General features: G+C 63.7%; 34 protein-coding genes and 1 pseudogene (1 of these 35 running past the window's edge). 21 read left to right on the top strand and 14 right to left on the bottom strand.

All coding sequences use genetic code 11. The features are described 5' to 3' along the window. The 4 genes from EC912_RS15810 to EC912_RS15795 form a co-directional block, all read left to right on the top strand. Positions 1-5,397, top strand: partial view of a YDG domain-containing protein gene (locus tag EC912_RS15810; RefSeq protein ID WP_132145833.1) — the 3' portion only. It extends 3,531 nt beyond the left edge of the window; only the last 5,397 of its 8,928 coding nucleotides appear in the window; its start codon lies off the left edge, out of view; the stop codon is at positions 5,395-5,397. 56 nt (positions 5,398-5,453) lie between these two features. Continuing rightward, positions 5,454-7,130 carry a ShlB/FhaC/HecB family hemolysin secretion/activation protein gene (locus EC912_RS15805; RefSeq protein ID WP_243649316.1) on the top strand — a complete coding sequence of 559 codons (1,677 nt, stop codon included), beginning with the start codon at positions 5,454-5,456 and terminating at the stop codon, positions 7,128-7,130. Positions 7,131-7,234: 104 nt separating this feature from the next. After that, positions 7,235-7,702, top strand: coding sequence for a hypothetical protein (locus EC912_RS15800; protein ID WP_243649315.1), 468 nt, complete (start codon positions 7,235-7,237; stop codon positions 7,700-7,702). Positions 7,703-7,805: 103 nt separating this feature from the next. Further along, positions 7,806-9,467: a Na+/H+ antiporter gene (locus tag EC912_RS15795; RefSeq protein WP_132145831.1), complete on the top strand. Its 1,662-nt coding sequence runs from the start codon at positions 7,806-7,808 to the stop codon at positions 9,465-9,467. An 847-nt stretch (positions 9,468-10,314) separates the two neighbouring features. Here EC912_RS15795 and EC912_RS15790 read toward each other — a convergent pair. Together EC912_RS15790 and EC912_RS15785 are read right to left on the bottom strand one after the other, a co-directional pair. Then, a complete protein-coding gene (locus tag EC912_RS15790; protein WP_165973635.1) occupies positions 10,315-13,425 on the bottom strand; it encodes a TonB-dependent receptor in 3,111 nt (1,036 codons plus the stop codon). Between the two features lie 460 nt (positions 13,426-13,885). After that, positions 13,886-16,945 (bottom strand): TonB-dependent receptor, encoded by a 3,060-nt coding sequence (locus EC912_RS15785; protein WP_132145827.1) that lies wholly within the window; start codon positions 16,943-16,945, stop codon positions 13,886-13,888. A 785-nt stretch (positions 16,946-17,730) separates the two neighbouring features. Between EC912_RS15785 and EC912_RS15780 the strand changes: the two genes are divergently transcribed. Beyond that, on the top strand, positions 17,731-20,238 hold the full coding sequence (locus EC912_RS15780) for a protease pro-enzyme activation domain-containing protein (protein ID WP_132145825.1): 2,508 nt from the start codon (positions 17,731-17,733) through the stop codon (positions 20,236-20,238). A 58-nt stretch (positions 20,239-20,296) separates the two neighbouring features. Here EC912_RS15780 and grxD read toward each other — a convergent pair whose 3' ends face one another. From grxD to EC912_RS15760, 4 genes are all read right to left on the bottom strand, one after another. Next, on the bottom strand, positions 20,297-21,220 hold the full coding sequence (gene grxD, locus EC912_RS15775) for a Grx4 family monothiol glutaredoxin (protein WP_132145823.1): 924 nt from the start codon (positions 21,218-21,220) through the stop codon (positions 20,297-20,299). Between the two features lie 83 nt (positions 21,221-21,303). Continuing rightward, positions 21,304-22,173 carry a UDP-2,3-diacylglucosamine diphosphatase gene (locus EC912_RS15770; RefSeq protein WP_132145821.1) on the bottom strand — a complete coding sequence of 290 codons (870 nt, stop codon included), beginning with the start codon at positions 22,171-22,173 and terminating at the stop codon, positions 21,304-21,306. Positions 22,174-22,330: 157 nt separating this feature from the next. Continuing rightward, the gene (locus tag EC912_RS15765) at positions 22,331-22,954 is read right to left on the bottom strand and encodes an SGNH/GDSL hydrolase family protein (protein ID WP_132145819.1); all 624 of its coding nucleotides are present in this window, start codon (positions 22,952-22,954) and stop codon (positions 22,331-22,333) included. Continuing rightward, positions 22,951-24,192, bottom strand: a complete 1,242-nt coding sequence (locus tag EC912_RS15760) for an aminotransferase class I/II-fold pyridoxal phosphate-dependent enzyme (RefSeq protein ID WP_132145817.1) — start codon at positions 24,190-24,192, stop codon at positions 22,951-22,953. Before EC912_RS15760 ends, EC912_RS15765 begins: the two co-directional genes overlap by 4 nt. 117 nt (positions 24,193-24,309) lie before the next feature. Here EC912_RS15760 and rsgA point away from each other — a divergent pair, with 117 nt between their 5' ends. Then, entirely contained in the window at positions 24,310-25,365 is a 1,056-nt protein-coding gene (gene rsgA, locus EC912_RS15755) for a ribosome small subunit-dependent GTPase A (RefSeq protein WP_132145815.1), read from the top strand. A gap of 16 nt (positions 25,366-25,381) precedes the next feature. Here rsgA and EC912_RS15750 read toward each other — a convergent pair whose 3' ends face one another. Next, complete coding sequence (locus EC912_RS15750; protein ID WP_132145813.1) at positions 25,382-26,323, bottom strand: LysR substrate-binding domain-containing protein; 942 nt, start codon at positions 26,321-26,323, stop codon at positions 25,382-25,384. 263 nt (positions 26,324-26,586) lie between these two features. Here EC912_RS15750 and EC912_RS15745 point away from each other — a divergent pair, with 263 nt between their 5' ends. Genes EC912_RS15745 through EC912_RS15735 form a run of 3 tightly spaced genes read left to right on the top strand, consistent with a single transcriptional unit; the run spans position 26,587 to position 30,964 of the window. Further along, a complete protein-coding gene (locus EC912_RS15745) occupies positions 26,587-27,666 on the top strand; it encodes a DmsE family decaheme c-type cytochrome (protein WP_243649314.1) in 1,080 nt (359 codons plus the stop codon). 21 nt (positions 27,667-27,687) lie between these two features. Next, positions 27,688-30,273: an MtrB/PioB family outer membrane beta-barrel protein gene (locus tag EC912_RS15740; RefSeq protein ID WP_243649313.1), complete on the top strand. Its 2,586-nt coding sequence runs from the start codon at positions 27,688-27,690 to the stop codon at positions 30,271-30,273. 10 nt (positions 30,274-30,283) lie between these two features. Continuing rightward, entirely contained in the window at positions 30,284-30,964 is a 681-nt protein-coding gene (locus tag EC912_RS15735; protein ID WP_132145807.1) for a c-type cytochrome, read from the top strand. 186 nt (positions 30,965-31,150) lie between these two features. Here EC912_RS15735 and EC912_RS15730 read toward each other — a convergent pair whose 3' ends face one another. The 5 genes from EC912_RS15730 to EC912_RS15705 all read right to left on the bottom strand — a co-directional run bounded on the left by EC912_RS15730 (position 31,151) and on the right by EC912_RS15705 (position 36,516). Further along, a complete protein-coding gene (locus EC912_RS15730; protein WP_132145805.1) occupies positions 31,151-31,465 on the bottom strand; it encodes a hypothetical protein in 315 nt (104 codons plus the stop codon). Between the two features lie 489 nt (positions 31,466-31,954). Further along, complete coding sequence (locus EC912_RS19435; RefSeq protein ID WP_165973634.1) at positions 31,955-32,956, bottom strand: Csu type fimbrial protein; 1,002 nt, start codon at positions 32,954-32,956, stop codon at positions 31,955-31,957. Further along, positions 32,953-35,256 carry a fimbria/pilus outer membrane usher protein gene (locus tag EC912_RS15715; protein WP_132145803.1) on the bottom strand — a complete coding sequence of 768 codons (2,304 nt, stop codon included), beginning with the start codon at positions 35,254-35,256 and terminating at the stop codon, positions 32,953-32,955. Before EC912_RS15715 ends, EC912_RS19435 begins: the two co-directional genes overlap by 4 nt. A 7-nt stretch (positions 35,257-35,263) precedes the next feature. After that, positions 35,264-35,998, bottom strand: a complete 735-nt coding sequence (locus tag EC912_RS15710) for a fimbrial biogenesis chaperone (protein ID WP_243649329.1) — start codon at positions 35,996-35,998, stop codon at positions 35,264-35,266. Positions 35,999-36,000: 2 nt separating this feature from the next. Further along, the gene (locus EC912_RS15705; protein ID WP_132145801.1) at positions 36,001-36,516 is read right to left on the bottom strand and encodes a Csu type fimbrial protein; all 516 of its coding nucleotides are present in this window, start codon (positions 36,514-36,516) and stop codon (positions 36,001-36,003) included. A gap of 298 nt (positions 36,517-36,814) precedes the next feature. On the opposite strand from EC912_RS15705, the gene EC912_RS15700 reads away from it, so the two are divergent. From EC912_RS15700 to EC912_RS15675, 6 genes are read left to right on the top strand one after another with little or no spacing between them, the layout of a single operon-like run. Then, a complete protein-coding gene (locus tag EC912_RS15700) occupies positions 36,815-37,768 on the top strand; it encodes an alpha/beta fold hydrolase (protein WP_243649312.1) in 954 nt (317 codons plus the stop codon). Between the two features lie 14 nt (positions 37,769-37,782). Then, positions 37,783-38,184, top strand: a complete 402-nt coding sequence (locus EC912_RS15695; RefSeq protein WP_132145799.1) for a hypothetical protein — start codon at positions 37,783-37,785, stop codon at positions 38,182-38,184. After that, positions 38,181-38,375 (top strand): helix-turn-helix transcriptional regulator, encoded by a 195-nt coding sequence (locus EC912_RS15690; RefSeq protein ID WP_132145797.1) that lies wholly within the window; start codon positions 38,181-38,183, stop codon positions 38,373-38,375. Before EC912_RS15695 ends, EC912_RS15690 begins: the two co-directional genes overlap by 4 nt. 3 nt (positions 38,376-38,378) lie before the next feature. Next, entirely contained in the window at positions 38,379-39,944 is a 1,566-nt protein-coding gene (locus EC912_RS15685; RefSeq protein ID WP_243649311.1) for an alpha/beta hydrolase, read from the top strand. Further along, entirely contained in the window at positions 39,941-40,675 is a 735-nt protein-coding gene (locus EC912_RS15680; RefSeq protein WP_132145795.1) for an ATP-binding cassette domain-containing protein, read from the top strand. The genes EC912_RS15685 and EC912_RS15680 overlap by 4 nt, the downstream gene beginning before the upstream one ends. Then, positions 40,672-41,847 (top strand): ABC transporter permease, encoded by a 1,176-nt coding sequence (locus tag EC912_RS15675; RefSeq protein ID WP_132145793.1) that lies wholly within the window; start codon positions 40,672-40,674, stop codon positions 41,845-41,847. The genes EC912_RS15680 and EC912_RS15675 overlap by 4 nt, the downstream gene beginning before the upstream one ends. 106 nt (positions 41,848-41,953) lie before the next feature. Here EC912_RS15675 and EC912_RS15670 read toward each other — a convergent pair whose 3' ends face one another. Then, entirely contained in the window at positions 41,954-44,083 is a 2,130-nt protein-coding gene (locus EC912_RS15670) for a TonB-dependent receptor family protein (protein WP_132145791.1), read from the bottom strand. Between the two features lie 121 nt (positions 44,084-44,204). On the opposite strand from EC912_RS15670, the gene EC912_RS15665 reads away from it, so the two are divergent. Together EC912_RS15665 and EC912_RS15660 are read left to right on the top strand one after the other, a co-directional pair. Beyond that, positions 44,205-45,071, top strand: a complete 867-nt coding sequence (locus tag EC912_RS15665) for a class I SAM-dependent methyltransferase (protein ID WP_132145789.1) — start codon at positions 44,205-44,207, stop codon at positions 45,069-45,071. A gap of 3 nt (positions 45,072-45,074) precedes the next feature. Then, positions 45,075-45,635, top strand: a complete 561-nt coding sequence (locus EC912_RS15660; RefSeq protein ID WP_132145787.1) for a pseudouridine synthase — start codon at positions 45,075-45,077, stop codon at positions 45,633-45,635. Positions 45,636-45,791: 156 nt separating this feature from the next. Here EC912_RS15660 and EC912_RS15655 read toward each other — a convergent pair whose 3' ends face one another. Further along, entirely contained in the window at positions 45,792-46,577 is a 786-nt protein-coding gene (locus EC912_RS15655) for a TatD family hydrolase (RefSeq protein WP_132145785.1), read from the bottom strand. Positions 46,578-47,227: 650 nt separating this feature from the next. Here EC912_RS15655 and EC912_RS15650 point away from each other — a divergent pair. The 4 genes and pseudogenes from EC912_RS15650 to EC912_RS15635 form a co-directional block, all read left to right on the top strand. Continuing rightward, positions 47,228-47,668 (top strand): post-PEP-CTERM-1 domain-containing protein, encoded by a 441-nt coding sequence (locus EC912_RS15650; protein WP_132145783.1) that lies wholly within the window; start codon positions 47,228-47,230, stop codon positions 47,666-47,668. Continuing rightward, positions 47,665-49,683 (top strand): PA domain-containing protein, encoded by a 2,019-nt coding sequence (locus EC912_RS15645; protein WP_132145781.1) that lies wholly within the window; start codon positions 47,665-47,667, stop codon positions 49,681-49,683. Before EC912_RS15650 ends, EC912_RS15645 begins: the two co-directional genes overlap by 4 nt. Before the next feature lie 231 nt (positions 49,684-49,914). Next, positions 49,915-57,237, top strand: coding sequence for an ESPR-type extended signal peptide-containing protein (locus tag EC912_RS15640; protein WP_165973632.1), 7,323 nt, complete (start codon positions 49,915-49,917; stop codon positions 57,235-57,237). Positions 57,238-57,435: 198 nt separating this feature from the next. After that, positions 57,436-57,671 (top strand): annotated as a pseudogene (locus EC912_RS15635) (type II secretion system protein GspE); the annotation flags it as partial.

Genomic DNA, 57,671 nt, shown 5'->3' with positions numbered 1-57,671 from the left:
ACCGGCGAAATCACGCCCGCGCTACTCACGGCATCGATCATCGGCAATCCGACCAAGGTGTACGACGGTAGCCGCTATATATCGCTCGTGCCGGGCAATTTCTCGCTGCAGGGATTCGCGAGCGGCGAAGGTGCCGATATCCAGCCGCCGTCCTCGAGCCTGTTCGACGATAAGAATGCAGGCAACGGTAAGGGCATCACTGCCACGATGGCTGCGTCCTCGTATATCGCGCATTCGGGAACGCTGCTTTCCAACTACACACTTGCCACGGACGCGACTGGCACCGGCACGATCAACAAGGCTCCGCTTAGCATCGTCGGCGTCTCCGCGCAGAACAAAGTCTACGACACGACCAATGCCGCGACGCTTAGCGGCACGGGTTCTCTTGTCGGTCTGGTCGCGGCGGACGAATCGAAAGTGACGCTGATAAGCGGCACGACGGGGACGTTCTCGCAGGTCAACGTGGGCAACGGCCTTTCCGTTGCGGCGAACGGCTTTTCGATTTCCGGCTCGGAAGTCGGGAATTACGTGCTGGCGCCGATCACGGGTTTGACGGCCAATATCACGCAAGCTCAGCTACATATTGGCAACGTAACCGCAAACGACAAGGACTACGACTCGACCAACGCCATCACCCTCACGACGGGTGGCGCCACGTTGACCGGCCTGCTGGGTTCCGATGCGGCTGTGGTGTCCCTCGATGCGACCAATGCACAGGGTACGACGCGCTCGCCGAATGCAGCCGATGGTCTCGCCGTCACGACGACCGGTTTCTCGCTGACCGGTACTGGCGCGGGCAACTACGCGATCAACCAGGCCGCCGGTCTGACCGCCAATATCCGCAAGAAGCAGCTCACGGCGACCATCATCGGCGATCCGACCAAGCCGTACGATGGTTCGAACTCCGTGACGCTGACCGATGCCAACTACCAGCTCGGCGGCTTCGTCGGTTCCCAGAGCGCGAAAGTGCCGCAGTCCGCGACCGCCAGCTACAAGACCGTCGACGCCGGAAGCAATATCGGCCTCGAGTCGACGCTGGTGGTTTCCGACTTCGTTGCCGGCAGCGGTACGAATCTGTCGAACTACCTGCTTCCCACGACGGCATCGGGTACGGGCGGAACGATCACGCAGGCGATCCTCAACCTGCAGGGCACGCGCGTTTACGATGCGACGACGAATGCCGCCGCCGCGCTGTTCCTTGATGGGAGCAATCGCATCGCCGGCGTGAACGGCGAATACCTCACACTTTCCGGCACCGGTACCTTGACGACGAAGAACGTGGGTTCCCAGCGTTCGTTCGTCGACACCAACGGCCTGGCCCTTGGCAATGGCACCGGCAACGCAACGAACTACACGCTGGTTGGCGGTATCGACTGGGTCACGATCACGCCGGCGACGCTGACGGTCACCGGGACGCTCGCGGACAACAAGACATACGACGGCAATACCGGCGCGACGATTCATGGCTCCGTCCTGCAAGGCGGGTTCGCCGGCGACGATCTCACCCTGGGCGGTACGACGACGGGTACGTTCGATACGAAGAACGCCGGCACGAACAAGTCGGTGGCGACAAATTTGTCGGTCACTGGCGTGGACACCGGCAACTATATTCTCGAGCAGCCGACGGACGTGAAGGCGAACATCGATGCCAAAACGATCGCGGTAAATGCCACGGGTATAAACAAGGTCTACGATACGACGACCGCGGCCACCGTCACGCTCGGCAGCGGCGGTGTCGTCGGCGGGGACCAGGTGACCTTCGCGGGCACGTCGCGCTTCGATACGAAGGACGTGGGCAACGGCAAGGCCGTCAGCGTCTCGGGGATTACCTCGGCTGGCGCGGATGCCGGCAACTACGTCCTGTCTTCCAACGCGGCGGCAACGACGGCGAGCATCACGCCGTACCTGCTCGACCTGCTGGGAACACGCGTATACGACACGACGACGAACGCGGACGCCGCGCTCTTTACGGTGCACGGCGCCGGGTCCGAGACCGGCAGTATTTCCGGCATCGGTACGCTCGCGGACAAGAACGTCGGCAACAACAAGGCGGCGGCCGTGGGTTCGCTCGTGCTGGGCGACAACGGTGCCTTCCTTGCCAGCAACTACCAGATCAGGTCGGTGAAGGTCACCGTTACACAGGCCGAGCTTTACATCATCAACACCGTTGCCGCGAACAAGACGTATGACGGCAACACGATCGCGACGCTTTCCAATGCGTTGCTGACCGGTGTGCTTGCCGGAGACGCGGTCGGTCTCGGCAACTTCGCCACTGGCACGTTCGACAGCAAGAATGTCGGTACGGGCAAGTCGGTGTCGACGAACATGACGGTGTCCGGCAGCGATTCGACCAACTATCACCTGAATCAGCCGGCGAACGTCAAAGCCGATATCTTCGCCCGCGGCATCACGGTCGTGGCGGATGGTGTGAACCGCGTGTACGACGCCACTACTGCATCGGGTGCCACACTGAAAAGCCTGGACGTGGTGACTACCGACAATGTCGTCTTCACCAATACGTCGAACCTGTTCGATACGAAGGACGTCGGTAACGGCAAGCTCGTCACGGTCAGTGGTATTGGCATGACCGGCGCCGACGCGAATAACTACACGCTGCTGAATAACCAGACGACGACCTCCGCGAATATCACGCCGTACCTGATCAACCTGCACGGCGAGCGCGACTACGACGGCTCGAACGTCGGGGCCGGTTCGCTGTTCGGTACGATCAACGGCGTCGCGGGCGAAACGCTCACGGTCAGCGGCTCGGGTCTGCTGGCCAACAAGAACGTCGGCACGCAGAAGCCGGTGACGTCGCTGGATTCCCTCCAGCTCGTCGGCGACGGAGCCACGCTCGGTGGCAACTACACACTGGTCGGTGGAATTCACTGGGTCACGGTCGATCCGCTGCATGTGACGGTCGTCGCCGCCGCGAATGACAAGGTCTACGACGGCAGCACAGGTGCAACGAGCGCCCTGTCGTCGGGTGGCATCCTGGCAGGCGATACCGTTTCGTTCGCCGGTTCTTCCGCCTTCGGCGACAAGAATGTCGACAATGGAAAGACGGTGACGGTCACCGGCATCGCGGCTAGTGGAGCCGACGCCGGCAACTATCTGTACAACGTGACGACGACGACCACGGCGAACATTACGCCGCTCGCCATCACCGGCGCGATCCTGGCGAACGACAAGGTCTACGACGCGCTGACCGGCGCCGTCACGCACGGCACGCTGACCGGCCAGATCGCTGGCGACGTGCTGAACTTCGACACCACGGGTGCCTTCGGCGACAAGAACGTCGCCTTGGGCAAGACCGTCAACGTCGCCGGCAGCCTGAGCGGCATCGATGCCCGCAACTACACCCTGACGACGAACGCCACAACCACGGCGGCCATCACGCCGCTGGCGATCAATGTCACGGCGACGGCACCGAACAAGGTCTATGACGGCACGACGGGTAGCACGGCGACGCTCGGAAGCGCCGGCGTGATCGCCGGCGACACGGTGAACTTCGCGCAGGGCACCGCCGATTTCGATACGAAGAACGTCGGCACGAACAAGACGGTGACGGTCACCGGCATCGCCGGATCGGGTACGGATGCCGGGAACTACACCTGGAATACATCGACCACGACCCACGCCGACATCACACCGCTTGCCATCATCGGCAGCATCGTCGCCGCCAACAAGGTGTACGACACGACGATCGGTGCGATCACCTCCGGCACACTGGCTGGTGTCATTGCGGGCGACCAGCTGAGTTTCGCCACGTCCGGCAACTTCAGCGACAAGAATGTGGCCAACGGCAAGACGGTCAACGTTTCGGGTAGCGTAAGCGGCGCGGATGCGGGCAACTACGTGCTGACCACCAACGCGACGGCGGCGGCGGATATCACACCGCTGGCGATCCTCGTTACCGCGATCGGTACCGACAAGGTGTACGACGCGAATACGCACGATGTCGCGACGGTCGCCGGTCACGGTGTGCTTGCGGGCGACACGGTTGCCTTCGCCGGCGGTCCGGCCAACTTCTCGGACAAGAATGTCGGCAACGGCAAGACGGTCACGGTTACCGGTATCACGGCCAGCGGCACCGACGCAGGCAACTACAGCTACAACGGCACGGCGCTGACCACCGCGAACATCACGCCACTCGCCATCTCCGGCGCCATCACTGCGGCGGACAAAACCTATGACGGCACGACGTCGACGGGAATCGCGGGGACGCTCACCGGTGTGCTGGCAGGCGACAATATCGGCTTCGCCACCACTGGCGCGTTCGCGGACAAGAACGCCGGCACCGGCAAGACGGTCAACGTCGCCGGCGCGCTGAACGGAACGGATGCGAACAACTACACGCTCACCACCAACGCGACCACGCTGGCCGACATCAACCGGCTCGTGCTGAACCTGGCCGGCACGCGCGTCTACGACGCGACGGCTATCGGCGGTGCCGCGATGTTCGGAAGCTCGGGTGTGATCGCCGGCATCGCCGGCGAGGCGCTGACACTGTCGGGGCAGGGCGTGCTGGCGAGCAAGAACGTAGCCACCGGCAAGCCGCTGGCAGGCCTGGGTTCGCTGGCACTCAACGACAACGGCGGTGCGCTGGCCAGCAACTACACGTTGATCGGCGGCACGCATATCGCGACGGTCACGCCGCTTGCGGTGAACGGCGCGATCGTCGCCGGCAACAAGGTATACGACGGCAACACGTCGGCCAGCACCAGCGGTTCGCTCAACGGCGTACTCGGCGGCGACGACCTCAGTCTGGCCACCTCGGGCAGGTTCGGGGACAAGAACGCAGGCAACGGCAAGACGGTGAACGTCGCCGGGACACTCGGTGGGGGCGACGCGGGTAACTATGTGCTGATCGTCAATCCGACCACCACGGCGGACATCACGCGCCGCCAGGTGACGGTCAATGCGACGGGCGTCGACAAGTTCTTCGACGGCAATGCCAGAGACCCGGCCAAACTGGCCAGCACGGGCGTGCTCGGCGGCGACGTGGTGAGCTTCGGCGCGAACAGCGCGTTGTTCGCGAATGCGACGGTGGGCAACGGCAAGGCGGTCAGCGTGTCGGGGATCTACGCCACCGGTGCCGATGCCGCGAACTATGCGTTCAACGATACCGCGGCCACCACGGCGAGCATCCTGCCGCTGGCCAGCCAGGGCGAGTCGGCTAACGCGTTGACGCAGATCGATTCCGTTCTGGGACCCAGCTCGATCGAAACGCCGTTCGGCGCCGCCGCGCAGAACACGATCGGTCAGTACACGGGCAACCATAAGAAGACCCGTCAGTCGATCGAGGAAAATCTCGGTCGCAAGGACTTCTATTCGGGCCTGTCCCTGCGAGTGGTCAATGGCGGCGTCAGCCCGGCGACGGATGCGATCCAGTGACCGGAATCAGCCAGGCCCACCGTTTTCAAGAATCCTCTTCCAACCTTGTGACGACCATGAAGTCCTCTGTATTCCCTTTGCGCAGAACCCTCGGTGCCTGCATCTTCGCCGCGCTTGGCATGGGAGCCGTGCAGGCCCAGGTGCGTCCGCCGCAGGCAGGTCAGCTTTTGCAGGAAGTGCCGCCGCCACGCACGCCACCGCAGGCCAACGATCCCAGCCTGGATATGCACCGTCCCGAGAAGGGGCCGCGTGGCGATAGCGCACCGTTCCAGGTCAATCGCATCGATATCACCGGCGCGACCTCGCTGCCTGTCGACGAGCTGCACGCACTGGTGGCTTCAGGCGAGGGGAAGCAGCTCACGCTGGCGCAGTTGTACGAGCTGGCGGATCGCATCACCGAGGCTTATCGCGAGAAGGGCTATCCGCTCGCCAGCGCTTATGTTCCCGCGCAGAAGCTCAATGGCGGTGTGGTTCGCATCGCCGTGCTCGAAGCGCGTTATGGCGCGGTGACACTGAACAACCACAGTGCGACGTCGGACCGTCCGCTTCGTGCGACGCTCGCGTCGCTGGCCAGCGGGACGCCGGTAACGCAGGGCGACCTCGATCGCAGTCTGCTGCTGCTCGGAGACATTCCCGGCGTGGTTACGACGTCGGTCATACGTCCCGGTAGCGAACCGGGTACGTCCGACCTGGTCGTCGACGCGGCCGATCGTCCGCGCTATACCGGCGTGGTCTCGCTGGACGACTATGGCAATCGGTATACCGGCCGTACGCGTCTGAGCGGCACGCTGAACGTCAACAGCCTGCTCCATCAGGGCGATATGCTTATCGCCAACGCGCTCACGTCGGGCGCGAACATGAAGTATGGCCAGCTCGGTTATCGATTCCTGGTCAACGGCGAAGGCACGGTGATAGGCGCCTCGGCATCGGCGCTGGATTACAGGCTTTCGGGCGACCTTCGCGCACTGCGCGGGCACGGCACGGCCCAGGTCGACAGCCTGTTCATTTCGCACCCTTTCATCCGCAGCACGCGCGGCAACCTCTACGGCCAGCTCGAATTCGATCATCGTCGTCTGAACGACGATATCGATGTCGTCGGCATCCAGACGCACCGCCATACCAATAGCTGGACTGGCGTACTTGCCGGCGATACCCGCGACACGCATGGCGTGACCAACTTCAATCTGTCGGCGACGTACGGCCAGCTCGGCTTCAACGACGATTTCGCGGAGTTTGTCGATGCGATCAGCACGCGAACGAAGGGTCACTACCTGAAGTGGTCGTTGTCGATTGCGCGTCTTCAGCAGCTGTCGACCAACAATGCCTTGTACGTCGGCTTCCAGGGGCAATGGGCGAATCGCAATCTCGATACCGCCGAGCAGTTCTATCTGGGCGGTGCGAACAATGTACGCGGCTACGACACGGGCGCCATCGCCGGCACCCAGGGTCAGATGCTGAACATCGAATTCCGTCACACGCTGGCCGTATCGCTGCCCGGCATCTGGACGGCGACGGCATTTGCCGATGGCGGACGCGTGACGATCTACAAAAATACGTTCGCGCCGGGGATCAATAGTGCCCATGTGCAGGACGTCGGTGTCGGTCTTCGCTGGGCGGGCGACGATCAGTGGGCCATCAGCGCGGATGTATCGCATCCAGTTGGCGCACGTCCGGCATTGATCGGCTCGACGAAGTCGGCGAGGGCGTGGGTGCAGGTGCAGAAGGGTTTCTGAGGAACCTCAACTCGCGGCCGACCTACGCGAGCGGGCGACCGCCGCCGCTGTCGGCCGCATGCGTATTCGCGGTCTTATCTCCGTTCATTCCAACGGAGGTGCCTATGTTCCGATTCATGTTGTTCGCGCTGCTTTTCACCGTGTCGTCCGTCGCGCTTGCCGGGCAGTCGCGCTATGTCGACGCCATCAACTATCCCAGCGACGAAGCGTCGTGGGACCGCTTCTACGATCTGGCCGACCGGCTCGATAAGTCCTTCGACTTTATCTGTGGAGACACGTTCTGCGAAGGAGACTACGGCAACCTCCGGTCGATGAATTTCACCTGCTCGGTGGACAGGCTCAGCGGGACCATGGGTGAGTGTCTGTGGACGTTCGCAGGCGGTTATGAAAATGTCGATGGGAAATCGGGTGAGGTTGTTTCGTATGCCCGGATATTCAGTTGCCGCGCTCCGCTGGCTCCCCATACGCCGGTCGAGGCTTTCTATGCCGCGCTGGAAGGCCGCAATCCCATCGATGAGACGCTTCCCGGTACGCAAACCACGATCTACGAAGGTCTGACGGACTGCCTCTGAGACAGGTAGCGGCGTCATCCTCTTGGTGACGCTGTCGAGCCATCGCCCCGCCCCGGCCGGGCGATGGCTCGACACTGGCACGGTTGGCCGTTAGCGTTGCGGCATGAGTATTGTCATGACCGTCCTGGTGCTGCTGCTGGTCGTCGCCCTTTCAGGCGCCGTGCTGCGCATTCTGCCGTTCAAATTGCCGTTGCCACTGGTCCAGATCGCACTGGGCGCGATTCTGGCCATGCCCTTGTTCGGCATGCATGTGCAATTTGATCCCGATCTGTTCTTCCTGCTTTTCATTCCGCCGCTGCTGTTCGCCGATGGCTGGCGCATTCCCAAGCGGGAACTGTTCCTGCTGCGCGGTCCGATTCTCGCCCTGGCAATCGGACTGGTGTTCTTCACGATCCTGGGCATCGGTTACTTCGTCCACTGGATGATTCCTTCGGTGCCGCTGGCCGTGGCATTCGCGCTGGCGGCGGTGCTTTCGCCGACGGATGCCGTCGCGGTCACGTCGATTACGGGCGGCACGCCGGTACCGTCGCGTCTGCTGCATATCATCCAGGGAGAGGCGTTGCTCAATGACGCATCGGGCCTCGTCGCCCTGCAGTTCGCCATCGTGGCCGCAGTTACCGGACATTTCTCCTTGATGGACGCCTCGATCGAGTTCGTCGTCAAGGCGCTTGGCGGTATCGTCGCCGGTGCCGTGGTCAGCTGGCTGTTCGGCCAGATACGCCGCCGGATGATTCGCTGGACTGGCGAGGTCGACCCTTCGAGTCAGGTCGCCTTGTTGCTCCTGCTGCCTTTCGCGGCCTACCTGCTGGCGGAGCACTTCGATGTATCCGGCATCCTGGCCGCCGTGGCGGCGGGTATCACGATGAATTACACCGATGTGCTCAAGGGCGGGCATGTCGCGACACGCATGCAGAGCGGCAGTGTCTGGTCGATGGTGGAATTCACCTTCAACGGCATGATCTTCCTTCTGCTGGGATTGCAGCTGCCGGGCGTTCTGGGCAATGCGAAGGTAGATCTGGCGCAGGCGGGCGGAGGCCATCTCTGGTATCTGGCCGGCTACATCCTGGCGATCACGCTGGCGTTGGTACTCCTGCGTTTTATCTGGGTATGGGTGTCGTTGCGCTTCGTGCTTCTGCGTGCGCTCGTACGAAACGAAGTCCGTCCGCGCCCCGGCGTCCGGCTGATCTGGACCACGGCGCTCGCGGGCGTTCGTGGGGCGATCACGCTCGCCGGTGTGCTGTCCCTGCCGCTGATGATTCGCGAGGGCGTACCGTTTCCCACGCGAGACCTGATGATCTTCCTCGCCTCCGGCGTCATCCTGTGCACGCTTATCTTCGGCGCCATCGGCCTGCCGTTGCTGGTCAAGGGCCTGAAGCTTCCCGGCGAGGATCCGCGCGTACGCGAGGAGCGCGAAGCGCGCGCCTTCACGGCGCAGGCGGCGCTTCACGGTATCGAGAACGAACAGCGGCGCATAGAAAGAGAAGCCGACGAGAACGGCATCGCCCTGGCATCGCGAGTAGCCGCACGCGTGATGTCCGACTACCAGCAGCGTCTGGAAGCGGCGGGCGAGGAGGGCGACGTTCCCCAAAAGGCACGCGCCGAAGCCGGGACCGAACGCGCGATGCGACTGGCTGCGCTACGCGCGGAACGCACCGAGCTTTACAGGCTACGCAGCACGCACCACATCAACGACGAAACCATGGGCACCTTGCTACGCGAGATCGATCTGGCGGAAGCAGCCCTGACAGGCCTGCACGCCGGTTGAGCCTTGCGCCGGCTTCTGCAGGAGATGTTTCGCGTTTCATCAGGCATCTGTCGGATCGTATGACAAAGAAAGGTTCTTTACGCCTTTTCGAGGGGCGGCTCGGCTTCGCCATCGCTTTCGCGCTGGGACGTTTCGGGGAGAGCCGTCGGCCACCACCCTCGACGCTCCGGCTTCACCGTCGCTCGGGAAAGGAGAGCCGCTGCGCGGCTTGTGTCTGATGGCTGCGCCCCGTCGCGCCCGCGCTGCGGGCGGGGGTTTTTGATTCGGCATCCTTGCCTCAGCAAAAACGGCGGACCGTCCAGGTCCGCCCCCTGCGGGCCTTGTCCGCCCGCCGCGCTCGGTTGCGCAAGTCGCGTCGAGGGTGGTGGCCGACGGCTCTGCCGAACGCTGCGGTCACGTAGGGGAAAGCGTCGCGTCGACGCATGGATAGGTGACCGCATACCGGTCCAGTCCCATCACGTGCTCGGCTCGCGCTCTGCCCACAGCAAACCGCAGTCGACGGTGCCGTGGCCGGGTTGGCCCTTGGGGCCGCCTTAGCCGAGGGCCGCGATGACTAGTGACGGAGCGAAAGCGGGACTACGGCCCGCTCCCGCAGGGACGGCGCCGAAGGCCCCAAGGGCCAACCCGGCCACGGCTTCCCCGAGGCACGAGCGCGAGCCGACGAAGCCGCTGCCAACACGAGCCGCCCAGCGACTGTCCTTACCCAGAGAGCGGCTAGGCGCGCAAGATCGTCCCCGTAGTACGGAAAGAATGCAAAAAAAGCCGCCGGGGTGGCCGGCGGCAATCTGGGGAGGGCTGCCGGGTAGCGCGCCGCGGGAATCGGCGCGTACCCAATCTTGTTGTTGTTTCAGAGGGTGAAGTCGTATTCGGCCGAGACCTGGACGTAACGCGGCTGCTGGAAGCTTGTTGGCGTCAGGTAGGTGCTGCCGGACAGCGATACGCCGTTGGCGTCTTCGCCCACTTCATTGACCGAAAGCGCTTTCTGCTTGTTGAACACGTTGAATACATTTGCCGATAGCGTCAGTCCCTTGGCCCATTCGGGCTTGTACGCGGCGTTCAGATCGATGTTCCAGTAGTTCGGCGTGCGGCCAACCGAGCCGCGATCCACGACGACACCGTTGCAGTACAGATAGGCACCCGAGCCGTAACCACCGACGACCTGTGAGTCGATCGGATTCAGGCCATAGCAGTTTTCGGGACGACCCGTCTGGAAGATGGCGTTCGCGCCGACCATCCATTCCGGGTTGATCTGCCACGCGCCGTAGACCTTGACAGTGTGCTCGCGATCGTTCGGCAGATACCCGTTCGAGCCGGCCATGATCTCCGGGTAATCGAACAGCTCGGTGGTTCCGGTATCGGCTTGGCCGTTGCTGGAATCCACGCCGCCTTCGGCGTTGCCACGGGTATGCGACCACACGTACGACGCCTTCAAGTACCAGACATTGTCGAAGTTGCGCTCGGCGGTCAGCTGGAGTGCTTCGTAGGAGCGCTTGTACTTCGGCTCGCCGACCTGGTCGGCGGTCAGGTGCACCGAGTACAGCTTGCCCGTCGCATCGAGCGGCGTGTTCAACGTGACGCCGCTACCCGGGTTGAAGATATAGCAGCCGGGCACGTTCGACGCCTCCGGCGTGAGGCTGGTGGTATCCAGATTCAGGCCGTAGGTGCTGTTGGCATAGGCGGCGATCGGGCGGAAATCGCATGCATCGTCGACGCCGGTCAGGATGAAGCGGTAGATGCCCTTGACGCCAAGCGTCCAGTCGCCGACCTGCTGCTGTGCACCGAGGATGAACTCACGCTGCTTGAATGGCTTCAGATTTTGCGTTGCCACTGCACCGGGGTCCGGAACGGTGCCCGACTCGCCGTTCGCATAAACGGTACCGGTGCGCGAGGGGAACGCAGCGGCATAGGCGGCGGGCAGGGCACCGAGACCCGTCGGAGCGCCGGTGAGCGGATCGACGCCCGTATAGCTGAAGTACTTGATCTGATAGAGCGATGCCGAAGCGCCGCGCAGCGCGACGTTGGCATCGAGCGGAAGCGAGTAATCGCCTGCGCTGCCATAGATCTTCAGCGTCGAATCGCCGTGTACATCCCACGAGAAGCCCAGACGCGGTTGCCAGCTGTGCACCTGCTTGACGTAGGTGGCACCTTCGCTGTTCGTATTCTCGAAGCCGTCGTTGCGCACGCCGATGCGGGCGGTGAAGTTGTCCGTGATGTGCCAGTTGTCCTGCAGATAGTAGGACTTCTGCGTGACGCCGATCTTCGCGCCGGTGGCGAATACGGTTTGCCGGACGATGCTGTCGGACGGATCGAGGCCGGGGTCGTGGCCGAGGAGCGATGCCGGAATCGATGAGTAGGTATAGAGCGCGCCGCCTTCGTACGAGGTACCGGTCTGCGAGGTGAAATGGTCGCGTGCCCAACCGGCTTTCAGGTCGTGATCGCCAAGCTTGTACTCGAAGTCGATGCGGCCGGCACCACGGCGATCCTCGCCGTTCGGCGTGTTCAGGCTACCGGCGAAATCGCAGTGGTTGTAGCCCTGCGCACCGTTCTGCACGGGCGTGCGATTGTCGGTGATGCTGGGGCAGCCGGGCGAATTGGCGGCGTCGAAGATATTGCCGTCATACGTTTCGACGATGCCATTGGCCGCCGTCGCCGTGTTCACGCGCTTGTTGACGCTTTTGCCGTACTGGGCCGAGATGGTGAAGTCGTCCGTGATGTAGCTGGTGTACTTCAGGATGTTCGTCTGGCCGCCCGTCTTGTTGTAGACGTTGCCGAGGTAGTCGGTCCGGTAGGGCTGGCCGTTGTCCGAATAACCGTAGCCGTAGATGCTCTGGTTCGTCTTGCTGGTGTCGCTGAAGCCCGTGTACTCAAGGATATTGCTGTCGGAGATGTTCCAGTCGAGCTTCACCAGGTAGCGCGGATCCGAGATCGACGTGCGGTTGTAGTTGCCGCCACCCGTGGTGTCGCCGTAGTGCTCGTCGTTCGTACGGGTGCCGCCGACCAACGCGAACATGAACAGCTTGTCCTTGATCAGCGGGCCGCCGATCCACGCGTTGTAGCGCGTTCCGAAATCGTTCGCATTGCCCGAATTGTTATTGCCGATCAGGTAGTTCTTGTTGCTGCTCGATGTGCGAAGCAGCGATCCGTTTTTCAGGTAGATGTCCGGCTGGCTGGCCTGAAGCTGGTACGGATTCCAGGTGACGTCGACGCCGCCCTTCCACTCGTTGGTACCGCGCTTGGTATTGACCGAAATCACGCCGCCGGTGGAGTTGCCGTACTCGGCACCGTAGCCGCCGTCCTGGATTTCTTCCTGATCGATGGCTTCGAACGGAACCTGCGAATACGTCAGGCTCTGGAAGAAGTTGGTGACGTTGAATCCATTGACGTAGTAGCTGTTCTCGGCCACCGATGCGCCGCTGAACGAGGCCAGGTTGCCGAATGCGCTATCGCCCTTGGTTGCGCCGGGCGCGAGAAGCGCTACGGCCGTCTGGTTGCGTGCGAGCGGGAGCTGCTTGATCTGTTCGGACGTCAGTACTGTATTGGTCTGGCTGGACGTGATGTCGATCGGGGGCAGGGCGTTCGCCGTAACCGATACGGTACTCAGGTCTTCCGTCCCGCCCGCGGCAGCGGCGGGTGCGGCAAGATTGAGGTTGAATCCCTGGCCCGCGACGACTTCGACCGTACGCGTGGTCGTCTGACCTTTCTCCGTTGCGCTGATGCGGTAGTCGCCTGGTTGCAGCGAAGAAACCGAGAACTTTCCGTCGTTGCCGACGGTCACATTGCGGGTAAGGCCGCTGCCTGTATTGACGATCGTGACCTGGGCACCGGCGTCCGCCGTGCCATATACCGAGCCTACGGTGCTCTGCGCCATCGCACCCGTTGCAACCAATCCCAGCGCGGTCGCCACTGCCAACGCAAGCGAGCGCCGGCGAGCGTTCCCCATCGAACTACGCGAATACATGTTTGATCTCCCCGGCCGAAGCCAACGTTTTCTGGTTTCGAGCAACATCCTCCGCGCTGCTCGTCGATCGACGTCGTTTAACAAAACTAAAACGTTCGACCGGTGCGGACGCTACGCGGAAGGTTCCAGGCGCTCAATGCGCGTTTCGCTGAACGCAAGGTCTTGCCAGGGGAAAGCTGGTACGACTCGTGCATAAGATGAAATTCAGTTCATCGTAATAACTCGTATGGATGGCTAAACGGCGCCATTCGTACCAGCAAGAAATTTTCGTTCGCATTGGTTGACACGTCTTCCGTGAAACATGTTTCATCGAACTGACGCGAGATCGAAACTTCTGACGCGTGGAAAAAGGCAAAAAAACGGCCGCTACCCTTGCGGGAGCGGCCGAATCTGGGGAGTTGCTCAGGGCGCGCGGCTAAAACTAAAGCCGTTGCCCGCCGGTCTTGTTATGCCGTCATAGTCACAGAGTGAAGTCGTAGCGGGCGCCCAGGCGCACGTAACGCGGGTCCTGGAACGAACGGGCGCGCATGTAGTTCGGGCTGGGCAGGCCCTGCGAGGTCTCGCCCGTTTCGAAGTACTGCGTCACACGCTGTTTGCCGAGCAGGTTGAACACGTCGATCGTCAGGGCCAGTTTGTGATCGAGGTAGGCCGGCTTCCAAGCGGCGCTTACGTCGAGGTTGTAGGTCCAGGGGGTGCGGCCACGCGAACCGCGCGGGGCGGGATTGCCATTGCACCAGAAGTAGTTGGCGCCGTAACCGTACGGGTCGCCACCGGCCGACAGCGGACGGATGCCGAGGCAGCTGATGGGTACGCCCGAGGCGATACGCGTCACCGTCGAGAACTGCCACTCGTCCGTCGGCGCATAGCTGCCGAAGACGCGCAGCTGGTGCTTCTGGTCGTTCGGCAGCGGACCGTTGGTGTTCTCCATGATGGCCGGGAAGTCCCAGCTTTCCGTGGTCGATACGTCGGCCTGCACGATGTTGGAGTCGAGCTGGCCTTCGGAGTTGCCGTAGCTACGCGAGAACGTGTAATCGATCTTGCCGTACCACTTGTCGCTGAACTGGTGTTCGGCGTACAGATCGAGCATGTAGTAGCGGCGCTTGGGCGTCGGCTCGCCGATGTCCTTCGCGGTCAGAGGAACGCTGATGTACTGACCGTCCGCCGGCGAGAGCGTGAAGGTATTGGCGCGTCCCGGATTGAACAGCCAGCAACCCGTGCTGCGGTTGATACCGGCCGCCACTTCGGCGGACAGGCCATTCCGGTCGCCCCAGGCCTGCAGCGGTGCCGGGTCGCAGGTGTCGTCGATCAGGCTGCGAAGTTTGCGGTACATCGCTTTCGCACCGACCACCCAGTTATCCGGCAACTGCTTGTCGAAGCCGAGGATGTACTCGTCCTGATAGTACGAGTGGAGCTGCTGGGCGGAGACGGTCTTCGCGTCGGGCGGCGTGCCGTTCGCGCCGTTCAGGTAGTACGTACCCGAATACGGTGCGCCTGTGCTCAGGCCCTGCGGTATGCCGGTTGCCGGATCGATGCTCGTGAATGAGTAGTAGTTGGACGGATAGGTCGACGGACCGGCGCCGCGGACGGCCACGCTGGTCGGCAGGCCGAGATGGTAACGGCCTGCATTCGCATAGATCTTCAGCGAGCTGTCGCCGTAGACGTCCCACGACACGCCAAGGCGTGGATCGAGCTGATGACGGGCCTTGGCGTAGACCTCGCCGACGCCGTTGTAGTTGGTGAACTGTTCGTTGCGCAGGCCGATGTAGCCATGCCACCGGTCGGTGATCTGCCAGTTGTCTTCGATGAATTCGGAGCGCTGGTTGGTGCGGGCGGACGTGCCGGTGGTCAGCGCCGTCGATTCCACGTAATAACCGTTCGGGAAGTTGGCCGGGTTGTAGCTTGCGGGATCGAGGCCGAGATTGATCAGGCGCTGCTTGATCGATGAGCCGTTGCCCACGTCGTTATAGATGTATGCCGTGCCGCCGACGGGGATCGCACCCCATTTCGCGCGAAGGACGTAGTTATCCATACCGGCGCGCAGGTCGTGGTCGCCCAGGCGGTACTCGAGGTTGATGTTCCAGCCGCGGCTGCTGTCGCTGGAGCCGGGAAGCAGGGTGGTCGTGCCGCCCACCGTGCAACCCGTCTGGCGATTGCTGCTGAACTCGACGCGCGAGTCCGTGATGCTGGGGCAAGGCGTGCCGGAAGCGCCGTTCACCGTCTGCTGGTGATCGGCATCCGAGCGGCCATACATCGCATTGATCGTGAAGTCGTCGGTGATGTAGCCGGTGTAGTGGGCGATGTACGTGGTACCGCCCGGTGTGGCGTTGGTCTGGGTCAGGTTGTAGTTCTTCGTGTACTGCGTGCCCAGGAATTTGCCGCGGCCGGTGGTGTAGTTGTATCCATAGATCGTCGAGTCGGTCTGTTCGTTGTCGCCGAAGCCCGTGAACTCGAGGATATGGTTATCGGTGATGTTCCAGTCGATCTTGCCCAACCACCGTTTCGTCTTCGCGGTCTGCTGCTCGTCGTCGCTTACGGCACGCGAGCCGGTGAAGTCGCCGGTCTGCTTGTACCAGTCGGCTGCTATGAAGAAGAACAGCTTGTCCTTGATCAGCGGGCCGCCGAATGAGCCGGAGTACTGCAGGGTTTCGTTGTTGCGCAGAGCGAATGCGTTACCTTTCTGGTACAGCGTACCGTTCGTCAGGTATACGTTGCGCGGCTGCTGGGCAAGCGTCGAGGGTGCCCACAGCACCTGAATGTCGCCCTTGAAGTCATTGGTGCCGCGCTTGCTGACGACGTTGATCACGCCGCCGGTCGACCGGCCGTATTCCGCGCCGTAACCGCCGATCAGTACCTGTTCCTGATCGATCGCGTCATACGGAAGCTGGCGGGAGCTGACGCCGGTGAGCGGGTTCGTCGCCTGGAATCCGTTGATGTAGTACGAGTTCTCGGATGCGGACGAGCCGCCGAACGACAGCGCGTTGCCGTAACCGCGAGCGGCCTGGGTGGTACCCGGTGCGAGCAGCGCGATGGAGCTGATCGATGTGCGCGCGATCGGCAGTTTCTGCAGCTGGTCGGCGTTGAGCACGGTGCGCGAGTCGACGGAGCTGACGTCGATGCTGGGAAGCGTGGTGCCGCTTACTTCGACGGTGCCGAGTGTCGTGGCACCCGACCCGGCAGTACCGGCGGAGAAGGAAACATCGGTACCCTGGCTGATGGACGTCTGCACGCCGTTGTGCGATTCGAGGGTCGTGCCATTGCGGATCAGCGTGACGTTATAGGTGCCGATGGGTAGCGACGCGGCGCGGTAACGGCCGCTCGAGTCGGTCGTGATATCGCGCTTGAAACCGGTGCCTGCATTTTCGATGTGAACCGTGTCGCCGGGCGCGGCCGAACCGTAGATCACACCGGTGGAGTTGCTCTGTGCCAGGGCAGTGCCGGAACCGGCGATGCAACAGGCGATAGCTACCGCGAGCGCGAGGCGACGCGGAGCTGGTCGGGTAAGACGAGTTGCGACTTGCATAAAAACGCCTCCTCAGAAAAAACGAAACGAACGCAATCGTGGCTACCGCCCGAAATGCGGCAAAAACGAGTCCCTACCCAATGCTTCAGGCATCGGGTGGCGCGGATTTCCGGGTCGCGCGGTCAGCGCGAATGGTTATCCGGTGGGGTTATTCGAAGCTGGATCGACCAGGCCGACGACGCGTAAGTACGGTCGTGGCGGCGCGCGAAATGGACCGCGCGACAAAGAGGTAAGAAGGTGGCGTAAGCATGCATTTTCTCCCCAAAGAAAACGCCGTCCCTGGACTTTTAAGCTGCTGCGCCGATTGAAGTCCCGGCGAAACGAGCGCGCCTGGCAGTGCCGAACGTAAAGAGAACGTAATCCTCACGTAACGATGCAGGCAATAGGAATTAATCCTACGCATGAAATTACGATGTCGAAGGATTTTGTATATAACCGATTAGGTCGATTAAGAAGCGATTATTCGAATGAATAAAGACAGTTTAATAAATCGACTTTTTTTCGGTGAATCATGTCGATTTGATCACACTGCGCCATTACCGCTCCGATGCGTAATGAATTAAGAAAGGACGAAGAAAGGTTTCAGTGCTGAGACTGATTTGGAAACAGGGGAGTAGGGCGTTCCGACCGATGGTTCTGCAATTTCTTGCGACGCATCGACGATTAATAAAACGTACTTCGATCAATCCGTCGCTCGCCGCTCCTGACATTCGGGACGCCAGCAGTACCGGAGCTGCCGGCATTGTCCGGCGGCAATCTGTGTGGTTTTAACTACAGGACTATTCATGAAGATCGAGGGATCCCACAAGAACGGTATTAAGGGAAATCGCAAGAAATTGCTTTCCCTGGCGGTTGCACTGGCTATGACCTCTTTATCCGCGCATGCCGCGGATAGCTGGGTAAGTACGAATACGCGGGCGGCGTTGCTTAGTGCGCCAACACCCGCGAGCAGCGTTACTACCGCCAGTAGTCTGTCGGTTCCCACCTCGGGCACCGGTTATGCGTTGAACGTCACCGGTACGCCGCGTATCGATGGCGCGGTGGTCACGGCACTGGAAGTCGATCATCCGCTGCACGTGGTGGTCAGTCTCAAGCTCCGGAACCAGGATCAGTTGCAGTCGTTGCTCGGACAGATCAGTACGCCGGGGAGCGCGCAGTTCGGCAAATTTCTGACGCCGGCACAGTTCAAAGCTGCCTACGCGCCAACGGATGCGCAGGTGCAGGCGGTTGTCGCACACCTGACCCAGTCCGGGTTCACCAACATCGAAGTGGCGCCGAACCATCTGCTCATCTCCGCCGACGGTACGGCAGGCACGGCCGTCAATGGCTTCAACACGTCGATGAAACAGTTCAGCGTCAACGGTCGTCAGTTCTTCGCCAACGATGCGCCGGCGATGGTGCCTGCCGCACTCGGCGACACGGTCGGTGCGGTACTGGGTCTTCAGAACGTGTCGGTCAAGCACACGCTCCATCACGTCTATAAGCCGGAAAACGTCACGGTTCCCGGTCCTGCCAGCAGCACGCTGGCGGCAGCCTCGGTCACGTCGCACAGTCCGAAGGACTTCGCCACGATCTACGACGCAGGCTCGGTTCCCGCTGCAACCAATACCGCGGTGGGCATCATTACCTGGGGTTCGATCACGCAGACGGTGACCGATCTGAATACGTTTACCTCGAATGCCGGCATGTCCACGGTGAACTCGCTCATCAAGAAGGTCGGTAGCGGTACGTTCGCCAACGATCCGAATTCAAACGGCGAGTGGTCGCTGGACAGCCAGGACATCGTCGGTATTTCGGGCGGCGTCAAACAGCTGATCTTCTACACGTCGCCCAACGGCGATTCGAATTCGAGCGGGATCACCGACGCCGGCATCACGGCGACCTATAACCAGGCCGTCGTCGACAACATCGCCAAGGTCATCAACGTGTCGCTCGGCGAAGACGAAACGGCGGCGGAGCAATCGGGTACGCAGTCGGCCGACGATACGATCTTCCAGCAGGCGGTCGCGCAGGGTCAGACGTTCTCGATCGCTTCGGGCGATGCAGGCGTTTACCAGTGGTCTACCGATCCGGTGTCGGGTTCGCCAGGCTATGTGACCAACTCCGCCGGTACGGTGCAAATCGATCTCACCCATTACTCGGTCAGCGAGCCGGCGAGTTCGCCGTACGTGATCCAGGTGGGCGGCACCACGCTATCGACCAGCGGCACGACATGGTCCGGCGAGACGGTGTGGAACGAAGGCCTGTCGGCGATCGCTCCGAGTCAGGGCGACAACAATCAGCGCCTCTGGGCGACGGGCGGCGGTGCCAGCCTCTACGAGACCGCTCCGTCCTGGCAGACCGCCGCACTGGGCAGCAGCGTGACCAAGCGTGTCGGTCCCGATCTGTCGTTCGATGCGGCCTCTTCGTCGGGTGCCAACATCATCGTCAACGGTTCGACGGAACAGGTCGGCGGTACCAGTCTGGCCTCACCGCTGTTCGTCGGCGCGTTCGCCCGTATCGAATCGGCGGCCAACAATGCCATCGGTTTTCCGGCGTCGAATTTCTACCAGGCGTTTCCGACGCAGACCTCGCTGTTGCACGACGTGACATCGGGCAACAACGGCTATCAGAACCATGGCTACACCGCGACGACGGGCTTCGATCAGGCGACCGGCTTCGGCAGCTTCGATATCTCCAAGCTCAACACGTACGCCCAGGCCAACTGGGTAAGCGGCGGTGGCACCAATGTACCGCCGGTAGCGAATTTCAGCGTGGTAACGAGCGGACTGACGGCTACGTTCACCGACAGTTCCACGGATAGCGACGGCAGCATTGCATCGCATGCGTGGACCTTCGGCGACGGCGGCACGTCGACCGCGGCCAGCCCGAGCCACACGTATGCGGCGGCTGGAACCTATACCGCGACGGAAACGGTGACGGATAACGGCGGGGCGACCAATGCGAAGTCGTCGTCGGTGACGGTCACCGGCGCGGGTGGCGGCAACGTGTTGCAGAACGGCGTTGCCGTGACGGGACTCTCGGGTGCGAAGAATGCGCAGCTGAAATACACCGTCGTTGTCCCGTCCGGAGCGACGAACTTCAAGGTGGCGATCTCCGGCGGTAGCGGCGATGCCGACCTGTATCTGAAGTTCGGCTCGGCACCGACCACGTCCAGCTACAGCTGCCGTCCGTATATCACCGGCAACAACGAGAGCTGCTCGGTCGCTTCCCCGCAGACGGGCACGTACTACATCATGCTCAACGGGTATGCGGCGTTCTCGGGTGTCACGCTGAAGGCCACCTGGAACTGATCGCGTAAAAAAAACGCCCCTCGGTAACGAGGGGCGTTTCCGTGTCGGCGAGCGCGGATCAGTACCGCGGAACGGTCGGATCGATCTTTACCGACCAGGCATCCATACCGCCTTCCACGTTGTAAAGCTGCGTGAAACCGTGAGCGGCGAAACGCTCGGCGGCGGCGCGGCTGGACACGCCGTGATGGCAGATAAACGCGATGGCGGTGTCTTTCGGAAGCGTAGCGAGGGCTTCGTAGCCTTCCTCTTCCAGAATGCGCGCCTGCGGCAACGGAGCCGCCATGGCACGGGCATGCGACGGACGCACGTCGACCAGGACGATGTCGTTGGCGTCCAGGCGTGTCTTGAGTTCTTCGACGCTCAGCGAATGGATATCGACGGCGCCCGGAAACTTCAGGCTGAGACCTTCGCCCTGCACCGTCGAGACCCAGTCGATGACGACGCCCTTGGCGCGTGCCGCGCTGCCCGGATCGAAATGTACTTCGATGTCGTTGGCGACAACGACGATGTCGTGATCGCCGGCCGCCGCCAGCTGGAAGCCGGCGCTGTGGTCAGGACCGATTTCCAGGTGCAGCGACATACCCTGCGCACTGGCCATGCCACTGCGAATGGCGTCGGCGGCCTTGTCGGTGATGGTGATTTCCGGCGGCGTGCGATCCGGCGGCGTGGCGCCGAACAGCGTGTGCAGTTCGCCGCTGGTGTACAGCTGACGGATGATGTCCGAGCCGCCGACCAGTTCGCCCTTCACGTAAAGCTGCGGAATCGTCGGCCACTGGCCGTATTCCTTGATGCCTTCGCGGATTTCCGGATCGGCCAGGACGTCGACCGTGTGATACGTCGGCAGCAATTCGTTGAGCGTGTTCGTGGCGGCGGCGGAGAAGCCGCACATCGGCTGCGCGCGCGAACCCTTCATGAACAGCACGACCTCATGGTCGTTCAGCAGGGTTTCGATGCGTTCGCGGGTGGGAGTGTCGAGGGCCATGGGGTCACCGCGGGAAAGAGAGGGGGCCATTCTACCGGCATGGGCCGGACATGGTTCCCCGGAGGCTCATTTTCAACGGTTATTCACGCCGCGCGGGCTGTTCCCGTCTCCAGACCCGAGAGATCGGTCCGGCAATCCGCCAGTGGCGCGAACGCCAGGGCCCCGGCCAGGGAGGGCAGGACCATTTCGCGGCTGGCCCGTCCCAGCGGGGTTGCCTGGCCAGTCCAGTGCAGCAGTTCCATGGCCCCGGTAGCGTCTTCGACCAGCGCCGTGCAGTGTTCTACCCAGTCGCCGTCGTTGAGATAGACGATGCCGTCGATCGTGCGGACATGCCCGAAATGGATGTGCCCGCAGATGTGCCCGTCGAATCCCCGTTCGCGCGCATCCCGGGCAACGCGTTCCTCGTAGCCGTGGATATAGTCCAGCGCCTTGCCGATATGCGATTTGATGATGATCGACAGTGGCAGGTAGGGCAGGTCCATGCGGCGCCGCACGGCGTGTACGCGGCGGTTCGCCCAGCAGATCGCGCGGTGCAGTGCGTCGCCCAGATAAAGCATCCAGGTGCGGCCGACGTGCTCGGGATCGAATTCGTCGCCGTGGCTGACCCGGTAGCGGCGGCCGTCGGCACCTTCGTGCACGGCGTCCAGTTCGACGCGGATGCCCGCCAGCATCTGGCCGGCCATGCCGCGCATGGGGGCGTCGTGGTTGCCGGGGATATAGATGACTTCCACCCCGTGGGCGGCCATGTCGAGGATATGCCCGACCACGGCGCTGTGTTCGCGCTGCCAGCCGCGACGCCGCGCCATGGCTTCCATGTCCACGATATCGCCGACGAGGTAGAGCTTCTCGCAGTCGAGGTGTTTGAGGAAATCGAGGAGAAAGTCCGCCTTGCAGTCCGGCGTACCGAGATGCACGTCCGAGATGAATGCGGTGCGGCAGGTGAGCTTGGCCATGAGCGTGGCTCCGGGAGGGGGAGGTCCCGGGCGCTTATGGTGATCGCAAGACGTTGCAGCAGCGTTGCAGTGCGGCAAACCGCTTTATGACCTATTTGCAGGGGGCCCTCTACATTCCCTGACGAAGACGGCTCGGTGGGAGCGCGCAGGCGCGCTCCTACAACAGCGCGCCGCCGGCTTCTTTCAGCGCCGCGCGGGCCTGGGGTTCGATGCGGTCGGTCCATAGCGCGTACTGCTTCGCGGAAGGGTGCAGACCGTCGTCGACCAGCATGTCGGGCTTCGCGCCAGCCTCTCGCGAGGCGGGCGTCACATCCACCCAGCGCGCATGCGCGCGCACGGTTTCGTCGTGGCCGATCGCATTGAAGGTATCGATATCGCGCGCGATGGCATGACGGTCGCGACCTTCCGCGAAGGCGGTGACACCCCAGTCGGGAATCGACACCACCACCACGCGGCGCGCATCGCCGGCGAATCCGATCGCCCGTTCCAGCAGGGCGAGGAACTGACCGCGGTATTCGTCGGCCGGCCGGCCGCGATACTGGTTGTTGACGCCGATCAGCAGCGTGACAAGGTCATAGCGTGGCGCCAGATGGGCGGCATCGATCGCCGCCGAGAGTTCGTCGGTCGTCCAGCCCGTGGTGGCGACGATGCGCGGCTCGCCGATGTCGACGCCGTCCGCGCGCAGTCGCGCTACCAGTTGCCCGGGCCAGCGGCCATCCGGCGCGACGCCCTCGCCGATCGTGTACGAATCGCCGAGGGCCAGAAACGTCGCCTGGGTCATGCGACGGCGCTGGCGGGCTGCACTTCGTCGGCCATGCGTGCGAGCACGCGGTCTATGCGAACGAAGACCTCGGCCAGTTGCGCCGGTTCGGGCAGCAACGTCAGGCGCAGGTGCCGGCTTGCGGAAAGATTGAAGCTGGTGCCCGGTACGACCAGTACCGCTTCTTCTTCCAGCAGACGCAGGGCGAAGGCGGTGTCGTCGAAATGCGGCATCGCGTCCGCGCGTACCTGGGGGAAGGCGTAAAGCGCGCCGCCCGGTGCGACCACGTCCAGATACGGGCTGGCGGCGACACCGTCGAGCACCGCGCGCCGCGCTTCGTACAACCGGCCGCCTGGCGACGTGAGCGAGCCGATGGTCGGCTTGTCTTTCAGCGCGGGACGCACCGCCCACTGGGCGGTGACATTGGCGCACAGACGCAGTGCGGCCAGCAGTTGCAGCGCGTCGCGGTATTCCGCGTTGCGGCGCGGATCGCCGGAAAGGCTCATCCAGCCGACGCGGTATCCGCAGGCGCGATGGACCTTGCTCAGGCCGCCGAAGCTGACGCAGGGCAGGTCGCCCGCGATGGCGGCCAGCGGCTGGAACGGCGTGTCGTCGTAAAGGATTTCGTCGTAGATCTCGTCGCTGAGCAGCAGCAGTCCGTGGCGGCCGGCGACTTCGACGATGCGCTCGAGCAGCTCGCGCGGATACACGGCGCCCGTGGGATTGTTCGGATTGATCAGCACCAGCGCACGCGTCTGCGGCGTGATCAGCGATTCGATTTCGTCCGGATCGGGCAGATGGCCGCGCTCGGCCGGGCAGCGGTAGTAGCGGGGCTTGCCATCGTTGAGGATGGTGGCGGCGCTCCACAGCGGATAGTCGGGGCTGGGCAGCAGTACTTCGTCGCCGGGCTGGAGCAGGGCGCGCAGGGAGATGTCGATCAGTTCGCTGACGCCATTGCCGATGAAGATGCGCTCCACTTCCACGCCACGCGCGCCGCGTTCGGCCTGCTGCGCCGCGATGGCTTCGCGTGCCTCTTCCAGTCCCTGCTCGTGGCCGTAGGCTTCGCTGTCCACCAGGTGCGCGGCGATGGCTTCGCGCAGATGGTCGGGTGTCTTGAACCCGTAGCGGCCCGGATTGCCGATGTTGAGTTTGATGATGGGATGGCCGGCGGCCTCGAGATCGCGTGCGCGACGGGTAAGCGCACCGCGAATCTCGTAACGCACGTCCGACAGGTGCGCGCTGGGTTTGATCGGAGACACTTGGAGTCCAGTTCGTTCATGCCCGCCGGGCCGTCCCGGGGGTTCCCGACCGATCCTAGCAGCGTCGTCTCCGCGCCGCGAGGCGAAATCGGGGCGGAACCGGGCATAATCGCCGGCATGACCGATGTTCCGGATATCGCGCGCCTGCGCCAGATTGGCTGGCGCGAACCCAGCCTGCCCGACGACAGCCGGCGGCTTGCGCGTGTCGTCGCCCAGCATCGCGCCGGTTACGAGCTGGACGATGGTGTCGGCACGTTCAACGCCCAGCCGGCCGGACAGTTCCTTAAGCGCGGTCTCGATCCCTCGGTCAGGCCCGCCGTCGGCGACTTCGTTTTCCTCGATCACGCAAGCCATCCGGTCATCGAAGCGGTGCTGCCAAGGCGCACCGTGCTAAGCCGTGCCGCGGCCGGCGAGCGCTACGAGCGCCAGGTCATTGCCACGAATATCGACTACGTGATGGTGTTGATGGGCCTGGACGGCGACTTCAATCCCACTCGTATCGAGCGTTATCTGGCCTTGATCGAAGGCTCGGGCGCGCGTGCCGTGGTGTTGCTCAGCAAGGCCGATATGGCCGACGACATACCCGGTGCCATCGCGGCGGTTCGCGATCGCGTGGCCGTGGAAACCGCGGTGCATGCGATCAATACGAAAGATCCGTCGACCGTGTCGTTGCTGGCCGAGTATCTGGGGCCCGGCAGCAGCGCGGTGCTGGTGGGTTCGTCCGGCGCGGGTAAGTCGACGTTGACTAATACATTGCTCGGCGAAGAGCGTATGGCGACCAAGGCCGTGCGGTCGCACGATAGCCGCGGCCGGCACACGACCACGCATCGCGCGTTGCTGAAGCTGCCGACGGGCGGTTGTCTGATCGATACGCCGGGGATGCGCGAGCTGAAGCTCACGGGCGAGGAAAATCTGGACCTCTTCGCCGATATCGAAGCGCTGGCGGCACAGTGCCGTTTTGCCGATTGCGGCCACAGCAACGAACCGGGGTGTGCGATCCAGGCCGCGCTGGAATCGGGGGAGCTTTCGTCGCAACGCTGGCGTAGTTTCCTTAAATTGCACGATGAGCGCGAAGAGCAGGCTGCGACACTGGAAGCCCGGATCAAACGCAAGGCAGCTTCCAAGCCGCCGGTGAAGTCGCACAAGAAATTTCGCGGCCGCGACGAGTACTAACGGGGCTCTTTGCCCGTCATGCCGTGGCGCGAAGCTCCTGCTGGTCGTCGTCATGCAGGCTCGCCAGTTCCTTCGGCAGCATCTGCGCCACGTAGTCGATAAAGCAGCGCAAAGCCGGGATCTGACCATGACGCGATGGATAGACGGCGTGCACGTTGCCGGCGGGTAACTCCCAGTCCGGAAGCAACGCCGTCAGCAGGCCGCTTGCCAGTCCTTCCCGACAGAGGAAGCGCGGCAACTGGGAAATACCTATGCCGCCTTCCACTGCTTGCCGCATGACGTAGAGGTCGTCCGTGGCGATGCGGGGATGGTGTTCGATCTGCCGCGTTTCGCCGTGCCGATGGGTGAGCGGCCAGAAGTGCCGGTTATCCGCTGCAACCACACCAACGCTCGGCAAGCGTTGAAGATCGGACGGGTCCTGCGGCAGGCCGTACTGCCGGAGCATGCGCGTGCTGCCGACCAGCATCTGCGGATCCATGCCGAACGAACGCACGACGAGACTCGAATCCTTCACGGAGGGACGAACGCGAAAAGCGATGTCGTAACCCCCCGTGACGACATCGACCTGATGCCGGGTGATGTCCAGATCGACCTGGACATCCGGGTAGCGTTGCAGGAAACCCACCAGCACGGGCGCCAGCAGCAACTGCGCGAAAAGGACGGGGCAGGCGACATGGATGCAGCCGCGCGGGGCTTCCTGCGCCGTGTCGATAAGCGTCTGTGCCTGGGCTGCGGCTTCCAGCATCACCCGGCACTGGTCGTAGTAAGTGCGGCCGATATCGGTGACCGAAGCGCTGCGCGTGGTCCGCTGGATCAGGCGGACACCCAGATGTTTCTCCAGCCGCGCCACGCGAAAGCTGAGCAACGACTTGGCCACGCCGAGCGCTTTGCTCGCCGCGGTGAATCCCCCGAATTCCACGACCTGCGCGAAGTAATAGATATCGTTCAGATCCTGCATGACTCCTCCCCGGAAGCAGGTCACCGCGAGATTACTCTTCTCGCAGGAACGTGCATGTTGCGCCACGGCATCGCAATTGTTCGCGAATCTTGGACAAACAATCTCGTTGCCACAGGCTTACCGGCGTTGCGGTAGCCGGTCGATACTCGAACCCGATGCCGGCATCCATCAGGGGTTGAGGGGTGGCCGGCGCGCTCACGCAAAGCCATAGGGATGCCATAGCCATGCGTGTTTTCCCGCTCTCGTTAGCGGCGTGCGTTCTCATGGCGGCCACACTGGCCGCGGTCGTCGCATGGCCCGGCCAAGCCGGCGCCCAGCAGGCCGCACCTGCCTCCAGCGCACCCCTGACCCAGCAAGATATCGCGCGCATGCTGCCGGCGACCGACATGGGCGCGGGGCATGGGCACGGCATGGCGACCTATACGGCCGCTACCCATCCGGGGGACACCAGCACGGCGACATCCTTCGACGCGGCGTCCATTCCGACGAATCCGCTGATGCCCAAAGCCGATCCGATCGGATCGAAAACCTGTATCGCGTGCCATACCCAGGAAAACATCCAGGCGTCGCACTCGCTGCATGTCGCGTCGTTCCGGGCGGGCAGCGAACGCAGCGGCCCGCAGGCCGCATGCGAGACCTGCCACGGGCCGGGTTCCGAACACGCGAAGAATCCGACCGCTCCCGGCTCGATCATCGCGTTCACCCACGACTCGAAAACACCCCCCGCCGAGCAGGCGAAGGTGTGCCTTGGCTGCCATGCCGGCGGTGCGCGCCAGCACTGGACCGGCTCGATCCACGAACTGCGCGATCTCTCGTGCACCGACTGTCACAACCCGATGGCGCGTGTGTCGCCCGAGGGCGTGCTGGCGAAACCTTCCATCAATGAAGTCTGCGCCGGCTGCCATCAGGACATCCGCGCGAAGTTCAACCGCCGCTCGCATATGCCGCTACCCGAGGGGCAGCTGGCGTGCACGGACTGCCACAACCCGCACGGCACGATCACGAAGCCGCTGCTGAAGACCGATACGGTCAACGAGACTTGCTACACCTGCCATGCGGAGAAGCGCGGACCGTTCCTGTTCGAGCATGCGCCCGTACGGCAGAACTGTCTCAACTGCCACGACCCGCACGGATCGAACCAGCAGACCCTGCTGGTCGCACCGATCCCGATGCTGTGCCAGCAGTGCCACACCATGACGCGCCATCCGAACGACCTGCAGACGGCTGCGGGTATGGGCACCGGTGCGTCGCCCGACGAACGCGTGATGGGGCGCGCGTGCCTTAGCTGTCACACGAACATCCACGGTTCGAACAATCCCTCCGGTTCCAAGTTCCACAAGTGACCGATGACGAGGAGGCGGACAATGCATGCGCTCGAAGCGAAAGTCCTGATCTTCGGCATCGGTGTCGCATGCGCCTCGTGCGCGTTCGCCGGCGATACCAGCGGTACGATGCGCGTCGGCGACATGCAGTTCGGGAATGCGCTCGACCCGCGCGGCTGGACACCCATGCTGTATCCGGCCGATCCGGACGGCATGTCCTATCTGCACGCGGGCATGCTGCGCACGCCGACGGGCCTGCCGTATCGCTTTCCGCCCGCCGCCGCCGATGTGAAGCCGCTGGGTAAAGCGACCGACTGGACCTATTCCGGCGTGGTGGAACTCGGATTTATCCACGTGGGCGGCGGCCGCAACGCGGAATTCTTCCGCCAGTACGCGGACTGGAAATCCGGCTTCGCGCTGGGTCTTCTGGCGCTCGACTTCCAGAACGCGAAAACCGGCCAGTACGTCGAACTGCGCGGTAGCCGGCTGAGCGGCGACGACCAGTTCTATCGCCTGCGTGCCGGTCAGTACGGGCGCTATCGCGTGGAAGCCTTCTACCGCGACATGCCGCATACCGTGTCGACGAATGCCTATCCTCTGTGGAACGGCGTCGGAACCTCCGATCTGACGCTGCCTTCTCCGCTGATCGCCGGTGCGAGCACGCCGGGCCAGGTGGCCGCCGCGCACGCAGGGTCGTCGCGCCGCACGATCGGGCTGACGCGCACACGCGAAGGCATCGGCATCGAAGGCACGGTGTGGCGCAACTGGATCGGATCGGCGTCGGTCACGAACGAAAAACGATCGGGTACGCGTCTGTGGGGCGGCTCGATGTTCTTCAACTATCCGTTTCCCGATAACGGCGGCGTGCTGGAAACGGTCCGGCCCATCGATTTCCGTACGACCGACGTGAATCTGAGCGTGCGCAACGTCGGCAGGATATGGCGCTTCATGGCGACTTATACCGGTTCGTTCTTCCGCAACAACCAGGATCACCTGAACTTCGAAAGTCCGTTCCGTCTTTACAACGTCGTGGGCACGCCGCAGGTTGCCGATATCAAGTACGGCCAATTCTCCCTTGAGCCGGACAACGACTATCACAACGTCCGGCTGGACCTGTCGCGCGAACTGAAAGGGAATGGCCAGTTCACGGTCGCCGCGGCTTACGGGACGATGAGGCAGAACGATGCGCTGCTGCCGCCAACCACCTGTACGGGTACCGGCGGCATCTTCATCGCGCCGCCGGTCAACTACACGTTCAATTGCGCGGACTGGAACACGACGAACGCGTTGTCGCAGAAGAATGCCAATGCGCGCATCGACACCGGACTGATCGATACGCGCCTGACCTTCCGGCCGACACCGACGTTCGGCTGGCATGCGAACCTGCGTTGGTACCGCGAGGACAACAAGACCCGTTATCTCGCCTATAACCCGATCACGGGGCAGTACGGTTACATCTCCGAGAACGGCTCGCAGGGAAGCATCGTGCCCGGCGAATCGGGCATCTTCGATCCACGCAATCCGCTGCTGCATTCGGCCAATGTGACGGTTCGCAACGTGCCATACGGCTACACCGATACGTTGTTCGAACTGGGTGGCGACTGGGAAGTGGCGCCGAAGCAGTCGTTGAGCGCGACTTATACCTTCGACCATAACCAGCCGAAATATCGCGAGCGGAAGCGGGTCGACGACCAGCGGATCAAACTCGCATGGGTCGCCCGGAGTGTGGGTGGCGCGACGATTCGCGCTTCTTACGAATACGCCAGTCGTACCGGCGATCATTACAACTACGATCCCTACAAACAGTTCTTTTCCGAATCGCTGGCGGGCTTCGTCGATCCGGTCACGGGTATCGCGGCACATACCGTGGACGACATGCGCAAGTACGATCTTTCCGATCGCACGGAGAACAAAGCGCGTCTCATCCTCACGTATCCATGGGGTGATTCGACCACGCTTTCGGCCACGTTCTACGGCAGTCGCGATCGTTACGATACGCAGATCGGCCGGCAGAATACGTCGACGACTGGCGCCACCCTGCAGTGGGACTGGCAGCCGACGCCAGCCACGACGATGAATGTCTATCTGGGCGCCGAAGGGACGAGGCTCGGCATATCCAACGTGGCCGACAACGAGTCGCTGATCGGTTCGAACATCGGCCAGACCAATCCCAGTCTTGGCGGTCCGCTGTATCCGTACGCGAATCAATGGTGGGAGTTCGATCGCGAGCGTAATAGCAACGCGGGTCTGAGTTTCAGTCACGACTTCGGTCGGGTGCGCGCGGATGTGAGCTACAACTACTCCGGTTCGTTCGGTCACGTGGGTTACAACTACGCTTCGCTCGCCGCGCTTGCGTACCACGGACCCAATGCGGCGGCCGCCGCCGGCGACAGTTTTCCGGACAACAGCTATCGCAGCAACAGCGTCGACCTTGGCCTGAGTTTCAGGTTCACCAATCAGCTCGGCATGCGTCTCTTCGGTCGTTACGAAACGGGGTCGTTCACCGATTTCCACTACGCGGGATTCGACAACACGCTCGACTACGACCATCGTGTTTACACCGACAAGGGACCGCAGCGGCATTACAGCGCGAGCCTCGTCGGCGCCATGTTAAACGTGAAGCTGTGAGGAGGGGGCCATGTCGACCATTGTTCGTCTGATCGTCGCCGCCTCATTCGCATGGATGCTTCCCTGCGCGGCCGCCGATGCACCGGTAAAGCCGCTCGACCTGCGCCGCGTGGAAACCGTGCATGGCGATGCCACGGCGGGCACCGCGAAGGCTGCGGTATGCGCGGCATGCCACGGGCCGGCAGGCGTGGCCATTGCGCCCACGTTTCCGAATCTCGCGGGGCAATCCGCAACGTACGTATACATCCAGTTGAAAGAGTACAAAGAGGGGCAGCGTGCGAATCCCATCATGACTGGCCAGGCGGCCGGGTTGTCCGATGCGGATATGCGCGATCTTGCCGCGCATTACGCGGCGCTGGCGCCGAAAGCCGCCGGCCGGCCGGATGCATCGTCGCGCGGCGCGGTACTTTATCTTGCGGGGGATCCAACGCTGGGCGTGCCGCCGTGCCAGGGGTGTCATGGCACGGCCGGCCGGGGGCCGAAGCCCGCCTTTTCTTCGTCGCCCCAGCCGTCGTGGCATAGCTTCCCCTCGCTGGCCGGGCAGTCGTCGCTATATGTGACGCAACAGTTGGGCGACTACCGGACGGGTACGCGGGTGGGCAGCAGTAACGCCAGCGTGATGCATGGCGTGACGCAGAACCTGAGCGATGCGGATATCGCGGCCCTGTCGAGCTACATCGAGTCGTTGTAGCTGAATTGTTGGATATAACCGGATCGTTGTAGGAGCGCGCCTGCGCGCGAAAGCCGACGGAGCGGCGATGCCATGCGTTGCAACGTCAGCTCGCGGATCGGGGCTGGCGAATGTGAGCATCCGCTTCTACGCTTCGTCGGCTTTCGCGCGCAGGCGCGCTCCCACAGACATCGGGGCATCGCTGGACTACTGCACCGGCATCCCGCGCCTCTTCTCATCGCCCCCCGGACTCATCACCCGATACATCTCGACGACCTCATCGATCAGACCGCGCAGCACGTACGCAGCCTGCGCGACCGAGCCTTGCTCGGCATCGATCATCGGTACGTCGATAAGCAGATCGGTCACGCCACGCATGCCCGACAAACGCTCGGTGATCGCTTCGTCGATATCGCCCAGCTTCAGGGCCCGACTGCCTTTGCAAAGCGGGCAGGGAATGGACAGGTCGTGGCCGGACTTCAGGACGTACGACGCGGATGGTTCGTTTTGCTTGCTGCTCATGGCGGCATCCTCTCCGTGGATGTCCGCCACCCGCAGGATGCGGGTGGCGGGCGTGCCAGGGTGGAAAAACCGGTGCAGTAGGAACCCGGCAGGACCGAAGTCCTCCCGGCACGCCCGCCGTAAGGCAGGCACAACGTATCGCAACGCATGAAGACGTCGTTTGAGACGGCGTCTTCAGCGCCTACTGCGGAACACGGGTTTCCACACCCGATCGCCGATGTGCGGCGACCCGGTGAGGATCGCGGCGACGGCATGAAGCGTCAACCCGTTTGGATAAAAGAGACCGAATTTTCAGATTAGTCTGAGTGGGCACCGACTATGTTGTAGGAGCGCTCTCGAGCGCGAAAGCCGACGAAGCGAAGACGCCCTGCGTTGCAACGCCAGCCCGTGGATCGGGGCTGGCGAATGTGAGTATCCGTTTCTACGCTCCGTTGGCTTTCGCGCTCGAGAGCGCTCCTACAGGGAGGTTCGCGAAATTGGGGGCCAAGCTCAGTACGTCACCGTCACCTGGATCACGTCGCTGTACGAACCGGCGGGAACCGGTGTCTGTACGGGGACGCGACCGTAGACGCTTATGGCTTGCTCCGCGCCTGTTCCCGTGCCGCTGAGGGTGTCCGTGTTGAGCGTATTGCCCCAGCGCGTGGCGTAGGTCGCCTCTTTGTATAGCTCGTAGATAACCGTCGTGGTTGTACCCAGCATGCGTCGTGTCGAACCGGTGGCGTGCTGGCCGTTGTCGAGGCCGATCTGCCACGGCGAACGCAGGGTGCAGGTCAGGCGAACCAGCGAATTATTGTCGTGATTCGTGTTGATGAACCCCGGTATGTTGCCGAAATTCAGGTCGTCCGCGGTGCCGACAGCGCAAAACGGAGGAACGCTAGCGGTGACGGCGAGATTGGTCGATGTGCTGGTTCCCCCTCCGGTCCCGCCCGTGGTACAGCTCGCCGGATAGCCGCCCAACGACAGGAGAACTTCGTTGTACCGGTAGTTCATCGAGGCCGTGAGCGAACCGGTATAGCTGCCGAACGCCAGGTTCGCCTGGGAGGCGGGCACCTGTCCGTAGATGACGACCGAGCCGGTCTTGGTCGTCCCGTTGGCGAGAATGGTGAAGCTATCTGTGATAGTGAGTGGCGATGTCGGCGAAACGGTAAGCGAGCCCCAGACCTGGGTATGGTTGGTGTCCTTGTAGATGTTGTAGTTCATCGTGTCGGAGGTGGCATTGACCAGGGTGCGCGGGTTATAGCTGGATTGCGGATCGGGCCCGAGGCTCACGCATATCGTGACGTACGTGCCGAACAATCCACCGAGCAGACCGCCGTTATATGAACACGAATAGTTGAGCGTCGAGGTGGTTGTGACGGCTGTGGAGTTCGGCTGCACCTGGCCGAAGGCTACCGGTCCCAGACTGGTCACATGGCATTCGGTCGCGGCATGCGCCCCGGCGGCGGACAGGGCCAGAAGCAGGAACAGGAGCAGTCCGGCGAGGCGTTTCACGGGCGTACCTCGCGGCAGGTCAGCGGTCCCAGCTGCGGAAGATCGTGCGCCTGTTCCGGGTAGATGAGCGTGGCGGTGCAGGTGCGGCCATCCGTTCGCGTCACGCGCAGTTCCGTCGAACCTTTCAGCGTGTCGAGATAGGCCAGGCCGTCGTATCCCACGATCCCCGGCTTCCCGTCGCCCGTATCGACGCGACTGCCCAATGGCAGATCGACGCCGGCTTCGTCGACCAGCACCACGGATGCCGCGCGTACCTGGCTGATCGGGAAGCGCACCACGACACCGGAACGGTCGGCCGGGGCGACGATCGCTTCGACACGCTGCACGCGCGAATCGGCAGGAAGGTCGAGGGGATCGATGGCGATACGGTTGTCCTGATAGGCGTTCAGTCGGGTAACCAGCAACGTTCCATGACTGTCGGTGACGCCGGTGCGGCGGTTCTCCAACTGCACCGGAACGTCCGGTACGCCATCGGTCGTTACCACAGCGAAGGCATCGTCGACGCGCCGCGCCGCGAACACATGGCCGCCGAGGAACACCACGGAACCGTTGATATCCGCGTAACTGTACGAGCCTGCTCCCATCGTGCTCGCACCCAGCGTGGCCTGGCCGTTGTTGCCAAGCCAGCCCACTTCGCCCAGGCCGCCTCCGTTGGCGCCGCTGCGTCCCTGCACATGCCAGCCGAAGCCGCCATCGCCGGGGATCGGCTGACTGGCATCGGCAATGAACGACGTTCGGTCGCGATCGCGCTGGGCCGAGAAGCTCAACGTCCTCTGCGTATCGAGGGCCATCGTGAAGCCGACGAAAATGCTCCGGTCGCTGGACTTGTCCAGGTTCTGGTTGATGCTGAGATTGATCGATGTGCCGCGGCCGATATTGCCGAAGACGAACAGGCCGGCGTAGCGCGTCATCGGCTGGTTCGCGTATCGCAGGCGCACGAGGTTGGCTCCGAAGCTGGCGCGCCGTACGTTGAAGCCGATCAGCGCACGATCGCTTACGCGGGGCGGCGCCGATCCGTAGCCGCTGGCAACGTCGCGGTAATTGCCACGGCTGCGTAACGTATCCAGCGACAGGTTCATGAACTTGCCTGTCCACGTGTAGCCGGCGCCGAACTGCATACCGCCGCCGTATGCCATCGAAACCGAGCTGTTGACCACGCTGGCGCCGCCGGGCGTCCAGACCGCGCCGGCGCCGGCCGTGCCGCGACCGTCGCCTGCTTCGGCGTGACTTTCGAAGGTGAACTGGTTGGTGATGCCGCGACGCCACGTCGCGCTGACGATGGGTTCGTGGCCGTATTTGAACGACGTGATGCCGTAGTCCTCGCGCACGGCGCCCAGTTCCACCGACCAGTCGTTCACGCCGGCGCCCAGCAACTGCCGTGCGGAATAGATGGGGAAAGTCACCGTGCTGCTGCGTCCCAGCGCATCGGTGAGAACGACCTGGGCCTGGCCGGCGGTGTCCATGCCCGGCACGGCGGTCAGCTGGAAGGGGCCGGCGGGAACCTTGCCGTTGTATTGCTTGATACCGTCGACATAAAGCTCCACCGCCGACGGTGCGGTTGCCTCGCCGAAAAACTGCGGCAGCGGCGTGGTGACGCGATACGGCTGCAAGGCGAAGTCGGTACCGAATGCGATGCCGCCGATACGCGTGGGTCGCGTCCAGGACAGATATCCCGTGAAGGTGTCGCCTATCGTAAGCGCCTGCGCGCGGTCGGGAAGTGCCAGGCGCCACTGCGTATCCAGTCTTACGGAATCGCTTTTCCAGCCATCGTTATTCGTTTCGTAGCGCCGGGTCAGCGACGTGTTGCTGAGTACGCCGTACTGCGACGTGAATGCCCGCGCTTCCGCCAGCGCGCTGATATTGCCCTGTCCCTCGCCGCTCGATGCATAGATGTCGTAGTTGAGCAGGATGCCGGTTGAGCTGGTCGCGGGTATCGATGTTCGTTCGTTGCGATTCAGTACCTGGCGAGGCAGCGAAAGGCGGTCGATGCTCGCGTCGACGGAAACGCGCTGGAGTGCTACGTCGTAGGAGTAGTGCACTCCCTTCATGTCGCCGAGGCATTGCTCGTCGTCGCCAGATAGCGCCACGAAGCCCAGCGAACGCAGATCGGAGGTGGATGCGCATAGCGCTTCGCCATGGCGTACGAAGTGGATGAGACGGCTGGTGCTCGTACCGTTGAGTATCACTTCGAGATAAAGGTCTTCGCCGGCCGTACGCGTGCGCGGCGTAACGGTAGGCGGTGGGGGCGCCGGTTCCGCCGCGTCGCGCGATGTCGCGTGAAGGGCCATGGCGTTGAGCATCAGAAGGCTAGCGGCCGTCCGCGTCCACGGTAAGTGTGGATTCGGACACCTCACCGTTGATCCTTGCGCGCACGGCGCCACCACGGGGATTGCTTTGCGGCGGCACGCGCCAGCTCATCGTGCTGCCGGGCAATGCGTAACCCACCAGCCCGGGTAGCAGCACCGTGCGATTGTTCTGGGCGCCGACGATCGCGAGATCCGCTATCTGCGCGTGGCCGCTGCCCGAATTGCGTACTTCCAGGGCGGTTCCATCCGGCCCGTCGCGCCATGTCGCGCGTAACGTCGCGGTCTTCGCTCCATCGGAAGGAACGAGGAATATGGGAATGGAATACCGCAGTACGAAGCGAAGGCCGGGTTTCGCCTCCTGATCGAGGGGAAGCTCGTCCACCAGGACGCGGTATGCAAGCTCCGTACCCACTGGCGCATCCACGCTGCGGATCACGCGTATCAGCTGCCGGTCGCCGGGCGCTACCGATATCATCGGCGGACTGACGATCAGATCGCGCGTGGGCTCCAGTCGATCCTTTCCATCCACCTGCGTCCAGCGGAACACGCGGACCTGGGCCTGAATCGTGTTGGTCCCGGTATTGGTAAGCCACAGCGCGTCGGCCTGCGCATTGGCTGCAAGTTGCAGGCCGATGGGCGAAACCTGCAGTCCGCTCGCCATCGCCGTGACCTGCACGCACGCCAACCATGCCGCCAGCAAGGCGGCTATCCACGCTCGCGAAAGCCATGGAAACACCGTCAATACGTGATCGTAGCGGTGATCACATCGGCATAGCTGCCGACCGCGAAATTGGTGCTTGGCACGCGGCCGTACACCGGCAGCGGCACCGACGCGCCGGTGCCGCTGCCGGCGAAGACATTGCCGCCCGTTCCTGTCGTACTTCCCCATATGTCGGCGGCAGTCCGCGTTGCGGCACGGTAGAGCTGGTAGGGCACGAGTACCGTGCCATTGCTCATCTTGCGGGAATTGGCGTCGATGCCGTTCTGCCCGTTATCCAGCGCGATGGTGTAAGGCGAGCTGGGCGTGCAATTCACGTTGAGCGCTCCCTGATTGTCGACATTGGTAGCCGTCGACGGATGCGATCCGAAATTGACGTCGGTAGGTGCCGTAGTGCTGATATCGCACGCGGCGGTGATCTGGATGCGTACGTTGAAGGTGGTCGTGGCGGTGGCAGCGTGGGTGTATTCCGCGACCCCGAACAATGCGACTGCGCTGAGCGATGCAATGACAGATACGACGATACGGCGACTCATAACGTTACCCCCTGTTGTCCGACGCGTTCTGCGCGCCGTAAATGCAGTGTTTCGTTAGGTGCTGGTATAGCGTGCGCGTTCCCGTGTGAATGAATGCGATTGCAGCTTGCACGCGATGCGGGGGGTACTTGTATGAAAAATCGGAAGTTGTGCCATTTTTGCGTAGCGATAGCGAATTACGGCTGCCAATCGGTGGTAGCTACGGTGATGTAAAGGGTGCTTGACATCTCCTGTCGGTCAGCGGACTATCCGTGTCAAGCGTGCTTGACACGCTTTCCGACAACCAAGGAGGTGCACCATGTCCCACCGCATCGCGCTCCGTCTCGTCGCTTTCGCCATGGCCTGCTGGGCCGCGTCGACCCTGCATGCCGCTATCAGCACGCCGGCAGCGCCTTCCGGCGAGTACGCCGCGGGCGTCACGGATTCGTTTCAGGTCGGCACGCTGAAGGTCCAGCGTTATGGGCATGGCGGCCGCCCGATCATCCTGATTCCCGGCCTTTCCAGTGGCGCATGGGTCTGGAAGTCCACGATCGAATCGCTGTCGAAGACCGACACCGTGTACGCGGTCACGCTTGCCGGGTTCGACGGCACGCCAGCGCCGGCCGGCGACGAGAGCTATATGGATCGCGCCGATGCGTCGTTGCTCAAGCTGATCAAGGAGCGCGACCTCAAGCATGCCGTGATCGTCGGACACAGCATCGGCGGCACGATCGCGCTGCGCTTCGCTGGCCAGCATCCCGACGCGGTCGCGGGCATCGTGGCTGTCGACGGGTTGCCGATCTTCCCCGGCATGGATCGTGTCCCGGCCGAACAGCGTGCGGCGATTGCCGCCAATCTGAAGACCAAGGCCGAAGCCGCGACCCAGGAGGAATATCAGGCGCAGTCGCTGGCCTATATGCAGAAGATCGGCACTGTCGATCCGGCTGTCGCCGCGCACTACGCGCCGCTCAGTGCTCGCAGCGACGTAAAGGCGGTCGCACGTTACATGGCCGAAGATGCCGGCGGCGATTTCCGTCCCGTGCTGAAGAGCGCGACGATGCCTATTCTGGAAATTGCGCCATACAACGCGGCGGATTCCAGCGCTAGCAAGACGGGGATGACCGAAGCACAGAAGATCGCGTATTACCGGTCGCTGCTGGTCGACGCGCCGCATGCGAAGGTGGTTTCGATCGGTCCGTCGCGCCACTTCGTCATGCTCGATCAGCCGGAAGCTTTCCAGAAGACGCTTGCCGGTTTCATCGGCACGCTCTGACTCAAGGGGACTTTATGCGAGCCGTGCACAAACGCTACTTGCGCGAGTTCATCCCCGCGATGGTCGGCTATGTCGTCCTTATCTTCGGATCGGTATGGATGCTGAAAAGAGTCGATACCGGCTGGCTCAGGGCGGCGATCACGCTGCTGCCGATCATTCCCATTGCCTTCGTGATCCGGGCCATGGTGCGGGTTATCCGCGATCAGGACGAGCTGGAACGGCGCATCGATCTCGAAGCGATCGCCATCGCGGGTGCGCTGTCCGGCTTCGGATTTTTCAGTTACGGCCTGCTGCTGAATGCAGGCACGTTGCCGGCGCCGCCAGCCGAGGCCGTGGCCATCTGGGTGATGCCGGTGCTTATGGGGACGTTCGGTATCGTGAAGTGCGGCATGAGCCAGTACTACCGTCGCCGATGAAAAACCGTGTCCGCGAATTACGCACGGAGCGAGGATGGTCCCAGGCCGATCTGGGCGAACGGCTCGACGTGTCCCGGCAGACGGTGAACGCCGTCGAGACCGGAAAATACGATCCGAGCTTGCCGTTGGCTTTCAAGATCGCCCATCTTTTTGCTCTATCCATCGAAACGATCTTCGAACCCGAGGAGTAAGGAATGCAACGATCCGCCCGCATGGCGATTGCCGTCGCGATCGTCGTCGCCGTACTGGCAGGACGCCACTATTCCCAGTCGCCGGAGCGTCCGGCCGACGCGGTGGCGACGGCGGTACCGGCAGCGAGGGAACCGGCGAAGCCGCGTACATGGCAGCTCGGCTCGCTGACGCTGCGCCCTTGCGAACTGGAGCAGCCGCACAGCGGCCTCAGTACCGCGGCATGGTGCGCACCGTTCGAGGTGCCGGAAAACCGTGAGGAACCGGGCGGCCGCAAGATCGGTTTGCGACTTGCCGTCATCCGCAGCAGCGCACAGGTTCCGGCTAAGGACATGATCGTCTTCCTCGCGGGCGGTCCGGGGCAGGCGGCGACGGAGAGTTATCCGGCCATCGCGCCGGCCATGGCGCCGCTGCTCGCACACAGGAATGTGCTGCTCGTCGATCAGCGCGGAACGGGTGGTTCGCATCCGCTCAGTTGCCGCGACGATGGCGATACCGGCGCACACGGTGGCCCCGACGACAGCACCGCCTTCGATGTCGGCCGTCTGCGTCGCGAAACCGAAACATGTCTTAAGGAATTGTCGAAGGATGCGGACGTACGTTTCTATACGACTACCGATGCGGTGGCCGATCTGGAAGACGTGCGCAAAGCGCTGGGATCGCCGGCGTTCGATGTGATCGGCGTGTCTTACGGTACGCGAGTCGCCCAGCAGTACGCGCACCGTCACCGCGATGCCGTGCGCACCATGGTGCTCGATGGCGTGGCGCCGAACGAGCTGATCCTTGGCGAGGACTTTGCCGTGAACCTCGATGCGGCACTGAAAGCGCAGTTCGCCCGCTGCGCCGCCGACAAGGCGTGCAGCGAACGCTTTACCGATCCGTACCAGACGCTGTACCAGTTGCGCGACGCGCTGCGCGCCAATCCGCACAAGGTGACCTTCCGCGATCCGCAGAACTATTCGTCGGTTCAGCGGGTGCTGAGCGAACACTCGCTGGCTACCGTCGTGCGCATGTTCGCCTATTCGCCGGAAACGGCTGCGCTGTTACCGCTGTCGATCGATGCCGCCGCTCGCGGCGACGTGGGACCGCTGCTGGGGCAGGCCAAGCTGCTTACCGGCGATCTGGGCGATACGATGGACGGCGGCATGCAGTATTCGGTGATCTGCTCCGAGGACGCGGATCTGCTGAAGCCACGTCCGCAGGATGCCGACACGATTCTCGGCGACACGATGATCGAAGCGTTCCGGGCCGCATGTTCCATCTGGCCGCACGGTCGGCGGCCCGCCGATTTCCATGAGCCGCTGCGAAGCGACGTGCCGACGCTGCTGATGTCGGGCGAGTTCGATCCGGTGACGCCGCCGCGTTATGGCGACCAGGTGGCCAAAGGACTCGCCAATGCAAAGCACGTCGTCCTGAAAGGGCAGGGGCATAACGTGATCGCTCGCGGCTGCATGCCGCGTGTGCTCGACAACTTCGTCGACAAGGCGCAGCCAGCGAGCCTGGACACCTCGTGCCTGGAGCGGATGGGACCGATCCCTGTCTTCGTCGGATTCAACGGAGCGACGCCATGATCGAAGTAAAAGATCTGCACAAGGCATTCGGCGACGTGCGCGCCGTCAACGGCGTCAGCTTCCAGGCTCGCGACGGCGAGATCACCGGCCTTCTCGGACCGAACGGCGCCGGCAAGACCACGACGTTGCGCATGCTCTATACGCTGATGCAGCCCGACAGCGGCCAGGTACTGGTCGACGGCATCGACGCGTCGGTCGATCCGTTAGCGGTGCGTCGCCAGCTTGGCGTGCTTCCCGATGCGCGTGGCCTTTACAAGCGGTTGACCGCCAGCGAGAACATCGACTACTTCGCGCGTCTTCACGGGATGCCCGAGGCATTGCTGGCGACCCGCCGTAAAGCACTGATCGCCGCGCTGGAGATGGACGATATCGCCGACCGGCGTACGGAGGGTTTCTCTCAGGGGCAGCGCGTGAAAACCGCGATTGCCCGCGCACTGGTCCACGATCCGCGCAATGTATTGCTGGACGAGCCGACCAACGGTCTGGACGTCATGGCGACGCGCGCGATGCGCCGCTTCATGCGGCAACTGAAAGACGAGGGGCGTTGCGTGCTGTTCTCAAGCCACATCATGCAAGAGGTTGCGGCGCTGTGCGATCGCATCGTCGTTATAGCGCACGGTCGCGTCGTGGCCGACGAAACGCCCGACGCGCTGCGCGAGCAGACGGGAGAGGCGAACCTCGAAGATGCCTTTGTGAAAATCATCGGTACCGACGAAGGCCTTGCCGCATGAGCCCCGCATTCGTCGTTTTCCTCAAGGAAGTCCGCGAAAATCTGCGCGATCGGCGCACGTTGATCAACGCGCTGATTACCGGGCCGCTACTTGGGCCAGTGATGTTCATCATGCTGATGAACGTGATGGTCAATCGCGAGCTGGCCAAGGCCGACAAGCCCATTGCGGTTCCCGTGATCGGCGCGGAGCTGGCGCCGAATCTGATCGGTGCGCTGAAGTCGGCGGGTATCGACGCATTGCCGGCGCTGCCGGACCCGGAAGCCGCCGTGCACGACCAGCGTACCGATATCGTCATCCGCATCGCACCCGACTACGCCGAAGCCTGGAATAAAGGGCAGGCGGTGCAGGTGGAGTTGATCTACGATTCCTCGCGCCGGGACGCATCGACACCCGTGCAGCGTGTGCGTTCGGTGGTGGAGAGTTACGGTCGGCGCGAAGGCGCGATGCGCCTGATCGCACGTGGGCTGGCACCGATTACCGCATGGCCCGTGCAGGTCGCCGACCGCGATCAGGCGACATCGCAGTCGCGCTCGGCGCTTATGTTCTCGTTCCTGCCGTACTTTTTCGTGCTTACGGTGTTCCTTGGCGGCATGTATCTGGCGATCGACCTCACCGCCGGCGAGCGCGAGCGGCAGTCGCTGGAGCCGCTGTTCGTCAATCCCGTCGCGCGCTGGAAGATACTGGCCGGCAAGCTCGCCGCGATCTGTTCGTTCTCGACGGTGAGCCTGCTGCTCAGTGTCGCGGCGTTCGCTACGGCACCGCTGTTTATCCCCACCGAGAAGCTTGGCATCGCGCTCGATCTCGGGTTCCGCTTCGCCGCGCATGTCGTCCTGTTGATGCTGCCGTTGATCGTGTTGCTGGCCGCGTTGCAGTCGCTGGTGGCGGCGTTCGCGAAGAGCTATCGGGAAGCGCAGACGTATCAGTCGATCCTGATGATTATCCCTGTGCTGCCCAGTGCGCTGCTTTCGGTGATACCGGTGAAGGCCGAGTCGTGGATGTACGCGGTGCCGTTGCTCGGGCAGAACCTTGGCATCGTGCAATTGCTGCGGGGCGATGGGGTGACCGGCGAGCAGGTGATGCTGTGTCTTGCGGGCGGTTTCGCGGCTGCGGCGATTGCGGTGGTGGCGACGGCGTATCTGTATCGGTCGGAGCGGTTGGCGATTTCGGGGTAGGCGATCCGCATACCCTCATTGTCATGGGTTCCCTCACCGTCATTCCGGCGTGCGCCGGAATGACGGTGAGGGGTGTGGAGGCTGGTCGGGTCAGAACTGCATACCCTTATTCCTTCCAGCGCAAATCCACCCCAACCAAGAACGTCCTCCCCGGCGCCGGCTCGTAATACCGGCCATTGCCATCGTTGACGATGACCGAGCCGATCGTGTGCCGGTCGGCGATGTTGTCGACGCGTGCGAAGGTGTTGATACGCCAGTGGTCGCGTTCCGTAACGTAGCCGCCGGACAGTCCGAACACCACATAGCCAGGCGCCGATTCGGTACCCAGGTCGTTGACCGACGTGGCGCCCATGGCGTTGGCATCGATGCCTGCCTGCCAGCCGCGCTCGGCGCCGTAACGAAGCGCGGCGTAGCCATTCGAGCGCGGAACGCCGGGAATGCGCGTTCCCGCGGCCACCGGTGTATCCGGCGCGGCGCAGCCGGCCGATACGCAGGTGAGGAAGGGGCTGCGGAAGGTGGCTTGCAGATGCGTATAGGCAAGCACGAGTTTCAGGTTGCTCGCGAGTGTCGTATCCAGCGAGGCTTCGACGCCTTGCCGCCGCGAGCGAGCGATGTTCTGGTACGTCGTACGACCACCGAGATTGGTGGCGACGGCCAGTTCGTCGCGACTATCGGCGCGGAACAGCGCGATCTCGGCATGCGTGCCATCGCGCGGCTGGAGCTTAAGTCCCACTTCCGCGTTCCGGCTGTGCGACGGGCGCAGGTCGAACGCCAGGCCAGCGCCACGGTCGGCACGATAGCCCAGTTCCGAGAATGTCGGCGTTTCGAAGCCTTTGCCCCAGTTGGCATACAGGTGTGCGATCGGGGCGATGCGATAGAGCACACCGAGTACCGGGCTGGTCGCGCTGTAATCGACGCGGCCGCTATCGTCGGGATTGCCCTTGGCGATGAAGCGATCCTTCGAGCCGAATTTCACCGTGCTATGGCGCACGCCGCCCATCAGCGTCCAGTCGTCCGCCACGCGCCACGTGGCCTGAGCGTACTGGTCGAAGTCGTAGACGCGGTCGATTTCGTCGCGGCGAAGCAGGCCGCGTACGCCCAGCGTGTCGCCTACGAAGTTGTTATAGCCCTGACGATGCTGATTCTGGTTGTCATAGGCAACACCAGCCGCCAGTTCGAACGGCCGGCCGGCGAGCTGATCGCTATACACCCAGCGCGCATCGCCACCGCCGTATTCGTTGCCAAGGTCTACCACGCCGCCGGAATTGCCGGGTTGCGAAAGCTGCGTGGCTTTCGGGATCGACAGATACTGCGTGACGCTGCGTTGCCCGTAATAACCCATGACACGGAAGCTGTTGGCGTCGTTCACCCGCTGCTCGTAGATCAGGCCGGCTTGTTGCTGGTCGACGGATTTGCGCGTGTTGTAGGTATCCGCGACGCTGGCCACCTGACGCGGATTGGCCTGGTACTGCGCGCGCGTCAGGCCGAGCGGATCCTGCGCATCGGGTACGTCGAGGGCATTGAGTACGAGGGTCAGCTTGCGATCGTCGTCGATCTGCCAGCCGAGTTTGGCGTTGCCCGACTCGCGGCGCGCGGCACTGTGGTCGCGGTAGCCACTGGTGCGGAAGTGGCTGACATCGACGTTGTAATCGATGGGGCCTTCCACGCCGCGCGCATTCGCCGAGACGCGGAAGTTGCCGTTGCTTCCGCCGGCGACGCCCAGGCGCACCTCGGGCGGTTCGGTCCCGTCGGCGGTGAACAACTGGATCACGCCACCGGATGCGTTGCCATACAACGCGGAGAACGGCCCACGCAGCACTTCGACGCGGTCGGCCGAATCGAGATTGAAATGCGATACCTGGCCCTGTCCGTCGGGCATGCTCGCCGGTATGCCGTCGGTATACAGGCGCACGCCGCGTATGCCGAACGTGCTGCGCGCGCCGAAACCGCGAATGGATATCTGGGTGTCCTGCGCGTAGTTCTGCCGGTCGCGCGCCACGACACCCGGAATCGACTGGAGCCGTTCGGACAGGTTGACGTCGAGCGTGCCATCCGGCGGCGTCGCCACGACATCGATCGCTGCGGCGACGTCGAAGGGCTCCTGCGCGGTACGCGTCGCGGTAACGACGACGGGCGCGAGGTTCGTGCGTGCCGGCCGGGCGTCCTGGGCGAAAACCGATGCGGCGAAGGCGGCCATGCCGCAGGCGACCAGCGGTCGGACGGGGGAGTGGGACATGCGAAATCCAGTAGCGCTTGAGCTCAATGCGCATAGTGTCGCCGGTCGGGGCGGGTGCGGCCAGTGAAGAGCGCTTCACCATGCTAGCCTTTCGCCCTACCTTCCCTACGCATCGATGCTCATGTACAAGACCGCCCTCGCACTCGCTTGTCTGCTCTCCCTTTCCGCATGCGCCAAGACGGCGTCGACGGATGGCCAGGCCAATGCCGCCGCCGACCAGCCGGCCGCCGCCGTACCGCCGACCACGGCGGGACAGTTGGCGGGTGGCGAGCTCGATCGCGTGCTGGCCGGCAAGTGGCGCTCACCGGAGAACAGCGCGCGCGATGTGTATCGCCATCCGCGCGAGACGCTGCAATTCTTCGGTTTGCGTCCCGACATGACGGTGATCGAGATTGCGCCGGGTGGCGGCTGGTACTCGGAAGTGCTTGCGCCGTTCCTCAAGGAAAACGGTCGCTATATTGCCGCGGTGCAGGCATCGAGCAAGGTGGAAACGTCGCTGAAGGCGAAGTTCGACGGCGATCCGGCGGAGTACTCGAAGGCCGAAATCATCGCTTTCGATCCGAAGTCGCCGACGTTCGGTCCGGCGGGTTCGGCCGATATGGTGCTGACGTTCCGCAACGTGCATAACTGGGTGGAAGCCGATACGGCCAGCGTCATGTTCAAGGGCTTTTTCGCGGCCCTGAAGCCCGGTGGCGTGCTTGGCGTGGTGGATCATCGGTCCGCCGCCGACGCGACGCTGGCCAGCGTCAAGGAGTCGGGTTATCTCCCCATGGATTACGTGATCGGCCTTGCGACCGACGCTGGCTTCAAGTTCGACGACAAGAGCGAGATCAACGCCAATCCGAAGGACACCAAGGATTATCCGAAGGGTGTATGGACCCTGCCGCCAACCTATCAGCTGGGCGACCAGGACAAGGCTAAATATCGCGAAATCGGCGAATCCGATCGCATGACGCTGCGCTTCGTGAAGCCCGCCACGACGCCTTGATCCGTGCTGATCGCATTCAACAAACCCTTCGGCGTACTCTGTCAGTTCAGCGGCGCCGATGGGCGTCGCACGCTGGCTGAATTCGTACGGCAGAAAGACGTCTATCCGGCCGGACGGCTGGATTACGACAGCGAAGGTATGCTGCTTCTCACCGACGATGGTGGACTGGCGCATCGCCTCACGGACCCGAAGCACAAGCAGCCGAAAACCTATGTCGTGCAAGTCGAGGGCATGCCCGATGACGACGCGCTGGAGCGGCTCCGGCGTGGCGTCATGTTGAACGACGGCATGACGCTGCCCGTGGGTGTCGAGGCGTTATCGTCCGAGCCGGACTGGCTGTGGCCGCGCGATCCGCCTGTGCGGTTTCGCAAAACGGTTCCCACGTCGTGGCTGCGCATGACGTTGCGCGAGGGACGTAACCGGCAGGTCCGGCGTATGACGGCGGCGGTAGGATTGCCGACGCTGCGATTGGTGCGCGAAGAGGTTGGGGGCTATGCGCTGGATGGTCTGGCGCCGGGCGAGACGCGTGTACTGGATGCGAAGGTGACACCGAGACGCCCCTGATTTCTGTAAGAGCCCGCTTGCGGGCGAAAGCCAACGGAGTGGCGATGCCATGCGTGACATCCGCAGCCCACAGACCGGGCTCGCGGAGGTAAGCATCCGTCTTCCTCGCCTTGTTGGCTTTCGCCCGCAAGCGGGCTCCTACACGGAGCGGGTGGTTCAGATACCGAAAAATGCCTCCGCCGTGCGCGTCGTTGCCTCGCTCAGCGCCTCGACCGATTCGCCGCGGTCTTTCGCTACCTCGTCGCGGATGTGCGCCAGGTACATGGGCTCGTTCCTGCGATGCTTCGGTTGTGGCCGCACCGTGCGTGGCAGCAGGTAGGGTGCGTCCGTTTCCAGCATCAGCCGGTTCGCCGGAATGTCGCGCACGAATTCGCGCAGATGGTTGCCGCGACGTTCGTCGCAGATCCAGCCGGTGATGCCGATATGGCAGTCCAGTGCGAGGTAGTCGAGCATGGCCTCGCGTGTGTCCGTGAAGCAATGCACTACCGCTGCGGGAAGGCGGTCGCGATAGCGCGCGAGCAACGCGATGAAATCGTCATGCGCATCGCGCTGGTGCAGGAAGACCGGCATGCCGAGGTCGACGGCAATTTGTAATTGCCGCTCGAAGACGGCGCGCTGGACGTCGGGTGGCGAGTAGTTGCGGTGGTAATCCAGTCCCGTTTCGCCGACCGCGCGTACCTCCGGTTCGCTGGCCAGTGTCCGTAGCAGGGCATCGACATCGTCGTCGTAGTCGATGGCGTGGTGCGGATGTATGCCCGCCGTCGCGAACAGGCGTCCTCCCGATGCACGGGCGAGCGTCAGCGCGTGCTCGCTGCCTTCCTTCGATGCGCCCGTAATCACCATTTTGCCAACGCCGTGCGCGGTGGCGCGGGCGAGTACGTCGTCAAAATCGTGACGAAAAGATTCGTGGGTGAGGTTGGCGCCGATGTCGATCAAGTCCATGTTTTCTTTCGCTTTGTAACGATGGTTTGAATGGAATGGAGCATGTTGACCAGGTCTGCATCTGTTTGAAAATACGGGAAATTATCTCTCGTATTGCATTCCATTGGGACCCGTTTCGATGTGTCGAAAATTCATGCGTCAAACGATTGACTCGCAAGTTCGTGCGCTGTTAGGTTCCATGACGACGTCAATTTATTGACGTCGCAAGCAGGGGAACGGGAGCTCCGGGGGGAGCGCTTCCATCGATGACGTCCAGGAAGGATGCAAGGGGTACCGACCGGTCTCCGGTCGCCGCAGCGATGCCACTGAAGGAGTAGTGCGAATGGTAGATCGTCTTTATCCGGGGAAGTGCCGTTCCTTCCTCATGCCGGGCATGTCCTTGCCCGTCGCGGGCGCGTCCGATTGCGCCAGGCCATGTCGGGCTACGCGCCCACCCGGTCTACATCCGATGGCGGATACCCGCTGTCGCCGCTAGCTGAGACCGTAAGAAAGAGCGAGGTCCGCACGGTTTTACGACCAGTGCAGCCACCCGCTCCGGAATCAGGGCACTCGTAATTCGGCAACGCCACGAGTTTTCGTCGGTGAAGGGGGGCCTTCGCCGGCCGGCGCGCAGGGAGGGGTCCCGGCGCCACATCATGGGAGAAAGCTTCATGACTTCACGATCACTGGCACAGGCCGCAGGCCTCGTGCTGACGGGCATCTTCACCGTAGCTGGCAGTGCATACGCGGCCGATACGCCGCAGGCCGCCCAGCAAACAGTCACCTTGCAGGGCGTCCAGGTGGCCATCGATCCGGCAACGGGCCGTTTGCGTGAGCCGACCGCCGCCGAGCGTGCGGCACTTTCTCAGGCCATCGGCGCCAAGGCATTGCAGCAAAGTGCCTTCGTCGGTCAGCCGCTCAACGAAGTCGAGGCGCGTTCCACCTTCAAGAAGGTTCAGTTCCGCAACGGTGCGACGGCTACGTCGGTGAAAGTGCCGGCGAGCCTGATGAGCAGTGTCGTGGCCGAGCGTTTGCCGGACGGCAGCCTCGCCATCCATCACGACGACGGCCAGACGCCGTCGAGCTCGAAGGCACCGGAGGTGACGCGATGATCCGCCGTACGCTGCTGTTTACCGCGCTTGCCGCGGTAGGAATGTTCGGCACCATCGCTACCGCGTCGGCTGCCGAAATCAAGATCGTCAACCAGGACACCGGCACAGGCAAGGGTCTCGACGATCCGACTCCCGCGGTGCCGGTAGGCGGCAATCCGGGGACGACGCGCGGCAAGCAGGCGTTGATCGTTTATCAGTTCGCCGCCGATATCTGGGGTGCCGTCCTGCAAAGCGACGTGCCGATCATCAACAACGCGACGTTCAAAAAGCTGTCCTGCGACGCGACCTCGGGTGTGCTCGGTTCGTCGGGCACGGTCAGCATCTTCACCTTCGACGCGGCCAATCTGCCGGCAGGCGCGGTGGCCAATACCTGGTATCACTCCGCTCTGACCGACGCACTCGCGCACGAAGACGGCGCGCCCGGCACCGCCGATATCCAGAGCCAGTTCAACGGCGCTCTTGGTACGCCGGGTTGTCTCGAGGGTTCGTCGTGGTACTTCGGTCTCGACGGCAAGACGCCCGCGGGCTCGATCAACTTCCTCAATGTCGTGCTCCACGAAATGGCGCATGGCCTGGGCTTCTCCGGCTTCGGCAGCCTGACGACGGGTCAGGGTTATCCGGACAGCAACGGCGTTCCGCATCCGGATATCTATTCGACCTTCGTTTACTCCGACACGCAGCAGAAGAAGTGGTACGACCTGACCGATGCGCAGCGCGTTACCGCCGCGCTGGACGACGGCAAACTCGTATTCAGCGGCGCGACGGTAAAAGCCGAAGCACCGCTGGCACTGACCACGCCCCAGGTGTTCCGCGTTTCCGCACCGGCTGGCGCCGCGGGCGATTACGGCTTCTCGCAGGCGGCTTTCGGGCCGACCGCGACGTCGTCGAATCTCACCGGTAGCGTCGTCAGGGCGCAGAGCGGCGCCGATTCGCTCGGTTGCGTCGCGCTTACCAATGCGGCCGACGTGGCGGGCAAGATCGCCATTATCGATCGCGGTACCTGCGACTTCACGGTGAAGACGCTCAACGCACAGTCCGCTGGCGCCAGCGGCGTAATCATCGCGAACAACCAGGCGGGTGCCATCACCCCGGGCGGAACGCCCGCATCGCCGGTGACCATTCCGGTCATCGCGGTAAGCCAGGTGGACGGCAATACGCTGAAGGCGAACCTGACCGGTCTGACCGGCGCGGTTGCACTGGGTTCCGGTCTTGCCGGCGCCGATGCGGCCGGCAACGTGCTGATCTATGCCCCGACCGTACTCGCACAGGGTTCGTCGTTCTCGCATTACGACACGCGTCTGACGCCGAACGCGATCATGGAATACGCGATCAGCCAGAATCTCGAAGGCCAGGTCGACGTCGACCTGACACCGGCACTGTTCAAGGACATCGGCTGGAGCCTCAACACCACGACGCAGAAGTTGCTTACCTGCGACACGGGTATTCCGACCCTGGTGCCGGGTGGCGTGATCGTCGGTGCCAATGTGATCTCGAACGCGAAGGTGCTCGCGGGTGCCGCGGCCTCCGTGGGCGACTACCGCACGGCTATCGCCAGCTATGCCTCGCAGCTTGCGGCCGATGGTCTCATCACCGCGGCACAGGCCACCAGCCTCAACGCTTGCCTTTCCAGCGCCGAAACGCAGAAGCAGTTCGATGCGTGGGGCTCCGGTGGCAGCAATCCGGGTACGCCCGCGATCGTGCTTGCCAACGGCGTAGCGCTCGGCGGCCAGAACGGTGCGGCGGGTAGTTCGGTGCTCTACAAGATCACCGTTCCGGCGGGTGCGAAGAACCTTTCGTTCCGCACATTCGGCGGTTCGACCGGCGACGTGACCCTGTACGTCAAGGCGGATGCCGAGCCGACCACGACCGCTTACGACTTCGTGTCGCAGCGGCCGGGCAATACCGAAGCGGTGACGATCGCCGCGCCGAGGGCGGCAGCCACGTATTACCTGAAGGTAAGCGCGGGAACGAAGGCGTTCTCGGGTGTCTCCGTGTACGCGGGTTATACGCAGTAACTGGCTGAAAGAAGAAGTCCCGGTTCGCCGGGACTTCTTTCAAGGGGCCCGCGCAGCGCGGGCAGGGGAAGACAGATATCGACGTATGGACGGCCGAACGGGTCAATACCCGGCGGCCGCGTGAATTCCGGTACGCCGCGTATGGGCGACGTACGTACAGCACGCAGTCCGGTGGCGCCTCAGGCGCCGTCACTCATTCGCTCAGACGCGGTTTCCGTGGGAGGAAAGTCTGTGAACACCATTTACAGCAAGGTTTGGAACAAGTCGCTCGGCATGCTGGTCGTTGCCTCGGAGCTAGCTCGCGCGAACGGCAAGGGCGGGAGTGCCCGGCGCGTTCGTGCATCGATGATGGTGCTGCCGCTGGCAGCCGGCGCACTGCTGGCGCTGGGCAGCGTACCCGCACAGGCGGGCACGATCTGCGCGGGCGATTTTTCCGGCCTGGCGCCCGTGGCGAAGGGCGATTCGGCATTTGCGTGCGGTGTATCGGCGCGAGCCTCCGGCGCGTACAGCACGGCCGTGGGGACCATGAGCCGCTCGACGGGTAGCGCGAGCGCGGCATTCGGTCAGGACGCGGCGGCGACGAAGGACTATGCGACTGCCGTGGGTCAGAGCAGTCGCGCGACGGGCCTGCAGGCGACGGCGCTGGGTCAGGACGCCGTGGCAAGCCAGACATCGGCAATCGCGATCGGTCAGGGCAGCCGCGCGAGCGGTGTTCAGAGCAGCGCATTGGGTACCGGCGCACGCGCGACCGGCGCGACGTCGACGGCGGTTGGCGACAGCAGCCGCGCGACCGGCAATGCCAGTACGGCCGTGGGTCAGGGCAGTCGTGCGACGGGCGACGACAGCACGGCCCTCGGGCAGAACGCCAAAGCGACGGCGGATAACGCCGTAGCGATCGGCGCGGGCTCCGTGGCGAATCGGGCGGACAGCGTTTCCGTCGGCAAGGCGGGCGCGGAACGGCAGATCACGAACGTTGCTGCCGGTACGACCGCTACCGATGCGGTGAACAAGGCGCAGCTCGACAAGCTGGCTGGCAGCGTTGCCGATGCCAGTCATTACTTCAAAGCCAATGGCCTGGGCGACGGCAGCGACAACGCGCAGGCCGATGGCAACCTGGCCACCGCGGCGGGATCGAGCGCGTTCGCGCATGGCACCGGTGCGACGGCGTACGGCAGTGGCGCGACGGCATTCGGCAATCAATCGACGGCCTCCGGTTTCAACAGCACGGCGCAAGGCGTGCAGAGTTCGGCGTATGGCGCGGGTGCGAGTGCGTCGGCGAATGGCGCGACGGCCATCGGCGGCCAGGCGGTGGACGCGAATGGCAAACCACTGATTACGTATAACGCGACGGGCGAAGCGGTCGGTCCGGCCAGCGCATCCGGCCTGTCTTCGACGGCGGTGGGCGCAAGTGCGCAGGCGGCAGGGCAGTTCGGTACGGCGCTCGGTACGGCAGCCTTTGCCGCTGGCGAGCAGTCGACGGCGGCGGGTTTCCTCGCCGAGGCCTCTGGCGCGGGTGCGACCGCGACGGGTAGCCAGGCTTATGCGGCGGGCGATCTGTCGCTGGCATCGGGTTATCAGGCAGCGGCGTACAGCGCGGGTGCGGTCGCCATCGGCGGCGGTGCGAGCGCGGCGGGTGCGAACAGCATCGCCATCGGCAATCTTGCCGAAACGGGCTTCAGTTTGTTCGGTCTGGAAAGCGCGAACGCGGTCGCGGTCGGTGCGGGCAGTTGGGTACTGGGTGATAACAGTACGTCGATCGGTGCGAACGCATGGACGATTGCCAATAACTCGGTCGCGATCGGTGCGGATTCGTACAACACCCGTGACAACACGGTGTCGGTTGGCGATGTCGGGAAAGAGCGGCAGATTACGAATGTCGCGGCCGGTACGGAAGGTACCGATGCGGTGAACAAGACCCAGCTCGATGCGGTGTCGGGCAGCGTTGCCGACGCCAGCCATTACTTCAAGGCCAATGGCCTGAGCGATGGCAGCGACGATGCGCAGGCGTTGGGTCAGTATGCAACGGCGGTGGGTTCGGCAGCATTTGCGGCGGCGCAGGGTGCGACAGCGCTCGGCAGCGGCGCGATTGCGCTGGGCGTGAATTCCACGGCGACGGGTACCAACAGTGTCGCGGACGGCATCAACAGCTCGGCGTATGGCGCGAGCGCGCAGGCGCATGGTCCGGGCAGTGTCGCGGTCGGTAGCGTCGCGGTCGACGAGAACGGTAATCCGCTGATCACCAGTGGCGGTGTGCCGGTGGAAACCGGTGCGACGAGTGCGGGTGTCGGCGGTACGGCGGTCGGTGCGAGTGCGCAGGCGGAAGGTTTCGCGGCGTCGTCGTTCGGTGTGGGTGCGAACGCGGCGGGCAGTCAGTCGCTGGCGCTGGGTGCGGTCGCCAATGCGACGGGCAGCCTGTCGACGGCCGTCGGTACGCAAAGCACGGCGGCCGGTGCGAGCAGCGTCGCGGTGGGCGAGAGTGCGCAGGCGACCGGCGATGAAAGCGTGGCCGTCGGCGGCTCGACCTTCTTCGGCTTTATTCCCGCGCAAGCGACGGGGCTGGGTGCATCGGCCTTCGGTGCCGGTGCCTGGGCGACGGCGGACTATGCGACGGGTCTCGGCTGGAACAGTTACGCCAAAGGTGTGAACAGTACGGCGGTGGGTGCGTCGGCGTTTGCGCTGGCGGATAACAGTACGGCGCTTGGCGCGAACTCCACCGCCAATGCCGTCGACTCGGTCGCCATCGGTGCGAATTCGGTCAACAACCGGGCGAACACGGTATCGGTTGGCGATGCCGGCAGCGAGCGGCAGATCACGAATGTCGCGGCCGGTACGGAAGGCACCGATGCCGTGAACAAAAATCAGCTCGACGCGGTGTCGAGTAGCGTCGCGGACGCCAGCCATTACTTCAAGGCCAACGGTCTGAGCGATGGGACCGACAATGCGCAGGCCGATGGCGATCTCGCAACGGCGGCGGGCTCAAGTGCATTCGCGCATGGCACCGGTGCGACGGCGTACGGCAGCGGCGCAACGGCATTAGGCAATCAGTCCACGGCCACCGGCTTCAACAGCACGGCGCAAGGTGTGCAGAGTTCGGCATATGGCGCGGGTGCCAGTGCATCGGCGAACGGTGCGACGGCCATCGGCGGTCAGGCAGTCGATGAAAACGGCAAGCCACTGATTACGTACAGCTCGACGGGTGAGGCGGTCGGTCCCGCCAATGCGTCCGGGCTGTCGTCGACGGCGGTCGGCGCAAGCGCGCAGGCGGCGGGAAAGTTCGGCACGGCGCTTGGCACGGCGGCATTCGCCGCTGGCGAGCAGTCGACATCGGCCGGTTATCTTTCCGAGGCATCCGGCGCGGGCGCGACGGCACTTGGCGGTCAGTCCTACGCGGCCGGCGCTGTGTCGCTTGCCGCGGGCTATCGGTCGGCGGCGTATAGCGGCGGAGCGGTGGCGCTGGGTACGGGTTCGAGTGCTTCGGGTACCAATAGCGTCGCTATCGGCAATGGTGCGGAAACGGGTTTCGCCGGACTCGGTATCGAGAGTGCGAACTCGGTGGCGCTTGGCTCGGGAGCCTGGGCGTTCGGCGACAACAGCACGGCACTGGGTGCGGGTTCGCTGGTGGCATCGAATAACGCCGTCGCGATCGGCGCGAATTCGTTTACCAGTCGCGACAACACGGTATCGGTCGGCGATGTGGGTAACGAGCGGCAGGTCACGAATGTCGCGGCCGGTACGGAAGGTACCGACGCGGTGAACAAGACCCAGCTCGACGCGGTATCGGGCAGCGTTGCCGACGCCAGCCATTACTTCAAGGCCAACGGTCTGGGCGATGGCAGCGACGATGCGCAGGCGTTGGGTCAGTACGCAACGGCGGTGGGTTCGGCGGCGTTCGCGGCGGCGCAGGGTGCGACAGCGCTCGGTAGCGGCGCGGTTGCGCTGGGCGTGAATGCCACGGCGACGGGTACCAACAGTGTCGCGGACGGGATCAATAGTTCGGCCTACGGTGCGAGTGCGCAGGCGCATGGTCCGGGCAGTGTCGCGGTCGGTAGCGTCGCGGTCGACGAGAACGGTAATCCGCTGATCACCAGTGGCGGTGTGCCGGTGGAAACCGGTGCGACGAGTGCGGGTGTTGGCGGTACGGCGGTCGGCGCGAGTGCGCAGGCGGAAGGTTTCGCGGCGTCGTCGTTCGGTGTGGGTGCGAACGCGGCGGGCAGTCAGTCGCTGGCGCTGGGTGCGGTCGCGAACGCGACAGGCAGCCTGTCGACGGCCGTCGGTACGCAAAGCACGGCGGCCGGCGCGAGCAGCGTCGCGGTGGGCGAGAGTGCACAAGCGACCGGCGATGAAAGCGTGGCCGTCGGCGGCTCGACCTTCTTCGGCTTTATTCCCGCGCAAGCGACGGGGCTGGGTGCATCGGCCTTCGGTGCCGGTGCCTGGGCGACGGCGGACTATGCGACGGGTCTCGGCTGGAATAGCTATGCCAGAGGTGTGAACAGCACGGCGGTCGGTGCGGCGTCATATGCCAAGGCGGATAACAGCACGGCGCTTGGCGCGAATGCGACGGCCAGTGCCGTCGACTCGGTCGCCCTTGGTGCGAACTCGGTCAACAACCGGGCGAACACGGTATCGGTTGGCGATGTCGGCAGCGAGCGGCAGATCACGAATGTCGCGGCCGGTACGGAAGCGACCGACGCGGTGAACAAGGGGCAGCTCGATGCGGTGTCGGGCAGCGTTGCGGACGCGAGCCATTACTTCAAGGCCAACGGTCTGAGCGATGGCACCGACGATGCGCAGGCGTTGGGTCAGTACGCAACGGCGGTGGGTTCGGCGGCGTTCGCGGCGGCGCAGGGTGCGACGGCACTGGGCAGCGGCGCGATTGCGCTGGGCGTGAATTCCACGGCGACGGGTACCAACAGTGTCGCGGACGGCATCAACAGCTCGGCGTATGGCGCGAGCGCGCAGGCGCACGGCCCGGGCAGTGTCGCGGTCGGTAGCGTGGCGGTTGACGAGAAGGGCAATCCGCTGATCACCAGCGGCGGCGTGCCGGTGGAAACCGGGGCGACAAGTGCGGGTGTCGGCGGTACGGCGGTCGGCGCGAGTGCGCAGGCGGAAGGTTTCGCGGCGTCGTCGTTCGGTGTGGGTGCGAACGCGGCGGGTGGTCAGTCGCTGGCGCTGGGTGCGGTAGCCAACGCGACTGGCGATTTCTCGACGGCGGTCGGCACGCAGAGTACCGCGGCCGGTGCGAGCAGCGTCGCGGTGGGTGAAAGCGCGCAGGCGACGGGCGTGGAAAGCATTGCGATCGGTGGGTCGTCCTTCGGGCTCTTCCCGGCCATGGCCAGCGGAGCCGGTGCGGTGGCACTGGGCGCGGGTTCGTGGGCTACGGGTGAGTACGCTTCGGCGATCGGCTGGAACAGTACCGCTCGCGGTGCCTCCAGCGTGGCCTTCGGCGAAACGGCGTCGGCAAGCGATCTCGGCGCCAGTGCTATCGGCGCGCAGTCGAGCGCGGGTGGCGTCCAGTCGACGGCGGTCGGCGCGGGTGCGGCGACGGACGGCGATTTCGCGACCGCCATCGGCAGCGGCAGCTATGCGGCTACCGCGAATGCAACCGCGGTCGGCGGCCTCGCCGTGGCATCGGGCGCGAACAGCACGTCCCTCGGATACCAGGCGGCGGCGAATGCGGCCAACTCGGTGGCGTTGGGTGCGAACTCAGTGACCACGCGAGCCAATACGGTGTCGGTCGGCGACGTCGGCAAGGAACGCCAGGTGACCAATGTCGCCGCCGGTACCACGGGTACCGACGCGGTGAACGTCGATCAGTTGAACCATCTTGCGGACCATGTCGGCGCCGCCAGCCGCTACGTCGCCGCGACCGGCGACGGTAACGACGATGCGGAGGTCAAGGGCAAGTACGCGACGGCGGTCGGCTCATCGTCCTTCGGTCTCGGAGATGGCACGACGGCCCTGGGTAGCGGTGCGACGGCGGCGGCGAAGAATGCGACTGCCAGCGGTTTCAACGCGGCGGCGTTGGGAGCGAGTTCGACCGCTACCGGTGCGAAAGCGCAGGCGACGAAGGAATACGGTACGGCAAACGGTGCCGAGAGCCTGGCCAGCGGCGAGCAGTCGACCGCGGTCGGCGCGGTAAGCGTGGCGAGTGGCGACGGCGCGCTGGCGACGGGTGCATTGAGCGAAGCATCGGGTGTCGAGGCAACGGCGAGCGGCTACTACGCCACCGCGTCGGGAGAAAGTGCGACGGCTACCGGTGCGGAGAGTCTGGCCAGCGGAAAGGAATCGGTTGCCAACGGCTATCTGGCTGCCGCTTCCGCGAATCACACGGTGGCGATCGGCGGCCATTCCACGGCGTCGGCGGCAAACAGTACCGCGATCGGATATAGCGCTACCGCGAACGGGGCCAATTCCGTGGCGCTCGGCGCCAACTCGACCGCCAATCGTGCGAATACGGTCTCCGTAGGCAGCACCGGCAACGAGCGGCAGATTACGAACGTGGCGGCCGGTACGCGTGCGACCGATGCCGTGAACGTGAAGCAGCTGGGCGAGGCGGTATCCGCCATGGATGCCGTTGCCGCCGGTGCGGCGAGCTATGGCGACGCGGTGGCCCAGGCTCTGGGCGGCGGCGCGACCATGGGGGCGACGGGTTTCATCGGGCCGGTTTATCGGGCCCAGGGATCGTCGTATCACAGCATTGGCGACGCGCTGGGTGCACTGGACGGCGCGTTGACCAGCCTGAACGGTCGCGTGAACTCGCTCGAAAGTGGCAGGTCCGGTGGTGGTGGCGGCGGAATCATCACGCCTCGTGTCGAAGCCGAAGTCGCACCGCCCGCGGTGGCGGCACCCGCTGCCGTGACGCCCGCAGCCATTGCCGAAGGCACCGGCAACGGCATCGCGATCGGTACCGGTAGCCATGCCAAGGATCCGGGCGATCTCGCTATCGGCAACAACGCCACGATCGGCGCGGATAACAGCACCGCCATAGGCACGAATGCGACCGTCACAGCTAATGCGACGAACGCCGTCGCGCTCGGTGCGGGCTCGGTCGCGGATCAGGCAAACACCGTGTCCGTGGGCACGTCCACGGCGCAGCGTCGTGTGGTCAACGTCGCGGCGGGCACGGCGCCTACCGATGCCGCCAATGTGGGGCAGGTCGATCAGGCGCTGACGACGGCGAAGCAGTACGCGGACAACGGCGATGTGCAGACGCTCAATAGTGCCAAGGCATATACCGATCAGAAGGTCGGCTCGATGGTCAGCGGTTCGTCGTTCGACCAGTTCAAGCGCGATACGGATAACCGGTTCACGCGTCTGGACGACAAGCTGAACAAGGTGGGGGCGATGGGTGCGGCGATGTCGCAGATGGCATTCAGTACCCAGGGCATTAATACGGATAATCGTATCGGCGTGGGCGTGGGCGGTTATCGGGGCCAGGCGGCGTTGTCCGTTGGGTACTCGCGTTCCCTTGCTCCCAACGCCAACGTCACCTTCGGTGCCGCCGTCAGTGGAAGTGAGAGTTCCGGTGGCGTGGGTGTAGGTATCGGCTGGTAAACAGGCCGGAATTCCGCTGGGGAATTTCGGGAAATCACGCAGGGCCGGCGCTGTGCGCCGGCCCTCGTTGTTTGAGTTGCGTCGCATTACCCGGAACGGTGGTCGCCGAGCGTGCCCGGTATGTGATAACAATGTGGGCCCGTACGTACAGGATTGTGCGGACGCAACCCCAACGATCGCACTGGATCTGGAGAACGCATGTCGGCGACGACCGCGCATAAGGACATGCTGACTGGCGAACCGGGCGAGGTCGAGATCTGCGCCTATCTGGTAGCGCGTGGCCGTCTTAAAGACAGCGACCTGACCCGCGCCCGCCGTCTGCACGACGAATCGCCCGAAGGCACGTTGACCGCGCTGATGGCGCGGTTGGGTCTGGTCTCGGAGCGGGACCTGGCCGATGCCTGGTCCGAGCTGCTGGCTTTGCCGCTGCTGGC

This window comes from Luteibacter rhizovicinus, assembly GCF_004342265.1.
Classification (GTDB): domain Bacteria; phylum Pseudomonadota; class Gammaproteobacteria; order Xanthomonadales; family Rhodanobacteraceae; genus Luteibacter; species Luteibacter rhizovicinus_B.
The sequence above is the reverse complement of the archived record's forward strand: the minus strand, read 5'-3'. Positions and strand labels throughout refer to the sequence as shown.

Bases quoted from the DNA above. Each gene is read 5' to 3' on its own strand.
- EC912_RS15765 (WP_132145819.1), bottom strand. From the start codon at position 22,954: ATGACCCAGGCGACGTTTCTGGCCCTCGGCGATTCGTACACGATCGGC.
- EC912_RS15795 (WP_132145831.1), top strand. From the start codon at position 7,806: ATGAGTATTGTCATGACCGTCCTGGTGCTGCTGCTGGTCGTCGCCCTT.
- EC912_RS15675 (WP_132145793.1), top strand. From the start codon at position 40,672: ATGAGCCCCGCATTCGTCGTTTTCCTCAAGGAAGTCCGCGAAAATCTG.
- EC912_RS15650 (WP_132145783.1), top strand. From the start codon at position 47,228: ATGACTTCACGATCACTGGCACAGGCCGCAGGCCTCGTGCTGACGGGC.
- EC912_RS15700 (WP_243649312.1), top strand. From the start codon at position 36,815: ATGTCCCACCGCATCGCGCTCCGTCTCGTCGCTTTCGCCATGGCCTGC.
- EC912_RS15740 (WP_243649313.1), top strand. From the start codon at position 27,688: ATGCATGCGCTCGAAGCGAAAGTCCTGATCTTCGGCATCGGTGTCGCA.
- rsgA (WP_132145815.1), top strand. From the start codon at position 24,310: ATGACCGATGTTCCGGATATCGCGCGCCTGCGCCAGATTGGCTGGCGC.
- EC912_RS15685 (WP_243649311.1), top strand. From the start codon at position 38,379: ATGCAACGATCCGCCCGCATGGCGATTGCCGTCGCGATCGTCGTCGCC.
- EC912_RS15745 (WP_243649314.1), top strand. From the start codon at position 26,587: ATGGCGGCCACACTGGCCGCGGTCGTCGCATGGCCCGGCCAAGCCGGC.
- EC912_RS15770 (WP_132145821.1), bottom strand. From the start codon at position 22,173: ATGGCCAAGCTCACCTGCCGCACCGCATTCATCTCGGACGTGCATCTC.
- EC912_RS15695 (WP_132145799.1), top strand. From the start codon at position 37,783: ATGCGAGCCGTGCACAAACGCTACTTGCGCGAGTTCATCCCCGCGATG.
- EC912_RS15780 (WP_132145825.1), top strand. From the start codon at position 17,731: ATGAAGATCGAGGGATCCCACAAGAACGGTATTAAGGGAAATCGCAAG.
- EC912_RS15735 (WP_132145807.1), top strand. From the start codon at position 30,284: ATGTCGACCATTGTTCGTCTGATCGTCGCCGCCTCATTCGCATGGATG.
- EC912_RS15805 (WP_243649316.1), top strand. From the start codon at position 5,454: ATGAAGTCCTCTGTATTCCCTTTGCGCAGAACCCTCGGTGCCTGCATC.
- EC912_RS15790 (WP_165973635.1), bottom strand. From the start codon at position 13,425: ATGTATTCGCGTAGTTCGATGGGGAACGCTCGCCGGCGCTCGCTTGCG.
- EC912_RS15680 (WP_132145795.1), top strand. From the start codon at position 39,941: ATGATCGAAGTAAAAGATCTGCACAAGGCATTCGGCGACGTGCGCGCC.
- EC912_RS15655 (WP_132145785.1), bottom strand. From the start codon at position 46,577: ATGGACTTGATCGACATCGGCGCCAACCTCACCCACGAATCTTTTCGT.
- grxD (WP_132145823.1), bottom strand. From the start codon at position 21,220: ATGGCCCTCGACACTCCCACCCGCGAACGCATCGAAACCCTGCTGAAC.
- EC912_RS15750 (WP_132145813.1), bottom strand. From the start codon at position 26,323: ATGCAGGATCTGAACGATATCTATTACTTCGCGCAGGTCGTGGAATTC.
- EC912_RS15800 (WP_243649315.1), top strand. From the start codon at position 7,235: ATGTTCCGATTCATGTTGTTCGCGCTGCTTTTCACCGTGTCGTCCGTC.
- EC912_RS15690 (WP_132145797.1), top strand. From the start codon at position 38,181: ATGAAAAACCGTGTCCGCGAATTACGCACGGAGCGAGGATGGTCCCAG.
- EC912_RS15645 (WP_132145781.1), top strand. From the start codon at position 47,665: ATGATCCGCCGTACGCTGCTGTTTACCGCGCTTGCCGCGGTAGGAATG.
- EC912_RS15785 (WP_132145827.1), bottom strand. From the start codon at position 16,945: ATGCAAGTCGCAACTCGTCTTACCCGACCAGCTCCGCGTCGCCTCGCG.
- EC912_RS15730 (WP_132145805.1), bottom strand. From the start codon at position 31,465: ATGAGCAGCAAGCAAAACGAACCATCCGCGTCGTACGTCCTGAAGTCC.
- EC912_RS15665 (WP_132145789.1), top strand. From the start codon at position 44,205: ATGTACAAGACCGCCCTCGCACTCGCTTGTCTGCTCTCCCTTTCCGCA.
- EC912_RS15670 (WP_132145791.1), bottom strand. From the start codon at position 44,083: ATGTCCCACTCCCCCGTCCGACCGCTGGTCGCCTGCGGCATGGCCGCC.
- EC912_RS15715 (WP_132145803.1), bottom strand. From the start codon at position 35,256: ATGCTCAACGCCATGGCCCTTCACGCGACATCGCGCGACGCGGCGGAA.
- EC912_RS15705 (WP_132145801.1), bottom strand. From the start codon at position 36,516: ATGAGTCGCCGTATCGTCGTATCTGTCATTGCATCGCTCAGCGCAGTC.